Annotated in this window: 51 protein-coding genes, 1 tRNA gene and 1 riboswitch (2 of these 53 only partly in view); of the genes, 26 read left to right on the top strand and 26 right to left on the bottom strand. The window is 72.6% G+C overall.

Annotation, left to right across the window (positions count from 1 at the left end; genetic code table 11):
- On the bottom strand, positions 1–651 hold the 5' portion of the coding sequence (locus ACH4N1_RS01650; protein WP_398093725.1) for an alpha/beta hydrolase. Its footprint begins 558 nt before the window's first position; only the first 651 of its 1209 coding nucleotides appear in the window; the start codon lies at positions 649–651; its stop codon lies off the left edge, out of view.
- Between the two features lie 185 nt (positions 652–836).
- Entirely contained in the window at positions 837–1484 is a 648-nt protein-coding gene (locus tag ACH4N1_RS01645) for a TetR family transcriptional regulator (protein WP_398093723.1), read from the bottom strand.
- 112 nt (positions 1485–1596) lie between these two features.
- Here ACH4N1_RS01645 and ACH4N1_RS01640 point away from each other — a divergent pair, with 112 nt between their 5' ends.
- A complete protein-coding gene (locus tag ACH4N1_RS01640) occupies positions 1597–3216 on the top strand; it encodes an MFS transporter (RefSeq protein WP_398093721.1) in 1620 nt (539 codons plus the stop codon).
- A gap of 247 nt (positions 3217–3463) precedes the next feature.
- On the top strand, positions 3464–3769 hold the full coding sequence (locus ACH4N1_RS01635) for a small hydrophobic protein (protein ID WP_398093720.1): 306 nt from the start codon (positions 3464–3466) through the stop codon (positions 3767–3769).
- A 205-nt stretch (positions 3770–3974) separates the two neighbouring features.
- On the opposite strand, the gene ACH4N1_RS01630 is transcribed toward ACH4N1_RS01635, so the two are convergent.
- Positions 3975–4739, bottom strand: coding sequence for a potassium channel family protein (locus ACH4N1_RS01630; RefSeq protein WP_398093719.1), 765 nt, complete (start codon positions 4737–4739; stop codon positions 3975–3977).
- A 78-nt stretch (positions 4740–4817) separates the two neighbouring features.
- The gene (gene aceE, locus ACH4N1_RS01625) at positions 4818–7550 is read right to left on the bottom strand and encodes a pyruvate dehydrogenase (acetyl-transferring), homodimeric type (protein WP_398093717.1); all 2733 of its coding nucleotides are present in this window, start codon (positions 7548–7550) and stop codon (positions 4818–4820) included.
- 397 nt (positions 7551–7947) lie between these two features.
- On the opposite strand from aceE, the gene ACH4N1_RS01620 reads away from it, so the two are divergent.
- The 6 genes from ACH4N1_RS01620 (at position 7948) to ACH4N1_RS01595 (ending at position 12599) form a co-directional block, all read left to right on the top strand.
- A complete protein-coding gene (locus tag ACH4N1_RS01620) occupies positions 7948–8385 on the top strand; it encodes a DUF3052 domain-containing protein (RefSeq protein ID WP_057583034.1) in 438 nt (145 codons plus the stop codon).
- 200 nt (positions 8386–8585) lie between these two features.
- Positions 8586–9044 carry a peroxiredoxin gene (locus ACH4N1_RS01615; RefSeq protein WP_382790169.1) on the top strand — a complete coding sequence of 153 codons (459 nt, stop codon included), beginning with the start codon at positions 8586–8588 and terminating at the stop codon, positions 9042–9044.
- Positions 9045–9232: 188 nt separating this feature from the next.
- Positions 9233–9808 (top strand): calcium homeostasis/redox stress adaptation protein, encoded by a 576-nt coding sequence (locus tag ACH4N1_RS01610; protein ID WP_389324771.1) that lies wholly within the window; start codon positions 9233–9235, stop codon positions 9806–9808.
- A 122-nt stretch (positions 9809–9930) separates the two neighbouring features.
- The gene (locus ACH4N1_RS01605) at positions 9931–10506 is read left to right on the top strand and encodes a TerD family protein (protein ID WP_398093714.1); all 576 of its coding nucleotides are present in this window, start codon (positions 9931–9933) and stop codon (positions 10504–10506) included.
- 80 nt (positions 10507–10586) lie between these two features.
- The gene (locus tag ACH4N1_RS01600; protein ID WP_398093712.1) at positions 10587–11732 is read left to right on the top strand and encodes a DUF475 domain-containing protein; all 1146 of its coding nucleotides are present in this window, start codon (positions 10587–10589) and stop codon (positions 11730–11732) included.
- 129 nt (positions 11733–11861) lie between these two features.
- Entirely contained in the window at positions 11862–12599 is a 738-nt protein-coding gene (locus tag ACH4N1_RS01595) for a Tellurium resistance (protein ID WP_398093711.1), read from the top strand.
- A gap of 40 nt (positions 12600–12639) precedes the next feature.
- Here ACH4N1_RS01595 and ACH4N1_RS01590 read toward each other — a convergent pair whose 3' ends face one another.
- Positions 12640–13404 (bottom strand): TerD family protein, encoded by a 765-nt coding sequence (locus ACH4N1_RS01590; RefSeq protein WP_398093710.1) that lies wholly within the window; start codon positions 13402–13404, stop codon positions 12640–12642.
- Positions 13405–13618: 214 nt separating this feature from the next.
- Between ACH4N1_RS01590 and ACH4N1_RS01585 the strand changes: the two genes are divergently transcribed.
- The 3 genes from ACH4N1_RS01585 to ACH4N1_RS01575 are packed head-to-tail and all read left to right on the top strand — an operon-like array spanning position 13619 to position 18129.
- Complete coding sequence (locus tag ACH4N1_RS01585) at positions 13619–14785, top strand: HpcH/HpaI aldolase/citrate lyase family protein (protein ID WP_398093709.1); 1167 nt, start codon at positions 13619–13621, stop codon at positions 14783–14785.
- 33 nt (positions 14786–14818) lie between these two features.
- Positions 14819–17320 (top strand): phosphoribosyltransferase, encoded by a 2502-nt coding sequence (locus ACH4N1_RS01580; protein ID WP_398093708.1) that lies wholly within the window; start codon positions 14819–14821, stop codon positions 17318–17320.
- On the top strand, positions 17320–18129 hold the full coding sequence (locus tag ACH4N1_RS01575) for an HAD family hydrolase (protein WP_398093707.1): 810 nt from the start codon (positions 17320–17322) through the stop codon (positions 18127–18129). The genes ACH4N1_RS01580 and ACH4N1_RS01575 overlap by 1 nt, the downstream gene beginning before the upstream one ends.
- A gap of 47 nt (positions 18130–18176) precedes the next feature.
- Here the strand turns inward: ACH4N1_RS01575 and ACH4N1_RS01570 are convergent, their stop codons facing one another.
- Positions 18177–18389 (bottom strand): zinc ribbon domain-containing protein, encoded by a 213-nt coding sequence (locus tag ACH4N1_RS01570; RefSeq protein ID WP_356559505.1) that lies wholly within the window; start codon positions 18387–18389, stop codon positions 18177–18179.
- A gap of 288 nt (positions 18390–18677) precedes the next feature.
- Here ACH4N1_RS01570 and ACH4N1_RS01565 point away from each other — a divergent pair, with 288 nt between their 5' ends.
- The 3 genes from ACH4N1_RS01565 (at position 18678) to ACH4N1_RS01555 (ending at position 23532) form a co-directional block, all read left to right on the top strand.
- On the top strand, positions 18678–20882 hold the full coding sequence (locus ACH4N1_RS01565; RefSeq protein ID WP_398094383.1) for a transglycosylase domain-containing protein: 2205 nt from the start codon (positions 18678–18680) through the stop codon (positions 20880–20882).
- A 47-nt stretch (positions 20883–20929) separates the two neighbouring features.
- Complete coding sequence (locus tag ACH4N1_RS01560; RefSeq protein WP_398093705.1) at positions 20930–22210, top strand: hypothetical protein; 1281 nt, start codon at positions 20930–20932, stop codon at positions 22208–22210.
- Positions 22211–22356: 146 nt separating this feature from the next.
- A complete protein-coding gene (locus tag ACH4N1_RS01555; RefSeq protein WP_398093703.1) occupies positions 22357–23532 on the top strand; it encodes an amidase domain-containing protein in 1176 nt (391 codons plus the stop codon).
- A 16-nt stretch (positions 23533–23548) separates the two neighbouring features.
- On the opposite strand, the gene ACH4N1_RS01550 is transcribed toward ACH4N1_RS01555, so the two are convergent.
- Positions 23549–24193: a DUF4383 domain-containing protein gene (locus ACH4N1_RS01550; RefSeq protein WP_398093702.1), complete on the bottom strand. Its 645-nt coding sequence runs from the start codon at positions 24191–24193 to the stop codon at positions 23549–23551.
- A 103-nt stretch (positions 24194–24296) separates the two neighbouring features.
- Complete coding sequence (locus tag ACH4N1_RS01545) at positions 24297–25670, bottom strand: hypothetical protein (RefSeq protein WP_398093700.1); 1374 nt, start codon at positions 25668–25670, stop codon at positions 24297–24299.
- A 277-nt stretch (positions 25671–25947) separates the two neighbouring features.
- Here ACH4N1_RS01545 and ACH4N1_RS01540 point away from each other — a divergent pair.
- A tRNA-Val gene (locus ACH4N1_RS01540) sits at positions 25948–26022 on the top strand.
- 90 nt (positions 26023–26112) lie between these two features.
- On the opposite strand, the gene ACH4N1_RS01535 is transcribed toward ACH4N1_RS01540, so the two are convergent.
- Complete coding sequence (locus ACH4N1_RS01535; protein ID WP_398093699.1) at positions 26113–26457, bottom strand: hypothetical protein; 345 nt, start codon at positions 26455–26457, stop codon at positions 26113–26115.
- Positions 26458–26564: 107 nt separating this feature from the next.
- Between ACH4N1_RS01535 and ACH4N1_RS01530 the strand changes: the two genes are divergently transcribed.
- The gene (locus tag ACH4N1_RS01530; protein WP_398093698.1) at positions 26565–27095 is read left to right on the top strand and encodes a GNAT family N-acetyltransferase; all 531 of its coding nucleotides are present in this window, start codon (positions 26565–26567) and stop codon (positions 27093–27095) included.
- A 15-nt stretch (positions 27096–27110) separates the two neighbouring features.
- On the opposite strand, the gene ACH4N1_RS01525 is transcribed toward ACH4N1_RS01530, so the two are convergent.
- On the bottom strand, positions 27111–28328 hold the full coding sequence (locus ACH4N1_RS01525; protein ID WP_398093696.1) for an RNA-guided endonuclease InsQ/TnpB family protein: 1218 nt from the start codon (positions 28326–28328) through the stop codon (positions 27111–27113).
- A 95-nt stretch (positions 28329–28423) separates the two neighbouring features.
- Here ACH4N1_RS01525 and tnpA point away from each other — a divergent pair, with 95 nt between their 5' ends.
- A complete protein-coding gene (tnpA, locus tag ACH4N1_RS01520) occupies positions 28424–28771 on the top strand; it encodes an IS200/IS605 family transposase (protein ID WP_398093695.1) in 348 nt (115 codons plus the stop codon).
- Positions 28772–28877: 106 nt separating this feature from the next.
- On the opposite strand, the gene ACH4N1_RS01515 is transcribed toward tnpA, so the two are convergent.
- Entirely contained in the window at positions 28878–29783 is a 906-nt protein-coding gene (locus ACH4N1_RS01515; RefSeq protein ID WP_398093694.1) for a ketopantoate reductase family protein, read from the bottom strand.
- Positions 29784–29915: 132 nt separating this feature from the next.
- Between ACH4N1_RS01515 and ACH4N1_RS01510 the strand changes: the two genes are divergently transcribed.
- The gene (locus ACH4N1_RS01510; protein ID WP_398093692.1) at positions 29916–30158 is read left to right on the top strand and encodes a DUF2277 domain-containing protein; all 243 of its coding nucleotides are present in this window, start codon (positions 29916–29918) and stop codon (positions 30156–30158) included.
- A 99-nt stretch (positions 30159–30257) separates the two neighbouring features.
- Here the strand turns inward: ACH4N1_RS01510 and ACH4N1_RS01505 are convergent, their stop codons facing one another.
- From ACH4N1_RS01505 to ACH4N1_RS01490, 4 genes are all read right to left on the bottom strand, one after another.
- A complete protein-coding gene (locus tag ACH4N1_RS01505; RefSeq protein ID WP_382792717.1) occupies positions 30258–30869 on the bottom strand; it encodes a DedA family protein in 612 nt (203 codons plus the stop codon).
- A 235-nt stretch (positions 30870–31104) separates the two neighbouring features.
- Complete coding sequence (locus ACH4N1_RS01500; protein WP_398093691.1) at positions 31105–31560, bottom strand: DoxX family protein; 456 nt, start codon at positions 31558–31560, stop codon at positions 31105–31107.
- A 197-nt stretch (positions 31561–31757) separates the two neighbouring features.
- On the bottom strand, positions 31758–33386 hold the full coding sequence (locus ACH4N1_RS01495) for an alkaline phosphatase D family protein (RefSeq protein ID WP_398093690.1): 1629 nt from the start codon (positions 33384–33386) through the stop codon (positions 31758–31760).
- 77 nt (positions 33387–33463) lie between these two features.
- Complete coding sequence (locus ACH4N1_RS01490; protein WP_398093689.1) at positions 33464–34117, bottom strand: HNH endonuclease family protein; 654 nt, start codon at positions 34115–34117, stop codon at positions 33464–33466.
- 413 nt (positions 34118–34530) lie between these two features.
- Here ACH4N1_RS01490 and ACH4N1_RS01485 point away from each other — a divergent pair, with 413 nt between their 5' ends.
- Complete coding sequence (locus ACH4N1_RS01485) at positions 34531–35112, top strand: TMEM165/GDT1 family protein (RefSeq protein WP_398093687.1); 582 nt, start codon at positions 34531–34533, stop codon at positions 35110–35112.
- 176 nt (positions 35113–35288) lie between these two features.
- A complete protein-coding gene (locus tag ACH4N1_RS01480) occupies positions 35289–35954 on the top strand; it encodes an HAD-IA family hydrolase (RefSeq protein WP_398093686.1) in 666 nt (221 codons plus the stop codon).
- A 304-nt stretch (positions 35955–36258) separates the two neighbouring features.
- Here ACH4N1_RS01480 and ACH4N1_RS01475 read toward each other — a convergent pair whose 3' ends face one another.
- Positions 36259–37365 (bottom strand): peptidoglycan-binding protein, encoded by a 1107-nt coding sequence (locus ACH4N1_RS01475; RefSeq protein ID WP_398093684.1) that lies wholly within the window; start codon positions 37363–37365, stop codon positions 36259–36261.
- Between the two features lie 161 nt (positions 37366–37526).
- Here ACH4N1_RS01475 and ACH4N1_RS01470 point away from each other — a divergent pair, with 161 nt between their 5' ends.
- Entirely contained in the window at positions 37527–39566 is a 2040-nt protein-coding gene (locus tag ACH4N1_RS01470; protein WP_398093683.1) for a DHA2 family efflux MFS transporter permease subunit, read from the top strand.
- Here ACH4N1_RS01470 and ACH4N1_RS01465 read toward each other — a convergent pair.
- The gene (locus ACH4N1_RS01465) at positions 39559–40125 is read right to left on the bottom strand and encodes a GNAT family N-acetyltransferase (protein ID WP_398093682.1); all 567 of its coding nucleotides are present in this window, start codon (positions 40123–40125) and stop codon (positions 39559–39561) included. The genes ACH4N1_RS01470 and ACH4N1_RS01465 overlap by 8 nt on opposite strands.
- Before the next feature lie 178 nt (positions 40126–40303).
- Between ACH4N1_RS01465 and ACH4N1_RS01460 the strand changes: the two genes are divergently transcribed.
- Together ACH4N1_RS01460 and ACH4N1_RS01455 are read left to right on the top strand one after the other, a co-directional pair.
- The gene (locus tag ACH4N1_RS01460; RefSeq protein WP_398093680.1) at positions 40304–40984 is read left to right on the top strand and encodes a hypothetical protein; all 681 of its coding nucleotides are present in this window, start codon (positions 40304–40306) and stop codon (positions 40982–40984) included.
- A gap of 6 nt (positions 40985–40990) precedes the next feature.
- Complete coding sequence (locus ACH4N1_RS01455; protein ID WP_398093679.1) at positions 40991–41722, top strand: hypothetical protein; 732 nt, start codon at positions 40991–40993, stop codon at positions 41720–41722.
- Positions 41723–41790: 68 nt separating this feature from the next.
- Here ACH4N1_RS01455 and ACH4N1_RS01450 read toward each other — a convergent pair whose 3' ends face one another.
- Complete coding sequence (locus ACH4N1_RS01450; protein ID WP_398093678.1) at positions 41791–42207, bottom strand: DUF1992 domain-containing protein; 417 nt, start codon at positions 42205–42207, stop codon at positions 41791–41793.
- Between the two features lie 103 nt (positions 42208–42310).
- Here ACH4N1_RS01450 and ACH4N1_RS01445 point away from each other — a divergent pair, with 103 nt between their 5' ends.
- On the top strand, positions 42311–42703 hold the full coding sequence (locus ACH4N1_RS01445; protein ID WP_366062797.1) for a hypothetical protein: 393 nt from the start codon (positions 42311–42313) through the stop codon (positions 42701–42703).
- Positions 42704–42757: 54 nt separating this feature from the next.
- Here the strand turns inward: ACH4N1_RS01445 and ACH4N1_RS01440 are convergent, their stop codons facing one another.
- On the bottom strand, positions 42758–43429 hold the full coding sequence (locus tag ACH4N1_RS01440) for an O-methyltransferase (RefSeq protein WP_398093677.1): 672 nt from the start codon (positions 43427–43429) through the stop codon (positions 42758–42760).
- Positions 43430–43801: 372 nt separating this feature from the next.
- On the opposite strand from ACH4N1_RS01440, the gene ACH4N1_RS01435 reads away from it, so the two are divergent.
- The gene (locus tag ACH4N1_RS01435) at positions 43802–45865 is read left to right on the top strand and encodes a bifunctional glycosyltransferase 87/phosphatase PAP2 family protein (RefSeq protein WP_398093675.1); all 2064 of its coding nucleotides are present in this window, start codon (positions 43802–43804) and stop codon (positions 45863–45865) included.
- Positions 45866–46406: 541 nt separating this feature from the next.
- On the opposite strand, the gene ACH4N1_RS01430 is transcribed toward ACH4N1_RS01435, so the two are convergent.
- The 7 genes from ACH4N1_RS01430 to ACH4N1_RS01400 form a co-directional block, all read right to left on the bottom strand.
- Complete coding sequence (locus tag ACH4N1_RS01430; protein WP_398093674.1) at positions 46407–46823, bottom strand: transglycosylase SLT domain-containing protein; 417 nt, start codon at positions 46821–46823, stop codon at positions 46407–46409.
- Positions 46824–47139: 316 nt separating this feature from the next.
- Positions 47140–47997, bottom strand: coding sequence for an ECF transporter S component (locus ACH4N1_RS01425; protein ID WP_398093673.1), 858 nt, complete (start codon positions 47995–47997; stop codon positions 47140–47142).
- The gene (locus ACH4N1_RS01420) at positions 47994–49787 is read right to left on the bottom strand and encodes an ABC transporter ATP-binding protein (RefSeq protein ID WP_398093671.1); all 1794 of its coding nucleotides are present in this window, start codon (positions 49785–49787) and stop codon (positions 47994–47996) included. The genes ACH4N1_RS01425 and ACH4N1_RS01420 overlap by 4 nt, the downstream gene beginning before the upstream one ends.
- On the bottom strand, positions 49784–50977 hold the full coding sequence (locus tag ACH4N1_RS01415; protein WP_398093669.1) for an energy-coupling factor transporter transmembrane component T: 1194 nt from the start codon (positions 50975–50977) through the stop codon (positions 49784–49786). Before ACH4N1_RS01415 ends, ACH4N1_RS01420 begins: the two co-directional genes overlap by 4 nt.
- Positions 50970–51656, bottom strand: coding sequence for an SCO2322 family protein (locus ACH4N1_RS01410; protein ID WP_398093667.1), 687 nt, complete (start codon positions 51654–51656; stop codon positions 50970–50972). Before ACH4N1_RS01410 ends, ACH4N1_RS01415 begins: the two co-directional genes overlap by 8 nt.
- On the bottom strand, positions 51653–52879 hold the full coding sequence (locus tag ACH4N1_RS01405; protein ID WP_398093665.1) for a prenyltransferase/squalene oxidase repeat-containing protein: 1227 nt from the start codon (positions 52877–52879) through the stop codon (positions 51653–51655). The genes ACH4N1_RS01410 and ACH4N1_RS01405 overlap by 4 nt, the downstream gene beginning before the upstream one ends.
- A 107-nt stretch (positions 52880–52986) precedes the next feature.
- Positions 52987–53120: riboswitch (cobalamin riboswitch) on the bottom strand.
- Positions 53121–53229: 109 nt separating this feature from the next.
- Positions 53230–53871: a TetR family transcriptional regulator gene (locus tag ACH4N1_RS01400; RefSeq protein ID WP_398093664.1), complete on the bottom strand. Its 642-nt coding sequence runs from the start codon at positions 53869–53871 to the stop codon at positions 53230–53232.
- A gap of 210 nt (positions 53872–54081) precedes the next feature.
- Between ACH4N1_RS01400 and ACH4N1_RS01395 the strand changes: the two genes are divergently transcribed.
- Positions 54082–55480, top strand: partial view of a glycosyltransferase family 4 protein gene (locus ACH4N1_RS01395; RefSeq protein ID WP_398093662.1) — the 5' portion only. 59 nt of this gene lie beyond the right edge of the window; 1399 of the gene's 1458 nt are visible here — the first part of the coding sequence; the start codon lies at positions 54082–54084; its stop codon lies beyond the right edge, outside the window.

Here is a 55480-nt window from a genome sequence, read left to right as displayed (position 1 = left end):
GGGGCGCGCCTCGCGCTCGGCCGCGTACAGCGCCTCGGCCATGCCGACGGGCGCCGAGTACCTGCGGTTGGTGCGCTGGAAGGTGAGCAGTGCCGTGTCCACGCCGGGGACGACGACGGAGACGCGTTCGGCGCGGTCGAGGTCGCCGAACACCTCGGCGACCCGGCCGGTGCCCTCCGGGTCGAAGGCGAGGATCTGGCGGTCGGCGTCGGTCATCGACTCGAAGCGGTGCATGCGCCGCCCGGCCTCGTACTGCCCGGCGGGCGAGAGCCGGGTGTCCCGCATCCGGGCCCGCTCGACCCCGATCTGCTCCTGGAGCGCGATGCGGTTGGCGCGGTAGCGCAGCCCGGCGGGGGCGCCGTTCATGTTGCCGACGGCGAGGGGGTAGCGCTCGGCGAGCCCGGCGCGCTGGCCCGCGGTCAGCGAGGCGAAGAACGCCGAGAGCCGGGCCGGGGCCGCCTGCGGGTCGGGCAGCTGCCGCCCGGCGACCCGGCCGTGCTCCCATGCGGTGAGCGAGGTCTTGAGCGCGCTGGTTCCCCCGTGCCGGTGCACGGCGGTCCAGCCGGTGGTCGCCAGCATCACGAACACCACGGCCAGGGCGAGCAGCGCGCGCCATGCCGTCAGTTGGGGGGAGGTGTCGAAGGAAGTCACTGGGAGGACACACTAGGAGAACGAGAAGGTCTCGGGCGACATGAGTGACGCGGATCACGTTTTGCCCGGGGTGTCCACGGGGCATACGACCCCTCAGGCTCTGTGTCCTTCGCCGGCCGGGCGGGGTCCTCGCGCGCGGGCGCGCACCCGTGGCGGACCGCCGCCGCACACCGGCGGGCCGTGCGTCACGATCCGGCGCGCCAGCCGCCCAGCAGGGCCGGCCCCACCTGGTCGAGGTACCGGGACGTGAGATCGCGCATCCCCTCCAGGCTGAAGTCCCCGCTCGTGGCCCACTGCCGTTCCGTCACCCGCATCACCGCGCCGAAGAGGGCCACCGCCAGCCGCGGCCGGGGGTCGGCGTCCACGTCGAGCCCCTCGCGTTCCGCGAGCACCCGTGCGATCGCCTCCTCGGTCTCCGCGGAGCGCCGCAGATGGGCGGCGAGCAGGACCGGGGTCGACTCGATCACCCGGTACATGCGCAGGTACAGCTCGACGGGCACGATCGACTCGACGGCCTCGCTGAGGGAGCTCCAGCCCTCCAGGACCGCCTGCCGCAGGGCCTCCATCGGCGCCTCGTGGGCCGGGCGGGCCCGCACGCCCTCGACGAAGCGCGCCACCGTGATCCCCTCCAGGGCGAGGGCGGCCTCCTCCTTGCCGGCGAAGTAGCGGAAGAAGGTGCGCTGCGAGACGTCCACGGCGTCCGCGATCTCGTCGACGGTCGTCCGCTCGTACCCCTGCGAGGTGAACAGGCCGACGGCCGCCCGCAGCAGTTCGTCACGGGTGCGGCGCTTCTTCATCTCCCGCAGCCCCGGCCGCGGCGCGGTGGTCTCCATGCGCCCCTCTCCTTCCGCCGGCCGCCCTTCGGGTGAGGGGCGGGTGACGTGTCAGTTGCCGACTTGTGAATCAGTTTGTCATCTGTCAGTGGCTGTCATTAGCCTCGAACACATGACTAGTCAGACCACCATCGACACGACGGGACCGGCGGACGAGTCGCCCTCCACCCCGTCGGACCAGCCACCGGCCAAGGGGCTGCGCGGCCACCCGTGGTTCACGCTCATCACCGTCGCCGTCGGGGTCATGATGGTGGCCCTCGACGGCACGATCGTGGCCATCGCCAACCCGGCCATCGCCAAGGACCTCGGCGCCACCTTCGCCGAGGTGCAGTGGATCACCAACGCCTACTTCCTCGCCCTCGCGGTCTCCCTCATCACCGCGGGCAAGCTCGGTGACCGCTTCGGCCACCGCCAGACCTTCCTGATAGGCGTCGTCGGCTTCGCCGCCGCCTCCGGCGCGATCGGCCTGTCCGACAGCATCGCCCTCGTCGTCACCTTCCGCGTCCTGCAGGGCCTGTTCGGCGCCCTGCTCATGCCGGCCGCGCTCGGTCTGCTCCGCGCCACCTTCCCGGCCGAGAAGCTCAACATGGCCATCGGCATCTGGGGCATGGTCATCGGCGCCTCCACCGCCGGCGGCCCGATCCTCGGCGGCGTCCTCGTCGAGCACGTCAACTGGCAGTCGGTGTTCTTCATCAACGTGCCCGTCGGCGTCCTCGCCGTCGCCCTGGGCGCGGTGATGCTGCTCGACCACCGCGCCGAGAACGCCCCCCGCTCCTTCGACCTCCTCGGCATCGTGCTGCTCTCCGGCGCGATGTTCTGCCTCGTGTGGGCCCTCATCAAGGCCCCGGAGTGGGGCTGGGGGGACGGCCTGACCTGGACGTTCATCGGCGTCTCCGCGGTGTTGTTCGCGGGCTTCGCCGTCTGGGAGAACTTCGTGGCGGAACCGCTCATTCCGCTGGGCCTGTTCCGTTCGGTGCCGCTGTCCGCCGGTGTCGTCCTCATGGTCATGATGGCCATCGCCTTCATGGGCGGCCTCTTCTTCGTGACGTTCTACCTCCAGAACGTGCACGGCATGAGCCCGATCGACGCCGGCCTGCACCTGCTCCCGCTCACCGGGATGATGATCGTCGGTTCCCCGCTCGCGGGCGCGATGATCACGAAGGTCGGTCCGCGCATCCCGCTGGCCGGCGGCATGGTCTGCGTGGCGGTCGCCATGTTCGGCATGTCCACCCTGGAGAAGGGGACCGGCAGCCTGGCGATGTCCGTCTGGTTCGCCCTGCTGGGCCTCGGCCTCGCCCCCGTCATGGTCGGCGCCACCGAGGTCATCGTCGGCAACGCCCCCATGGAGCTGTCCGGAGTCGCCGGCGGCCTCCAGCAGGCGGCCATGCAGATCGGCGGCAGCCTCGGTACGGCCGTCCTCGGCGCCGTCATGGCCTCCAAGGTCGACAGCGACCTGGCCGGCAACTGGACCGACGCCGGCCTGCCCGCCCTCACCCCGGCCCAGCTGGGCCAGGCCTCCGAGGCGGTCCAGGTGGGTGTGGCCCCGGTGGCGAAGGGCACGCCCCCGGAGATCGCCGCGAAGATCACGGACGTCGCCCACGACACCTTCATCTCCGGGATGAGCCTCGCGTCGCTCGTCGCGGCCGGGGTCGCGGCGGTCGCCGTGTTCGTCGCGCTGCTCACCAAGCGGGGCGAGAACGCGGAGGCGGGCGCCGGGGTCGGTCACATCTGACGGGACCCCGGCCCTGACGGGCCGTCAGCGGGACTCCCTCATCGGGTGACAACCCCGAGGGTCTCTCGTGCCGGGCGCGCGCCGCAGGTCGCAGTGGGTCAAGCCCTCCGCAGGGGAGGGCGGCCGGGGCCGCGGCGCGCCGCCGGAGGGGGGACAGTGCGCCCGCGCCTGTCTCCGGTCACTGCATAACCGGCGTCAGGGGGGTACCCGGACCATCGAAGCAGCCCCAGGATCAAGGGAGTTGACGATGGCGGGCTTTGGACACGGAACGCGCAGGCACCCCCGCTCACGTGGCCGGACGTGGTCAGGGAGCGGGCCGGACAGCGCGACGCTCGGCATCATCGGCCTGGTCTGCGCGGTCGCCGGATTCTTCGCGCTGGGGATCGTCCTCGGCCCCGCGGCGATCGTCTGCGGCTGGTTGGCCATGGGCCGCAGCTGGGCGGGCCCCCGCCCGGTGCCGGCCCTGGTCGCCGTGGTCCTCGGCGCGATCGACACACTGCTCGCGCTGGTGTGGCTGACGGGCGCGGGGCTGACGGGCAACGGACTGCTGTGACGAGGGACAGCGGACCGCTGTGAGGCGAGGGCGCCCGCGGGGGTGTCCTCGCCCCCGCCGTCCCGCCCCGGGCCCCGTGGCCCGCAGACCTCCGCCCCGGTCCGGACGGCTTCCGCCTCCGCCTCCGTTTCCGCCCCGGTCCGGACGGCTTCCGCCTCTGCCCTGGTCCGGACGGCCTCCGCCTCCGGTCCGGACCGTCTCACCCTCAGACGCCGGACGGGCTCTTGTGGCCGGCCGGGTCGGGTGGACGGGACCGCAGGGCCGCCACCTCCGCCCGCAGGGCGCGCACCTCGTCCGTGAGGGTGCGGATCGCCTCCGTGTGCTCGCGTTCCTCCCGGTCGTCCTTCTCGAACCGCTCGATGAACCACGCGGCGATGTTCGCGGTGACCACACCCAGCAGCGCGATCCCGGACAGCATCAGCCCGACGGCGATCATCCGCCCCAGTCCGGTGGTCGGGGAATGATCCCCGTACCCCACGGTCGTCATCGTCGTGAACGCCCACCACAGGGCGTCATCCAGCGTCCGGATGTTCCCTTCCGGGGACTCCCGCTCGACCGACAGCACCGCGAGCGAACCGAAGATCAGCAGCCCCGCCACGGAACCCGCGACGTACGTCGTCAGCCGCACCTGCGAGGCCATCCGCGCGCGCTGCCCCACCAGCAGCAGGGTCGACACCAGCCGCAGCAGCCTGAGCGGCTGGATCAGCGGCAGCAGCACCGCGAACAGGTCCAGCCAGTGGGTGCGGACGAACACCCGGCGCTCCCCGGCCAGCGCCAGCCGGACGGCGTAGTCCGCGGCGAAGGCCGCCCACACCCCCCACTCCGTCCAGGCGCACGCCGACCTCAGCGACGGTCCGGCCGAGGTGTGCACGATGGGCACGGCGTAGGCGACGGCGAACACCACGGCCAGTGCCAGCAGCGGCCGCTGCGTCCGCCGCTCCCACCGGTCCCGCGCGGATTGCTGATCCATGCCCGCATCGTAAAGAACGGACGAGGGCGGCGGAGCCGTCGGCTCCGCCGCCCTCGTCCCTCCGGCCGTGACCGGCGGCTACGCGTCGCCGCCCGCCGCCCCCGGGTCGGCCGACGCCACGTCCAGCAACTGGTACCGGTCGATGGCCTGCTTCAGCGCCGACCGGTCGACCTTGCCCTCCTTGGCCAGCTCGGTCAGCACCGCGAGCACCACCGACTGCGCGTCGATGTGGAAGAAGCGGCGCGCGGCCCCGCGGGTGTCCGCGAAGCCGAAGCCGTCCGCGCCCAGCGACTGGTAGCGCCCCGGCACCCAGCGCGCGATCTGGTCCGGCACCGACCGCATCCAGTCGGAGACCGCCACGAACGGCCCCTGCGCCCCGGTCAGCTTGCGCGTCACGTACGGCACGCGCTGCTCCTCCTCCGGGTGCAGCAGGTTGTGCCGCTCGACCTCGACGGCCTCGCGCCGCAGCTCGTTCCACGAGGTCGCCGACCAGACGTCGGCGCGCACGTCCCACTCCTCGGCGAGGATCCGCTGCGCCTCCACGGCCCAGGGGACGGCCACGCCCGAGGCGAGGATCTGCGCCGGGATCGACCCCGACGTGCCCCGGCTGAAGCGGTGGACGCCCTTGAGGATGCCCTCGACGTCCACGTCCTCCGGCTCGGCCGGGTGCTGGATCGGCTCGTTGTAGACGGTCAGGTAGTAGAAGACGTCCTCGCTGTCCGGGCCGTACATCCGGCGCAGGCCGTCCTGGACGATGTGCGCGATCTCGAAGCCGAACGCCGGGTCGTACGCCACGCAGCCCGGGTTCGTCGAGGCGAGCAGCTGCGAGTGCCCGTCGGCGTGCTGGAGGCCCTCACCGGTCAGCGTCGTACGGCCGGCGGTCGCGCCCAGCACGAAACCGCGCGCCAGCTGGTCCGCCATCTGCCAGAACTGGTCGCCGGTGCGCTGGAAACCGAACATCGAGTAGAAGACGTACACCGGGATCAGCGGCTCGCCGTGCGTGGCGTACGCCGAGCCGGCCGCGATCAGCGAGGCCGTGCAGCCCGCCTCGGAGATGCCGTCGTGCAGCATCTGACCGGTCGGCGACTCCTTGTACGCGAGCAGCAGCTCACGGTCGACCGACTCGTACTGCTGGCCCAGCGGGTTGTAGATCTTCGCACTCGGGAAGAACGAGTCCATGCCGAAGGTGCGGTACTCGTCCGGCGCGATCAGCACGAACCGCCTGCCCAGCTCCTTGTCCCGCATGAGGTCCTTGAGGAGCCGCACGAAGGCCATGGTCGTGGCGATGGACTGCTGGCCGGAGCCCTTCTTCACCGACGCGTACGTCTTGTCGTCGGGCAGCGGCAGCGGCCGGGCGCGCACGACCCGGGTCGGGACGTACCCGCCGAGCCCCTTGCGCCGGTCGTGCATGTACTGGATCTCCTCGGAGTCGCGCCCCGGGTGGTAGTACGGCGGCGCGCCGCCCTCCAGCTCCTTGTCGGAGATGGGCAGGTGGAGCCGGTCGCGGAAGCCCTTGAGGTCGTCGACCGTCAGCTTCTTCATCTGGTGCGTGGCGTTGCGGCCCTCGAAGTTGGGCCCGAGGGTCCAGCCCTTGACCGTCTTCGCCAGGATGACCGTCGGCTGGCCGGTGTGCTCCACGGCCGCCTTGAACGCCGCGTAGATCTTCCGGTGGTCGTGGCCGCCGCGGCCCAGGTGCAGGATCTGGTCGTCGGTCATGCCCTCGACCATCGCGCGCAGCCGGTGGTCGTCGCCGAAGAAGTGGTCCCGGATGTACGCGCCGGACTCGGTGGCGTAGGTCTGGAACTGACCGTCCGGGGTGGTGTTCATCTTGTTGACGAGGATGCCGTCGCGGTCCTGGGCGAGCAGCGGGTCCCAGGTGCGGTCCCAGATCAGCTTGATCACGTTCCAGCCGGCGCCCCGGAAGACCGACTCCAGCTCCTGGATGACCTTGCCGTTGCCGCGCACCGGGCCGTCGAGCCGCTGGAGGTTGCAGTTGACGACGAAGGTCAGGTTGTCCAGGCCCTCGCGGGCGGCGATGGTCAGCTGGCCGAGCGACTCGGGCTCGTCCATCTCGCCGTCGCCGAGGAAGGCCCACACGTGCGACTTCGACGTGTCGGCGATCCCGCGCGCGTGCATGTAGCGGTTCATCCGCGCCTGGTAGATCGCGCCGATCGGCCCGAGGCCCATCGACACGGTCGGGAACTCCCAGAAGTCCGGCATCAGCCGCGGGTGCGGGTACGAGGACAGCCCGTACGGCGCCTTCGACTTCTCCTGGCGGAACGCGTCGAGGTTCTGTTCGCTCAGCCGGTCGAGCATGTACGCGCGCGCGTAGATGCCGGGGGAGGCGTGACCCTGGAAGAAGACCTGGTCGCCGCCGTCGCCCTCGTCCTTGCCGCGGAAGAAGTGGTTGAAGCCCACGTCGTACAGCGAGGCCGAGGAGGCGAACGTGGCGATGTGGCCGCCGACGCCGATGCCGGGCCGCTGCGCGCGCGAGACCATCACGGCCGCGTTCCAGCGGGTCGCGTTGAGGATCCTCCGCTCGATCTCCTCGTTGCCCGGGAAGAACGGCTCGGCCCGCGTGGGGATGGTGTTGACGTAGTCCGTGCTGCGCATCTCGGGCACGGCCACGCGCTTCTCGCGGGCCCGTTCGATCAGGCGCAGCATGAGGTAGCGGGCCCGCTCCCGGCCGCGCTCGTCCACTGCGGCGTCGAGGGAGTCGAGCCACTCCTGGGTTTCCTCGGGATCGAAGTCAGGAACCTGACTCGGAAGGCCGCCAATGATGATCGGGTTGCGATCGGATCCGGAAGCCACGCTGGTCCTTACCTGTCAGAGGGGCTGTGGGGCGGTGGGACTCTGGGGAATGTGCGGCAGGCTGGTGTCCCGTTCGTTCTCCCGTACCTGCACCGCCCCCATCGTGTACCTAGGCGCCGCAAACGTCATCTCTACCCCGAGGTAACCGGCACCTGTCCGAGTCTCGTACCCTTGGATGGTTCTCAAATACGCAAACGGGGCACATAGGTGTGGTGCACGTCACCCATCGTCCTGATCGCGTGCCTGGAGTTGCGGCGACACCGCCAGGATCGTCACCGTTTCGGCGGTCCGAACCGCCGGGTACTTGCGCGATCCGCCCCGCCCGTGTGGACTACGGCCAATGCTTCGCGCACGCGCGTGGCTGAGTTATTCCCGAAACATGATCAGGAGGCAACCCGTGAGCGCGACCGCGGACCACGCGGAGGAGCGGACGAGCCCTGCCGTCAGGCTGGGGTTCCAGCCCGAGCAGGTGGTCCAGGAGATCGGCTACGACGACGACGTCGATCAGGAGCTCCGCGAGTCCATCGAGGAAGTCATCGGCAGCGACCTGGTGGACGAGGACTACGACGACGTTGCCGACGCCGTGGTGCTCTGGTTCCGCGACGATGACGGAGACCTGACGGATGCGCTGGTGGACGCCACCACGTACATCGAAGAAGGCGGCTCGATCCTCCTCCTGACGCCGAAGACCGGCCGGACGGGATACGTGGAACCGAGCGACATCTCCGAAGCCGCGACGACGGCGGGCCTGTCGGCCAGCAAGAGCGTCAGCGTGGGCAAGGACTGGAGCGGCAGCCGGCTGGTGACGCCCAAGGCCGCCAAGTCCAAGAAGTGACCTCGTCCCCCGAAGTGACCTCGTCGAGGTAGCGGAGATCCGCGACGACCTCTCGACGCCCGTGGACGGGCCGATTCCCCATCGGCCCGTCCACCGGTGCGTGGGGGCCGCTGCGTAGGGTGGTTCCCGGCGTTCCGGGCGGGTTCTCACCCGAATGCCGCAACCGGCTCCGGCGAAGCCCCAGGAAAGGGTTCCAGACGATGGCGATCCAGGTCGGCGACAAGGCCCCCGACTTCGAACTCAAGGACAACCACGGCCGCTCCGTGAAGCTGTCCGACTTCCGCGGCAGCAAGAACGTCGTCCTGCTCTTCTACCCCTTCGCCTTCACCGGTGTGTGCACCGGCGAACTGTGCGAGGTCCGCGACAACCTGCCGAAGTTCTCCGAGCGCGACACGCAGGTGCTCGCCGTCTCCAACGACTCCATCCACACGCTGCGCGTCTTCGCCGAGCAGGAAGGCCTGGAGTACCCGCTGCTGAGCGACTTCTGGCCGCACGGCGAGGTCTCCCGCGCCTACGGGGTCTTCGCCGAGGACAAGGGCTGCGCGGTGCGCGGCACCTTCGTCATCGACAAGGAGGGCGTCGTGCGCTGGACCGTCGTCAACGCGCTGCCCGACGCCCGCGACCTCGGCGCCTACGTCTCGGCACTCGACGCGCTCTGATCCCGGTCGCCCTGGTCGGCCCCGGTCGCTTCGGCCGTCCCGCATCCGGTGCCGGGCCGGGGCCGACACCCGGTGATTCTTCGGCTCCAGGGCCTGCGAGGGGCGGGAACCCCTCACTAGGATCGAATCGTTGATCCGATATCCGACGCACGAGGGGCTCCCCGCCCCCGGACACCAATGGAGGACTCGTGGGAGTCAGCCTCAGCAAGGGCGGCAATGTCTCGCTGACCAAGGAGGCCCCGGGCCTGACCGCGGTCATCGTCGGTCTGGGGTGGGACGTACGCACCACGACCGGCACCGACTTCGACCTGGACGCGAGCGCGCTGCTGCTGAACAACTCCGGCAAGGTCGCCAGCGACGCCAACTTCGTCTTCTTCAACAACCTCAAGAGCCCCGACGGCTCCGTCGAGCACACCGGCGACAACATCACCGGTGAGGGCGAGGGCGACGACGAGCAGATCAAGGTCAACCTCGCGGCCGTGCCGGCCGAGGTCGAGAAGATCGTCTTCCCGGTCTCGATCTACGACGCCGAGAACCGCCAGCAGTCCTTCGGCCAGGTGCGCAACGCGTTCATCCGCGTCGTGAACCAGGCCGGCGAGGCGGAGATCGCGCGGTACGACCTGAGCGAGGACGCCTCGACGGAGACCGCCATGGTCTTCGGCGAGCTGTACCGGCACGGCGCGGAGTGGAAGTTCCGGGCCATCGGCCAGGGCTACGCCTCGGGCCTGCGCGGCATCGCGCAGGACTTCGGCGTCAACGTCTGAGCCGATTCCCCTGGGACGCCGTCTCCCACGACCCGACGGCTTCGTCCGGCGCCGCACCGTTCACGGGCGGCGCCGGACGCGCAGGACAACCGAAGAAGCACGACCAAGGGGAGGACCAGCACATGGGCGTCACGCTCGCCAAGGGAGGAAACGTCTCCCTGTCCAAGGTCGCGCCGAACCTCACGCAGGTGATGGTCGGCCTCGGCTGGGACGCGCGCTCCACCACCGGAGCCCCCTTCGACCTGGACGCCAGCGCGCTGCTGTGCACCGGCGGACGGGTCATGGGGGACGAGTGGTTCGTCTTCTACAACCAGCTCACGAGCCCCGACGGCTCGGTGGAGCACACCGGGGACAACCTCACCGGTGAGGGCGACGGCGACGACGAGTCGCTCCTCGTCGACCTCGGCAAGGTGCCCGCCCAGTGCGACAAGATCGTTTTCCCCGTCTCCATCCACCTGGCGGACGAGCGCGGCCAGACCTTCGGCCAGGTCGCCAACGCCTTCATCCGGGTCGTCAACCAGGCCGACGGCCAGGAACTCGCGCGGTACGACCTCAGCGAGGACGCCTCCACCGAAACGGCCATGATCTTCGGCGAGCTCTACCGTCACCAGGGCGAATGGAAGTTCCGTGCGGTGGGCCAGGGGTACGCGTCAGGACTTCGGGGCATCGCTCTAGACTTCGGAGTCAACGTTTCGTAAAGCCGCGTACGGCGCGGGGGAAACCCACCCCCAGGTTTCGCTTGGGGGGACCGGGGCCCAGAGACAGGATTGGGTAACCAGTGGTTCTGAAAACCTTCGGGTGGTCGTTCGCGGTCACCGCGCTCGGCCTCGTCGCAGCGGTGTTCTACGGGGGGTGGACCGCTTTCGGTGTCGTGGCGATCCTGTCCATCCTCGAGATCTCGCTGTCCTTCGACAACGCAGTCGTCAACGCCGGAATCCTGAAGAAGATGAACGCCTTCTGGCAGCGCATCTTCCTCACCGTCGGCGTGCTGATCGCCGTCTTCGGCATGCGGCTGGTCTTCCCCGTCGTCATCGTCGCGATCAGCGCCCAGCTCGGCCCGATCGAGGCCGTCGACCTGGCCCTGACCGACAAGGACCGCTACCAGGAACTGGTCACCGACGCGCACCCCGCGATCGCGGCCTTCGGCGGCATGTTCCTGCTGATGATCTTCCTGGACTTCATCTTCGAGGACCGGGACATCAAGTGGCTCGGCTGGCTGGAGCGCCCGCTGGCCAAGCTGGGCAAGGTCGACATGCTGTCGGTCTGCATCGCCCTGATCGTCCTGCTGGTCTCGGCCCTGACCTTCGCCACCCACGCCCACCAGCACGGCGGCGCACACGTCGACAAGGCCGAGACCGTCCTGCTCTCCGGCATCGCCGGCCTGATCACCTACATGATCGTGGGCGGTCTCTCCGGCTACTTCGAGGACAAGCTCGAGGAAGAGGAGGAACGCGAGCACGAGGAGGAGGAAGAGGCCAAGCGCACCGGGAAGAAGAAGTCCCCGGTCCTCCTGGCCGGACAGGCCGCCTTCTTCATGTTCCTCTACCTCGAGGTCCTGGACGCCTCCTTCTCCTTCGACGGCGTGATCGGCGCCTTCGCCATCACCAACGACATCGTGCTGATGGCCCTCGGCCTCGGCATCGGCGCCATGTACGTCCGGTCGCTCACCGTCTACCTGGTCCGCCAGGGCACCCTCGACGACTACGTCTACCTGGAGCACGGCGCGCACTACGCGATCGGCGCCCTGGCCGTGCTCCTGCTCGTCACCATCCAGTACGAGATCCACGAGGTCATCACGGGCCTCGTCGGCGTCATCCTGATCGCCTGGTCCTTCTGGTCCTCCGTGCGCCGCAACCGGGCGCTGGCGGCGGCCGGGGGAGACGCGGGCTCGGACGAGAAGACCGAGGTCTCGTCCGGAGTGTGATCAGCTTCCCGGTGAGGAACGCTCTGAGCGGGGCGGTCGTCGAGGACGAGTCCTCGGTGCCGTCCCGCCGGTCGTTTCCGGGGGACTGTGCGGTCAGGCGTTTTTCGGGCGTGGAACTTGGGGGCGGTAATGGGCTTCTTCGACGGACTCCGGCCGGGTCGGGCCGCCGACTTCGACTCGGGCAGTGCGGCGAGCAACGCGATAGAGCTGACCAAACGGCACAGCCAGGTCTCGCTCACCAAGCAGGGCGCCGCCACCGGGCACCTGCGCGTCAACCTGGCCTGGCGGATGCGCACCTCCGACTTCGGCGGTTCCCCGCGGGAGAGCCTGCTGCGCCACCCCCTCAAGGCGCTGCGCCCGCCGGAGGTCATCGGACACAGCCAGAGCATGGTCAACGTCGACCTGGACCTGGGCTGCCTGTACGAGCTGGCGGACGGGACCAAGGGCGTCGTCCAGCCGCTCGGCGGCCTGCTCGGCGAGATCAACGCGCCGCCGTACGTGAAGCTGAGCGGTGACGACCGCTTCGGGTCGGCGTCCGGCGAGACGATGTACGTCAACCTGGACCACCGGGACGACATCAAGCGGCTGCTGGTGTTCGTCTACATCTACGACCAGACGCCGGCCTTCGACCGCACGCACGCGGTCGTCACGCTCTACCCGAGCAACGGGCCGCGCATCGAGATAGGCCTCGACGAGCGGCACCCCCAGGCCCGCTCGTGCGCGGTGGTGATGATCGAGAACGTGAAGGGCGAGCTGATGGTCCGGCGCGAGGTGAGGTTCGTGTACGGCTTCCAGGGCGAGCTGGACCGGTTGTACGGATGGGGGCTGCAGTGGGGGCGGGGCTACAAGACGAAGGCGGAACGCTGACTCCCGGCCGCCCCGGCCGCGCGCGGCGCGCACACCGCCCTCACCGCCCTATGAACTGCGGGCCCTGCGGCGGCATGCGGAACTCCCCGGCCGGGGCCGCCCCGGCCGGCTGGGCGTCCGGATAGCCGTACCCGTACGTCGGCAGGGAGGCCGGGTAGCCGTAGGCCGCGGCGGGCTGCTGCGGGACGGCCGTCGTGGGCTGCTCGGGCGGCAGCGGCTGGGAGACGCCGGTCGTGGAACCCGCCCCGTCGGCGGCGGCCTCCTCCGACTCGTCGACGGAGATGCCGAAGTCCGTGGCGAGGCCCTTGAGGCCGTTGGAGTAGCCCTCGCCGAGCGCCCGGAACTTCCACCCCTCCCCGCGGCGGTACAGCTCGCCGCAGATCAGCGCGGTCTCCTCGCCGGTCTCGGGACGGATGTCGAAGGTGGCCAGCGGCTCCCCCTCGGCGGCCGCGTCGTACAGCAGGATGCTGAGGGCCCGTACGCGGTCGAAGGTGGCACCGTCCGCCGAAGCGACCAGCAGAATCTGGCCGACGTCGGACTCGACACCGGCCAGATCCGTCTGGATCGTGTCGGTGAGGCCCTCGGCGCCCTGCTTCTTGCCGAGCCGCCAGACCTTCCCGGAGGGGTGCCGGGGCTGGTTGTAGAAGACGAAGTCCTCGTCGGATCGCACACGACCCTCGGGGCCGAGGAGCAGCGCGGAGGCGTCGACGTCCGGGACCCCCTGCCCGGGTGTCCAGCGCAGCACGGCCCGCACCGTGGTGGTCTTCAGCGGGACGTTCGACCCTTTCAGCATCGCGTGCGTCATGCGCTCATCCTGCCCTCTCGGTTCTGCTCACGACAACGCGGGTACACGGCAACCGGTGGTCCGTGGCGGACGAAGCCGGACCGTGCCGGGTTGTGTCGCTCTGCGTTACCTGGAATTCATGACCGGTGGGAACCCATGACATGGGTCTCTACGTACTATTACCGGCCACCTCTTGCCGAATCCACACGCTCGACCTGCACCACAGGGGAGACATATGCGTCATTTCGGGCACCTTGCCCCTGAGGTGCGGCAGCGCCTGTTCCACCGGGAGCCGTGTGCGTTCGACGCGGACTCGCCGGCCCGGACGCTGTCCGCCGCCCTCGGGGCCACGCTCTACAGTCCGGCCACCCGGCCCCGGCTGGCCGAGGACATCCTGAAGCAGGCCGGGCGTGGCGTGGTGTCCATGGTGCTCTGCCTGGAGGACTCCATCGGCGACGAGGACGTCGTCCGGGGCGAGGAGAACCTCGTCCGCCAGTTCACCGACCTGGCGGCCCGCCCCGACGTGGAGCCGCCGCTGCTGTTCATCCGCGTCCGCACCCCCGAGCAGATCCCGGACCTGGTCCGGCGCCTCGGCCCGGCCGTCCGGCTGCTCAGCGGGTTCGTGTTCCCGAAGTTCACCGAGGAGCGCGGCATCCCCTTCCTGGAGGCCCTGGCCGCCGCCGAGCTGGCGAGCGGCCGGCGGCTGTTCGGCATGCCCGTCCTGGAGACGCCGGAGCTGATGTACCGGGAGTCGCGGGTGGACGCCCTGGAGGGCATCGCCCGCGCCGTCGAGAAGTACCGCAGCCGCGTCCTCGCGCTGCGCCTCGGCGTCACCGACTTCTGCTCCTCGTACGGCCTGCGCCGGGCGCCCGACATGACCGCCTACGACGTCCAGATCGTCGCCTCCGTGATCGCCGACGTGGTGAACATGCTGGGGCGGGCGGACGGCACCGGGTTCACGGTGACCGGGCCGGTGTGGGAGTACTTCCGCGTCCCCGAGCGCATGTTCAAGCCGATGCTGCGGCACAGCCCCTTCCTGGAGGGACAGGCCGTCGAGCTGCGTGAGAAACTCATCGAACACGCGATGGACGGACTGCTGCGCGAGATCTCCCTCGACCACGCCAACGGCCTGCTGGGCAAGACCTGCATCCACCCCTCGCACGTGCCGGCCGTGCACGCCCTGTCCGTGGTCAGCCACGAGGAGTACAGCGACGCGGCCGACATCCTGCGGCCGGAGCGCGGCGGCGGGGGCGTGATGAGGTCGGCGTACACGAACAAGATGAACGAGGTGAAGCCGCACCGGGCCTGGGCCGAGCGGACGATGCTGCGCGCCGAGGTCTTCGGCGTCGCGCACGAGGACGTCAGCTTCGTCGACCTGCTCGCCGCGGGCATACCCGGCTGAACCTCGCCCCACCTCCTCACGACATAGGGACGCATGAACAACGCAGTGAACAACGGGGTCTGGTCCGGGAGCTGGGTCGCCGAGCGGCTCGGCGTCCGGCTCGTGGGCGACGACCGGCTGACCGACCTGCTGGGGCTGGCCCTGCGCCGCAACCCCAAGCGGGCCCACCTGCTCGTCTCCCACGTGCTGGGCAAGCACGTCCCCCAGTCGCCGTCGGTGGTGTACGGCCACGGCCTCGCCCTGGGCCGCCGGGTCGCGGAGCTGCTCGGCGAGGAGGCCGCCGAGGCCGTCGTCCTCGGGTACGCGGAGACGGCCACCGGTCTCGGGCACTCCGTCGCCGACGGCGTCGGCCGGGCGCCCTACCTGCACTCCACCCGGCGCCCCGTCCCCGGCGTCGTCCCGGCGGGCGGCTTCGAGGAGTCCCACTCGCACGCCACCTCCCACCTGCTGCTGCCGGAGGACCCGGCGCTCCTGGTCGGCGACGGCCCGCTGGTCCTCGTCGACGACGAGTTCTCCACCGGCAACACCGTCCTGAACACCATCCGCGACCTGCACGAGCGCTACCCGCGCCGCCGGTACGTCGTCGTCGCCCTCGTCGACATGCGCTCCCCTGCCGACGCGGGACGCCTGGAGGCCTTCGCCCGCGAGATCGACGCCCGCGTCGACCTGGTGACGGCGGCCTCGGGCACGGTCCGGCTCCCGGAAGGGGTGCTGGAGAAGGGCCGGGAACTGGTGGCGCGCCACGAGGCGGACTCGGCGCAGGCGCGGGGCGGCTCGGCCGGGTACGCGGGACCGGCCCCCACCGGCGGGCGCCCGGAGGACGGCCTCATCCGGCCGCGGCTCACCCGCGTCGACCTGCGCTGGCCCCACGGCCTCCCCGACGGCGGCCGCCACGGCTTCACCCCGCAGCACCGCGCCCGGCTCGAGGACGCCCTGCCCGCGATGGCGGCACGGCTCGCCGAGGCCCTTCCCGAGGGCGCGCGCCGCGTGCACGTCCTCGGCTTCGAGGAGCTGATGTACGCGCCGCTGCGGCTGGCCCACGAGCTGGAGCGGGCCACGGCCGCCGAGGTGCGCTTCTCCACCACCACCCGCTCACCGGTCCTCGCGGTCGACGACCCCGGTTACGCGATACGCAACCGGATCGTCTTCCCCGCGCACGACGATCCGGCCGACGGCCCCGGCGAGCGCTACGCCTACAACGTCGCGGACGCCGACTTCGACGCCGTGGTCGCCGTCGTCGACTCCGTCGCCGACACCCCGGCGCTGCACGCCCCCGGCGGCCTCCTCGACCGGCTCGCCGCGCACATCCCGCACGTCGTCCTCGCGGTCGTGCCCAGTTACGTCCCCGAGCCGCTGTACGTACCCGAAAGGCCCGCCATGCTGCCCGACCCCCTTCGTGGTCCCGCCTTCTCCTCGTACGCGCCCGAGGAGGTCGGCTGGCTGCTCCAGGACCTCTCCGACGTGACGCTGGAGGCGCCGACCGAGGAGCGCGAGGAGGCCGTCCAGAGCGGCGGCGCGCACTACGCGGAGTCGCTGCCGGTGGAGTACCAGCCCAGCGAGCAGTACCAGGCGCTGTTCCACACGGCTCTGGAGGCGTCCGCGGCCCGGCTGGCGCAGGCCGTCGGCGCGGTGACGGAACTGGTGATCGCCGAGCGGTCCCCCCGCCCGGTGCTCGTCTCCCTGGCCCGTGCCGGCACCCCGGTGGGCGTGCTGATGCGCCGCTGGGCGCAGCACCGGCACGGCCTGGAGCTGCCGCACTACGCGGTGTCCATCGTCCGCGGCCGGGGCATCGACGCCAACGCGCTGCGCTGGCTGGCCCGGCACCACGACCCGGCGGACGTCGTCTTCGTCGACGGCTGGACCGGCAAGGGCGCGATCACCCGCGAACTGGCGGTGGCCATCGAGGAGTTCGAGGCGGCGGGCGGCGCGGCCGGCTTCGACCCGGAGATCGCGGTGCTGGCCGACCCGGGCTCCTGCGTGCGGACGTACGGCACCCGGGACGACTTCCTGATCCCGTCCGCCTGCCTCAACTCCACCGTGTCCGGCCTGATATCGCGGACCGTGCTGCGCGCCGACCTGGTCGGCCCGGACGACTTCCACGGCGCGAAGTTCTACCGCGAGCTGGCCGGCGCGGACGTGTCGGGCGCCTTCCTGGACGCCGTGGCGGCCCGCTTCCCGGAGGTCGCGGACGCCGTGGACGGGGCGGTGAAGGAGCTGCTGGCCGCCGACCGCGCGCCGACCTGGGAGGGCTGGGCGGCGGTCGAGCGCATCAGCGAGGAGTACGGCATCCACGACGTGAACCTGGTCAAGCCGGGCGTCGGCGAGACCACCCGGGTGCTGCTGCGCCGGGTGCCGTGGAAGATCCTGGCGCGGGCCGGGTCGGGCGCCGACCTGGACCACGTCCGGCTCCTCGCCGACCAGCGCGGGGTCCCGGTGGAGGAGGTCGGCGACCTGCCGTACTCCTGCGTGGGGCTGATCCACCCGCGGTACACGCGCGGCGCGACCGGCGCCGACGGCAAGGCGGTGACCCTCTGATGCCGGTGCTGGTGGCGAGCGACCTCGACCGTACGCTCATCTACTCCGCGGCGGCCCTCGCGCTGACCATGCCGGACCCGCGGGCGCCCCGGCTGCTGTGCGTGGAGGTGCACGAGAGCCGTCCGCTGTCGTACATGACGGAGACGGCGGCGCAGCTGCTGACCGATCTCGGCGACGCGGCGGTGTTCGTGCCGACGACCACCCGGACCCGCAAGCAGTACCAGCGCATCAACCTGCCGGGTCCGCCGCCGGCCTACGCGATCTGCGCGAACGGCGGGCACCTGCTGGTCGACGGGGTCTCCGACCCGGACTGGCAGGCCGTGGTGAGCGCGCGGCTGGCCGACGAGTGCGCGCCGCTCGCGGAGGTGCAGGCGCACCTCGCGGCCTTCGCCGACCCGCTCTGGCTGCGCAAGGAGCGCATCGCCGAGGACCTGTTCGCCTACCTGGTGGTGGAACGCGAGCTGCTGCCCGAGGAGTGGGTGAAGGAGCTGGCGGTCTGGGCGGAGGAGCGCGGCTGGACCGTGTCGCTCCAGGGCCGCAAGATCTACGCCGTGCCCAAGCCGCTGACCAAGAGCGCGGCCGTGCGCGAGGTGGCCCGGCGCACCGGCGCCGAGCTGACGCTGACGGCCGGTGACTCCCTGCTCGACGCCGATCTGCTGCTGGTGTCGGACCGGGGCTGGCGTCCCGGTCACGGCGAACTGCACGAGGCGGCCTGGACGGCACCGCAGGTCACGGCGCTGCCCGAGCGCGGGGTGCTGGCGGGGGAGCGGATCCTGCGGGAGTTCCTGAAGGGCGTCCGCGAGAAGTAGGGCCCGCCGTCCGGATCGGGCCGCGGGACGGCGAACGCCCCCGGGCGTCAGCCGCAGCAGCCCCCGCCGCAACAGCCGCCCCCGCCGCCCGCCTTGGGTGCGGGGGCGGAGACCGTGCCGCCGACGGCTACGGTGGACAGGAGCTTGACCGTGTCGTCGTGACCGGCGGGGCAGTCGGCGGGTGCGGCGGACTCCGCCATCGGACGGCTCAGTTCGAAGGTGTCGCCGCAGGTACGGCAGCGGTACTCGTAGCGAGGCATGCGGACAGATTAATCCCTCTGTGCGGGGAACGGGCTTCCACTGTTTCGACGGTGTTCACTTCTGTCGATTTCTTATGTGGAGAAGTTGCGAAGGGCGCTGGTAATTTGAGGGCGCCGCGATGAACCGCGAGGTTGGGGGAATCAGGGTTTGCTGCCGCCGAGACGGCAACCATGCCGGACCCTCGTACGTCTGTACGTCTGCCTACGCGAGCAACACCTAGTGCGGAGGGAGACATCGTGACCCAGGCGGGGCAGGGGGAGGAGCCCCCGGAGCCGGCCGACGCCACCATGCAGTTGAAGGTTCCCGCCTCTTTCAAGGCGGACGAGACCATGCAACTGCGGGTGCCCCCGGAGGGCATACCGGGCAGTGCGGAGGGACCGGAGACACCCGGCCCGTCCGGTGACTCCTCCCTGTCGGGAGACCGGCGGAAGGGCAGAAAAGCCCCCCGCCCCTCCGTGCGTTCCCGGTTCGCCGCCGCCGTCGGCCCCCGGCTGGCCCCCCTCGTCGCCTTCCTCGCCCCGTACGCGACGCGCCTGACGGCCTTCCTCGCCCCGTACGCGCGCCGGATGCGCCCGCGGTACCCGCGGCCCGGCCGCACCGGCTGGCGCCGCTGGATACCCTCCTGGCGGCAGTCGCTCGGAGGCGTCCTCGCCTCCCTGGGCCTGAGCACCCTCTTCCTGGTCGTCGCCTACGCCGCCACCGACGTCCCGGACAACCTCAACACCTACGCCACCCAGCAGGACAACGTGTACTTCTGGGCCGACGGGACCCCCATGGCCCGCACCGGCTGGGTGCAGCGGCAGGCGATGCCGCTGAAGGACATCCCCGAGGACGTCCGCTGGGCGGTCCTCGCCGCCGAGAACGAGAGCTTCTACAGCGACCCCGGCATCTCCTTCAAGGGCCTCAGCCGCGCCCTGTTCCGCACCGTCGGCCAGGGCGACACCCAGGGCGGCTCCACGATCACCCAGCAGTACGTCAAGAACGTCTACCTCAACCAGAACCAGACGGTCCGGCGCAAGTTCACCGAAGCGATGATCGCCCTCAAGCTCGACAACCAGATGAGCAAGGACGACATCCTGGAGGGCTACCTCAACACCAGCTGGTTCGGCCGCGGCACCTACGGTATCCAGCGCGCCGCCCAGGCCTACTACGGCAAGGACGTCAGCGAGCTGAACGCCAGCGAGGCGGCCTTCCTCGCCGCCCTGCTCAAGGGCGCCGGACTCTACGACCCCACCCTGAGCAGCGCCAACCGCGCCCGTGCCGTGGAACGCTGGACGTGGACCCTGGACCGGATGGTCGTCATCGGCAAACTCTCCCAGGCCGAGCGGGCCCGCTACACGAAGTTCCCCGAGCCGCTCAAGAGCAATCCGCTGTACGACACCGGTGAACAGAGCGACTACCTCGTCGAGCTCGCCTCCCAGTACGCCAAGAAGTCCGCGAAGATCGGCGACAAGGACTTCGACCTGGGCGGCTACCAGATCTACACCACCTTCGAGAAGGACCGCGAGACCCAGCTCACGGACGCCGTCACCAAGGCCCGCCAGAAGGCCGTCAAGGAGGACCCGAAGAACGCGAAGACCGCCCACTACGGCGCCGCCTCGGTGGCCGCCGACGGACGCGTCCTCGCCGTCTACGGCGGCCCCGACCACCGTACCCAGGGCTACAACGAGTCCAACGCCACCACCGTCCCGGCCGGCTCCGCCTTCATGCCCTTCGTCTACGCCGCCGGCCTGGAGCACGGCGTCCACAAGACGCGGGACGGCGAGGCCACCCCGGTCACCGGGGAGTCCGTCTACGACGGCGACGACGGCGTGCCGGTGACCACGCCGGAGGGGCCGTACTGGGACCGCAGCGGCAAGAAGGTCGCCGCCCGCAACGACGGCCACAAGTCCCACGGGCAGATCTCCCTGCACCGGGCGCTGGCCCTGTCGGTGAACACGCCGTTCATGCAGCTCGGCATGGACACCGGCCTGGACAAGGTGCGCGACACCGCGGAGGCGGCCGGACTGCTTCCCTCCAGCCTCGGCGCCCAGGTGCCCGCGCTGTCCCAGGGCAGCTCCACCCCCAGCGCGATCCGCATGGCCAGCGGCTACTCCACCTTCGCCGCGGCCGGCAAGCACACCGAGCCGTACTCCGTGCGGCAGGTCACCCACAACGGCACCAAGGTCCCGATGGCCCTCCCCAGGCCGGTCCGCGCGATCGGCGCCGACACGGCCGAGGAGGTCACCTCCGCCCTCACCGACGCCTTCCGCACCGCCCACCCCGGCGCGGCACCCGAGGGCGCCCAGGTGGCCGGGAAGGCCGGGACCACCCAGGACGACAAGGCAGCCTGGTACGTCGGCACCCACAAGGCCGTCTCCACCGCGGTCGTCGTCTACCGCATCGACCTGGCGAAGAGTCTCGAACCGCTGCCGCTGAAGGGCATCGACGGCACAGCGGACGACAGCGTCCCCTACGGCATCTGGTCCAGAGCCATGAGCCCGCTCGGCTGACCCCAGGCCGCACCGCAGTCCCCGAACCCCTCGAGAATGAGCCGCACATGACGCCACCGTCGGGCCGCCGCCGCAAGACCCGGGCAACGAACCGCCCCGCCGCCGCCCACCCGGGCTTCCTGAGCCTGGCGGCCTTCCTCGTGGTCGCCTCGCTGGTGGCGGGCTACCTGGTGCTCAGCCGCACGGACGACACCGCGCCGACCGCCTCCGCCGGCAAGGGGAGCAGGGCGACCGCGTCACCGGACGAGGAGGAGTGGGACGGCAAGACCAAGGTCCTCGGGGACGGCTCCACCTCGTACACCGGCCCGCAGGAGGGCGGCCTCAAGCCCGTGCCGCTCAAACCCGGTGAGAAACCGCCCCAGTTCGTCGTCTTCTCCTGGGACGGCGCCCTGGCCGGCGACGACGGGCTGTTCACCCACTACCGGGAGCTGGCGCGGGAGTACAACGCGCACATGACCTTCTTCCTCACGGGCATCTACCTGCTGCCCAAGAGCAAGGCCGACCTCTACAGCCCGCCGCAGCACCCCAAGGGGTCCGCGGCGATCAGCTTCCCCACCGACGAACACGTCCGCACCACCCTGGAGGACCTCGCCAAGGCCTGGGAGGAGGGGAACGAGATAGGGACCCACTTCAACGGCCACTTCTGCGGCGCCAAGGGCGGCGGCGACTGGAGCGTCGACGAGTGGAAGAGCGAGATCGACCAGTTCTTCGGCTTCGCCGAGAAGTGGAAGACGAACACCGGCTACACCGACATGGACCCGCTGCCCTTCGACTTCAAGAAGGAGGTGGTCGGCGGCCGCGCCCCCTGCCTGGAGGGCCAGGCCAACCTGCTGAAGGCCGCCAAGAGCTACGGCTGGCGCTACGACGCCAGCTCGGCCGGCGACTTCCAGATCTGGCCCGCGAAGAAGAACGGCATCTGGGACTTCCCCCTCCAGATGCTCCCCTACGAGGGCGGCAAGTACCAGGGCCTGTCCATGGACTTCAACTTCCTCTACAACCAGTCCGAGGGCGAGACCGAGGGCGACCCCGCCCAGTACCCGAAGTGGCAGCAGGAGACCCTCGACACCTACCTGGCCGGCTTCAACCGCGTCTACTACGGCAGCCGGGCCCCGCTGTTCATCGGCAACCACTTCGAGGAGTGGAACGGCGGCATCTACATGAAGGCCGTCGACGAGGTCATCAAGACCGTGTGCGTGAAGAAGGACGTCAAGTGCGTCTCCTTCAAGGAGCTGGCCGACTGGATGGACGTGCAGACGCCCGCCACCCTGGAGCGGCTGCGCACCCTCGACCCCGCCCAGTCGCCGGACTGGTCGACCGTCGTCCAGTAACCGGGTTGACACGGGACGCCGTTGTGCAGTGACGGTCCTATAACTCCCGTGCCCGAGTGCCGCCCCCCTCTTCACACGAGCCACACATGGCATGCAAAGATGCGCTACCCCGGCATCCAGCCGCCGGGGCAAGAGGGGAAGCATCAGTGAAGTCAAGGAAATTGAGCCGTACGCGGCGCCGCGCCGCGATACTCGGAGCGGCCGCCACCTCCGTCGTCGCAGGAGTGGCCCTGCTGCCCAACTGGAGCGCCGGCGCAGCGGTCGTCGACGACCCCAAGGTGGACGCCGGGACCAAGGCCACCTTCCAGCGCCTCGCCGACGCGGTCTTCACCGACCGCACCGAAGCCCTGGTCGACGGCAAGCGGGACAAGCGCGGAAAGCCGCTGACCGACGGCTTCTCCGGTGACGTCAAGCTGTCGTCGAAGCAGAACCGCGCCGAGGACGCCGCGCTGTCCTCGCTGGACCAGCGCAAGGAGCGGCTCGCCCAGCTCGGCGAGAAGTACAGCAAGGGCAGCACCACCGTCACCCTGGACGCCACGAACGTGAAGGGCCGCAAGGCCAAGGTCGCGGTCACCGAGACCACGACCCTCACCTACGAGAAGGTCCGCGGCGACGAGCCGAAGGCCACCGGGTTCCAGGCCCACCACGAGCTGACGTTCACCGCCGACCGGCACGGCGACTGGCAGCTCACCGGCATCCGCGACACCGACGAGGGCCTCGCGGTGAACCAGACCGCCAAGCCGTCCGTCGCACCCATGGTGGCCACCACCACCAGCACCACGCCGTCGGCCCCCAAGGCGTCGACCTCGTACCCCGGCCCGGCGAACGCGAAGAACTTCACCGCCAGCGGCCTCGACTACAACGCCATGGCCGCCTACGCCAAGCAGTACTGGTCGAACTACAACCCCGCCTACCCCAACTTCAACGGGCACGGCGCGGGCGGCGACTGCACCAACTTCGTCAGCCAGGCACTGAAGGCGGGCGGCTGGAAGCACGTCCCCGGCTACGTGTACGACTACACGCGGTGGTTCGGCAACGCCGACATCCAGTCCGACTCCTTCGTCGGAGTCAACGAGTGGTCCTGGTTCGCCCAGAACTCCAAGCGGACGACCCCCCTCGCCAACGTCTACCAGCTGGACGTCGGCGACGTCCTCCAGGTCGACTTCGACAAGGACGGCTCCAAGGACCACACCATGATCGTCACGTCCCGCAGCCGGGGCGTGCCGTACGTGACGTACCACTCCACCAACACCTACAGCAGGTCGGTGGCGAGCATCATCGCGTCGTACCCGACCGCCGCGTACTACGCCTACCGCACCTGACGGGTGCGGCACCCGGTCAGGTCCCCGGCGGGTCCTGACCGGGCCGGGGGGCCTCCCCGAACGCCTCACGGGCCGCCTCCCGGGACGTGATCCGGGGCGCCTCGGGGTGCTCCGCCGGGAACTGCTCCCGCCGCTCCCGATCGCGGTCCCGGTCCTTTGCCAGGTCGGGGTGGCGGGCCCGCCAGTACGGGTTGTCGTGCGGCAGGGCCGAACCGACCCTGCCGTACATCCCGAACACCAGCAGCAGGATGCCGATCACGAAGCTGAGCATGCAGTTCTGGATCTGGAACGCCAGGAAGTTGTAGTCCGTCTCCAGCAGCCCCATGTTCAGGAAGCCGCTGGCCACGAACAGCACGCCGAGGGTCATGTTCAGCGTGGAGGCGAAGTTCCCGCCGATCACCATGCCGACGAGGAGCAGCAGACCGACGGCGACCGACAGCCAGCTGAGCGCGCCGTTGGTGTTCAGACTCCAGACGGTGTCCCCGCCGGTGTCGAGGAAACCGATCCGGTCGATGATCCCGAAGATCCCGAAGACGATCAGTCCGACGCCCATCAGACCGGCGCCGATCCGGTAGACCCTGTTCAGACGGTGATCGACGGGCAGGTGGTCGTCCAGCCTGATCCGTTGCCGGGTCCCCGAGTGCGTGAGGTGGGTGGCCATCTCCGCCTCCCTCCGGAAAGCGCTGCGCGAGCCGAGTCCTACGCACCTCCAATATCCGCCCGACGCGCGCCGTCGGCAACGCCGGCGGCCGGGCGGGCCGCGCTCAGTGCCCGGCGCCGCGGTCCTCGCGGATCCGGTTCACCACGCCGGACACCGTGTGCCGGACGGCCTCCGTCTCCGTCAGGAAGTGCCAGTAGTCCGGGTGGCGGCCCTCCAGCGTGGCGATCGCCCGCTCCAGCCGGGCCACCGCCTCGTCCAGCGGCCGCGCGTCCCGAGGGTCCGGGGTGTTGCGCCCGGCCATCGCCAGCCGCTGCGCGTCCCGGATCGCGAAGCGGGTCCGCTCGATCTCCTGCCGCGGGTCCTTCTGCACGGCGTTCAGCCTGGCCAGCCGGTCACCGGCGGCCGAGACGGCCTCGTCGGTGGAGTTCAGCAGGGCGCGCGCCGTCGACAGCAGCGCGGTGGCGTCCGGCCAGCGCTGGGCGTCCCGCGCGGTCTGCGCCTCGGCGAGCTTCGCCTCCGCCTGCCGGACGTGCTCCACGGACTGGTCGGGGACGTGCTGGAGGTCCTGCCAGCAGGCCGCCGTGAAACGCCGGCGCAGCTCGCTCAGGATCGGCTCGACCTGCCCCGCCCGGGTGGTCAGCGCCTGCGCGCGCGTCCGCAGGGACACCAGCCGGTGGTCGATCTCGGCGGCCTTCTCCGGCAGCCGCTCGGCCTCCGCCCGGACCGCCCCGGCCTCGCGGGAGACCCGCTCGGCGCGCTCCAGGGTGCCCGGCACGCCGTGCTGCCCCGCGCCCTGGTTCAGCTTGGTCAGCTCCGGAGCGAGCGCGGCCAGCCGGGCGGCGAGGTCGTCCGCCCGCAGTCCCGTCCTGCGGACGGCGTCCAGCGCGTTCGACGCGGCCAGCAGGCTCTGGCGGGCCCGCTCCACGGCGGGCGCCAGCCGGGCCAGCTGGGTCTCCGCCGTGCCCAGCAGCGGCCCGAGCCCGTCGGTGAAACGGTCCAGCTCGCCCTTGACGCGGTCCAGTTCGTCCTTCGCGCGGGCCAGCTCGGCGCGCGCCCGCGTCGCGGTGGCGGCCTCCAGGTCGTCCCGGTCCAGGTCGTGGGCGTCGACGGCCTGGATGTACTGGTGGCTCGCCTCGTCGATGCGCCGGCCGAGGGCCTCGAAGTCGGCCACCGCGCGCCGGGCGGCCGGCGAGGCGTCGACCGCCGTGATCGTCTCGATCGAGATCCGCAGGTCCCGCTGCGCGGTGTCCAGTTCGTAGAACGAGGCCGCCGCGGCGTCCTTCGCGGCCTGGGCCTCCGCCCGCTGGCCCTCCGCCCGTCCGCCGAACCAGCGGCGGGTGCCGCCCCCGGCGAACGCGGCGGGCAGCAGGAGGACGGCGACGAGGGGAAGGGCGGCGAGCGCGAGGGCGTCGCCGAGCGCCCGCGGACGCGCGTGCGGCACCGACGGCGAGTACGGCTGCGCTGGTGTCGCCGTCACATCCCTCTCCCGTGCTGTGATCCGCCCCTGCCCGGTGTCATTCTCCCACCGGTTGATGACGAACACACGGGCCGGTCGGTTCACTTTCCGCGCGGTGACCTTCCCGTCGCCGGTGCCGAACCCCACCCGCTCCGGTGCGGCCGCCGGGTCGAGGCGCACCGGACCGCCCCGCGCGTGCGCGCCGATCCGGCGCGAGAAGACCCGCGCCCGCGTCCTTCGCCGTCGATACGGGTTTGCGGGGCACGGCCCCGGGCGATGTAGGCTGTCGACTCGTCCCGGGTGCGTAGCTCAGGGGTAGAGCGCCTGCCTTACAAGCAGGATGTCGGCGGTTCGAAACCGTCCGCGCCCACCAGGCAGTACGAGAGGGTCCCCGGGATTTCCCGGGGACCCTCTCGCATGTCACGGGCGCGCGCCGCGTCCCGTCCGGTCAGGGCCTGTCCGGCTAGGCCTCCTCGTCGGGCGGCGCATCGTGGGCGTGCTTGAGGCGCATGCGGGCCTCCACGCGCTCGGTGGCGGCCACCTCCGCCCAGAAGCGGTGGCCGGACACGAACACGGCCAGCTCGTGTTCGCGCCGGCGGAGCTTCTCCACCTCGGCCTGCTCGTCGGCCGTCCAGCCGGGGGAGGCGGGGCGCTCCACCTTGCGCCAGCCGCCGTCGTCGCTGAAGCCGTCCAGCGGCTCGACCGACCAGGGCAGCCGCTTCAGCAGGGCCGACAGCTCGGTGCGGACCTGATGCAGCTCCTCCTGACCGGCGCGCAGGTCGCTGGGAAAGTCATAGGTCGTAGCCACACGGCAATGGTACGCCTGTTCGATTTTGAGTCGCGAGTTTCCCAGGGGGGTTCATTCGTTCGAATGAACGAAGGGGCGGTGTCGGCCCCCTGTCCTACGGTGACGGCATGGACGTCACCGGTGTGCGGCAGGCACGGCAAGTGCGGTTGGTGCCTTGGGCGGAGGGCGACCTCTGGCTGCTGGAGCGGAACAACAGCCCGGAGATGACCGGTCATCTGGGCGGTCCCGAGCCGGCGGCGCGACTGATCGACCGTCACCGGCGTTACCTGGAGCTGGACTCGGGACGGATGTACCGGGTCGTGCTGGCCGGGAGCGGCGAGACCGTCGGGTCGATCGGCTACTGGGAGCGGCCCTGGCAGGGGGAGCCGGTCTGGGAGACGGGGTGGGGAGTGCTGCCCGAGTTCCAGGGCCGGGGACTGGCCGCGCGGGCGGCCCGCGCGGTCGTCGAGGTCGTCCGGCAGGGCGCGCGGGACACCGGCGGACCCCGGACCCTGCGCGCCTTCCCGGCCATGGACCATCCCGCCTCCAACGGGGTGTGCCGCAGAGCGGGGTTCACCCTGCTCGGCCGGTTCGACTTCGAGTACCCGAAGGGGCACTGGATGACGTCCGACGACTGGTGCGTCGGCCTCGGTCATTGACTTCCGCTCCCCGGCCTAAAGGCCGGGAATTCCTACCACGGTCGGCTGACCGTCTCGGTGGGTTCCTGCTTCACCGCGCTGGGCCGGTACGGGTACCGGTCTTACCTGCGCTCCACAGGCCGACACCGCCAGTCCGGCGGCCATGGCGACGTTGACCGCCGCGTTGATGTCCCGGTCGAGGACGGCCCCGCAAGCCTCGCATTCCCATACGCGGATGTGGAGGGGCTTGGGGCCGTCCTTGACGCCGCAGACCGAGCAGACCTGAGAGGTGGGCTCGAACCGTCCGATGCGGTGGAAGCCGCGGCCGAACTTCGCGGCCTTGTACTCCAGCATCGCCACGAACGCGGACCATCCCGCGTCGTGCACGGACTTGGCCAGGCGCGTACGGGCGAGTCCCTTCACCGCCAGGTCCTCCACTGCGACCGCTTGGTTGTCGCGGATCAGCCGGGTGGAGAGCTGGTGGTGGAACTCGCGCCGTGCGTCGGCCACCTGCGCGTGAGCGCGGGCGACCTTGATGCGGGACTTGTCCCGGTTGTTGCTCCCCTTCGCCTTGCGGCTCAGGTTCCGCTGTGCGCGCTTGAGCTTCCTCTCGGCCCGGCGCAGGAAGCGAGGAGCGTCGATCTTCGTGCCGTCGGACAGGACCGCGAAGTGCCCCAGCCCCAGGTCGATTCCGGCAACGGATTCCACGTCGGGCAGCGCCTCGGGGTCGGTCTCCACGACGAAGGACGCGAAGTACCTCCCGGCCGCGTCCTTGATCACTGTCACCGTGGACGGCACGGAGGGGAGGTTGCGGGACCACTTCACCCGCACGTCCCCGATCTTCGGCAGGGACAGGTCCCCGCCGGTGGTGATCTTCCAGCGGGCGTTGGCGGTGAACCGTAGGGCCTGCCGGTTACCCTTGCGGCTCTTGAAGCGGGGCGCTCCCATGCGCGGGCGCTTGCCCTTGAGGCTGTCGAAGAAGTTCCGGTATGCGGCATCCAGGTCCCGGAGGGACTGTTGGAGGACCACGGCGGACACCTCGCCGAGCCACGCGCGCTCTTCGGTGAGCTTGGCCTCGGTGATCAGCAGCTTGGACAGGTCCCCGGTCTTCGGGAACGCCTCGCCTGCGGCGCGGGCGGTCTCACGGGCGCGAAGCGCATCGTTGTAGACCACCCGCGCACACCCGAACGCCCGGGCCAGCGCTACGCGCTGGGGACCGTTCGGGTACAGGCGGAAGCTGTACCTCAACTGCATGCCAATTACCCTACTAAAATTGGTTTATGGCCGACTATCAGAACATTCGTACTGGTCGGCACTGTGCTTTTGCTCTTCATGCACATTAGGTTTTTGTGACGAAGTACCGGCACAAGGTCTTCGAGGACGCCCACCTGAGGCGCATGGAGGAGATCATGCGGGCCGTCTGCGCGGACTTCGCATGCGAGCTGGTCGAGTTCAACGGGGAGAACAACCACGTCCACCCGCTCGTGAACTTCCCGCCGAAGGTTGCCCCGTCCAAGCTGGTCAACAGTCTCAAGGGCGTCAGTTCCCGCAGGCTCTGCCAGGAGTATCCGGAACTGCTCCAGCACCACTGGCGGCCACAGCGGCTGTGGTCCGGCTCCTACTTCGCCGGGTCAGTCGGCGGGGCTCCACTGTCGATCGTGAAGCAGTACATCGAGCAGCAGAACCGGCCGGTCTGATCCTCCGCTGCGCCTGAGACTCTCCGTGCAGATCCGCGCACACGGCGAAGGCCAGAGCAGTTCTCAGAATCGCTTCACCACCGGGCTGAAGCCCGGTGCACTGCGATTAGATCCGGTAGCCCGCTTCCCGCAACTCCCGCACCAGGCGGGCCGCCACCGGCACCGGCACCCCGTGCCGCTCGGCCGCGCGGAGCAACGCCCCGCCGATCGCCTCCAGTTCCAGCGGGCGGCCGGCCTCCGCGTCGCGCTGCATGGACGACCTGGTGGCCGGCGGGAAGGCGTCGTAGCGGGCGAGCGCCGCCGCCGGGTCGGCGGGCGCGCCGCAGGCGCGGCTCACCGCGGCCGTCTCCGCGACCAGGGCGGTCAGGTCCTCGCGGTGGCGTGTCCTGACCTCTCCGAGGGGCAGCGCGTGACGGGTCGTGAGAAGGGCGAAGGGGGCGAGGAACGCCATCTTCGCCCACAGCGCGGCCGACTCGCCCGGCAGGACCCGGGTCGTCGGGCCGGCCTCCGTCAGCGCCCGCGCGAGGCCGTCGAGGCGTGGGCGGGGGACCCGGTCACCGGCGAGGTCGATCTCCGCGAAGGGGCTGGCGTGCTCGATCACGCCCGCGGCGACGCGCGTGGACTCGACGCGGACGACGGCCGGGGCGACGGAGTCCGGACCGTAGCGGGCGCGCAGGAGCGCCGGGTGCTCGACGCCGTTCAGGAACGGCACGAGAAGGGCGTCGCCGACGGCCGCGGCCGGGACGCGTGCCAGCGCCGCGTCGAGGGCGGTGTGCTTGACGGTGATCAGGACGGCGTCGACGGGGGCGCCGAGTTCGGTGGCCGCCGCGACGGGTGCGGTGAAGTCGCCGAACCGCGCGCTGCGCACGTGCACGCCGTGGGTGCGCAGACGGGTGGCCGTGTCCTCGCCGGACAGGCAGATCACGCGGTGGCCGGCGCGCGACAGGAGACCGGCGAGGAGACCGCCGATGCCGCCGGGGCCGAGGACCGCCAGAGTGAGCTTGTTCGTCATGGTGCCGCTGTTCCTCTCGTCGGTCGGCCCCGGATCCGGTGGCCGCCTCGGAGGTGATCATGGCAGGGCCCGGAAGGCGGGGAAAGGGGGAAAGGGGCGACGGACCGGGCCGGGCGGGGTGAGACTGGGGGCATGTGCCGGAGTATCAAGACCCTTCGTCCGCCCGCGCTGCCCGAGGAGGCCACGGAGGACGAGATCCGGGCCGCCGCCCTCCAGTACGTGCGGAAGGTGTCCGGCTTCCGGGCGCCGGCCGCGCACAACCGGGAGGTGTTCGAGCGGGCGGTGGAGGCCGTGGCCGAAGCCACGGCGGAACTGCTGGCCGGACTGGAGGTGCGCGGAGCCGCACCACGCGCGGCCGCGCCGGGCGGGGGCTGACCTGGAGGCCCGGCTGCGCCGGGGCCACGGCGGCCCCGCGGCCGGGCCGGGCGGCGGCCGTGCGGCCCGGCCTGCCGGGTGCCTCACGTGCCCCGGCGGCTACGCCGGCGGCCGGCGCATCAGGTAGGCCGCTCCCGAGCCCGCGGCGAACAGGGCCAGGAAGGACACCCCCGCCGCCAGCCAGGTCGCCCCGAGCCAGTGCGCGCCGAAGTAGCCGAGGGCGACGCTGTACGCGGCCCAGGAGAGGCCGGCCAGGGCGGACCAGGGCAGGAAGTCGCGGACGCGGCGCTGCGCGGCGCCCGCGATGAGCGAGACGACGGACCGGCCGGCCGGTGCGAACCTGGCCAGCACGACGAGCGCGCCGCCGCCTTCGGCGAGGGCCCGCCCGAGACGTTCCTGCGCGGTGGTCAGCCGCCGGGAACGGGAGATCGCGCGGTCCAGCCGTGCCCCGCCGCGCCGGGCGAGGCGGTAGGCGGCCAGATCGCCGAGGACGGAGGCGGTCGCCGCGGAGAGGATCAGCGCGAGGATGTCGGGCACCTCGTGCGGCAGCCGGCCGGTCGCCGCCCCCGATCCCGCGGCCGCGGCCGTCGCCGCGGTGATGACGAGCACGCCGCTCGGCAGCACCGGCAGGAACACGTCAAGGAGGACCGACAGGGCCACCAACGCGTAGATCCATGGGGCGCCGATCAACGCCCCCACACTCTCGAACACCGCGAAACTCCCCGTCGTCTCCCCCGTGCGGCCGAACCGTGCCGCTGTGTCGCGGGGGAGCGGCAGGTGCGGCCAATGACAGCCATACAGCGTACGCCCGAGGTGTGACAGGAGCTTCACGGGGGGCTCGTGTGTTCACCACGGAGTGTTCACACGAGTGCGGTCCGTCCACGCCTCGGGCGCGCCCTCCGCGACCGCGGAGAGCGCACCCGACGAGGCCGGGGGCCGCGCGAGGTCAGGCGGCGACGGTGGCCTGCTCGGTGGCCGGCTCCCGGTCCGACGCCGTACGCCGGGTGAACAGCCGGTCCACGCCGAGTGCGCCGGAGCCGGTGAACACCAGGAGCAGGAAGGCCCAGCAGAACATGGCGGAGGCCTCGCCGCCGTTCTCTATCGGCCACAGCGCCGCCGACTGGTGGACGTCGAAGTACGCGTACGCCATCGAGCCCGAGGCGAGGAAGGCGGCGGCCCGGGTGCCGAGGCCGAGCAGCACCAGGCTGCCGCAGACCAGCTGGATCACGGCCGCGTACCAGCCGGGCCAGGTGCCGGCGTCGATCGTGCCGCCGTCGCTGCCGGCCGCTCCGCCGAGGACGCCGAAGAGCGAGGCGGCGCCGTGGCAGGCGAAGAGCAGACCGACGACGATGCGGAACAGGCCGATCGCGTACGGCTGTGCGCTGTCGAGACGAGCGGACATGTGGGGAGTACTCCTTCGGTGTCGGACGTGCGGCATGCCGTGGGGTGGGCAGGCCGCGTGGGGACGGCGGTACCGAACGAGTGACCCACGCTAGGTGGACTCCAGTGATGCTTGCAAGTTCAACATTTGGCCATGGCTTGGATCCTGCCGGTGGCGCCGGAAACGGCACCACCGGCAGGGCGGCGGCCGGACGCCCCCTACCGGGAGGTCAGTTCGGACTCCGTGACGAGGGCGAGCCCGTCGCCCTCGCGGGCCTGTTCCAGCCGCAGCCGGGCCGAGCGTCCGCGCAGCGTCAGCGTCATCAGCTGGTTGCCGAACCAGGGGCCGCCGGTCCTGCGCCAGTCCACGGGCGGCCGCGGCGAGCGCCCGTGCCGCCGGAAACGGCGCCCCAGGGCGCGGGCCGGGGCGCTCCAGCCGAAGCGGAAACCCACCCTCATCGACCGGGGGATGGAGTTGTGGACCGGGGAGCAGGTGAGTTGCAGCACCCGCGCGTCGGGCGCGTCGCCGGGCCAGCGGGTCTCGGCCACGTAGGCGTGGTGCACGTCCCCGGACAGCACGAGCACGCTCGCCGGTGCCTGCGGTCCCGTCCCCACCTCGGCCAGCAGCGCGGTCAGGGTGGCGAAGGAATCCGGGAACGCCGCCCAGTGCTCCAGGTCCGCCGCCCGCCGCACCTTCTCCCCGAACCGCGCCCAGCGCGGCCCGCGTTCACCCCGGCACAGGGCCGCGTTCCACGCCTCCGCGTCGTGCACCAGGTGCGGCAGCAGCCAGGGCAGCGAGGTGCCGACCAGGAGATGGTCGTACGACCCCGGCGCGTCCAGGGCCTGTTCGCGCACCCAGGCGGCCTCGCCCGGGTCGAGCATCGAGCGCTCGTCCTCCTTCAGGACCCGGGCGGCCCGTGAGTCCACCATCAGCAGCCGCACCCTCCCGAAGTCGCGCCGGTAGCTCCAGCGCACCGAGGCGGGTTCACCGTCGGCCCGGCGGGCGAAGTCGCGCACGAGGTCGGTGGCGTCGGAGGCGTCCCGCACGGCCGCGTAGAGCGGGTCGGCGGCCAGGGCGGCGGGGGAGAGGTTCCCGAGGTGCTGGTACACCCAGTACGACATCAGGCCGCTCAGGATCCGCTCGCGCCACCAGTCGGTGGCCCGCATGTCGGCCACCCACGCGGCGGAGGTGTTCCAGTCGTCGATGACGTCGTGGTCGTCGAAGATCATGCAACTGGGCACGGTGGACAGCAGCCAGCGGACCTCGGGGTCGCGCCAGGACTCGTCGTACAGCCAGGTGTACTCCTCGTAGTCGGCGACCTGGCCGCCCGGCGGCTCGTCCGGGTCGCGGCGGGCCGCGATGTGCTTCCTGGTGGCGTCCGAGGTCTCGTCGGCGTACACCTGGTCGCCGAGCAGCAGCAGGACGTCGGGCCGCTCGCCCTCCGGGTCGGCGGCGATCCGCTCGGCCAGGCTGTCCAGGGCGTCGGGCCCCACCGGGTCGTGCTCGTCCGCCGGGGGCGCCGCCCACCGGCAGGACCCGAAGGCCACCGTCACGTCCGCGTCGCCGGCCGGGGTGCGGATGGCCGAGGGCGGGAAGCGCGAGTCGGGGAGCGGCCACACGCGCGTGCCGTCGAGGAACACCTCGTACGGCGTGGTCGTGCCCGGCGTGAGGCCGGTGACCGGGATCAGGGCGTAGTGGTGGCCCGCCACCTGGAAGGTGCGGGTCGTGCCGCCGGAGCCGTCCGCGCACCGCACCTCGGCGGAGCACGCGCGGCCCGCCTCGATCCAGACCGTCGCGGACGAACCGTCGGCGTATCTCAGCAGGGGTCCCAGCCGCAGTTCGGCCACGTGATCGCCTCCTCCGTCGTCCCGTACGGTACGGAACGACGGAGGCGGACGGGGAGATTTCCGCACGGATTTCCGGATCAGCAGCTCGCGAGGTAGCTGGTGAGGGCGCTCTTCTCGGCGGAGTCCACGGAGAGTCCGTAGTAGTACTTCACCTGGACCCAGGCGCGGACGTACGTGCAGCGGTAGGCCGTGCGCGAGGGCATCCAGGTGGCGGGGTCCTGGTCGCCCTTGGCCTGGTTGACGTTGTCGGTGACCGCGATGAGCTGCGGGCGGGTGAGGTCGTTGGCGAAGGCCTGGCGGCGGGCGGTGGTCCAGCCGTCGGCGCCGGAGTCCCAGGCCTCGGCGAGCGGCACCAGGTGGTCGATGTCGAGGTCGGAGGCGGCGGTCCAGGTGGCGCCGTCGTACACGGAGTACCAGCTGCCGCTGGTGGCGGCGCAGGCGGAGTCCTGGACGACGTTCGTGCCGTCGCGCTTGAGGACGACCTCGCGGGTGTTGCAGGTGCCGGACTGGGTGATCCAGTGCGGGAAGAGATCGCGGTCGTAGCCGGTGCGGTCCTCCGTCGCCACGGTGAGGGAGGCGAGGTAGGTGCGGGCGGTGGCGGCGCTGACCGGGGTGGGGAGGGCGGCGGAGGCGCTCGGGGAGTTGAACAGGGCGACGGAGGCTATCAGTCCGGAGAGCGCCGCGAGTATGCTGACTCGTCGACGCGCGTAGACCTTGGGCGTGCGTGACATGCGAACTCCCTTGAGGGGTGGGGGTGTTGCGGTGCGAGCGAGGGAATGCTCGCGGGGCCGCGTTGCGGGGAGGTGTGCGCGCGGTAAGAAGCTAATGACGTGTGCATGACACGACAAGGGGTGTGGCGGGACTTTCGGTCCGGCGGGCCGGCCCCGGCGGGCCGGTGCGAGGGTCACGTACTATGGACGGCGCAGAAGGGGAGTAGCTCTTCGCCGGACCGTCGACATACTGCTCAGCTCGTCTGAGCCGGCGCCCGGAGGCGGACCGTTCCGCGGTCGGCCAGCGAGACCTTCGGCAAGCAGTGCACCTCCGTGCCGTACGGCACGGACCAGACGTGTGCTGCCGTGCCGAGGCGTCCTGCGCGAAGGAAGCAGCACTCTCGGCGGGGCGGCCCCCGACCGATTGAGGACCCTTGATCAGCCTGACCGTGACGGCGCTCGTCTTCGGCGTCGTCTTCCTCGCCGAACTGCCGGACAAGACCGCCCTCGCCGGCCTCGTCCTCGGCACCCGCTACCGCGCCTCGTACGTCTTCGCCGGTGTCGCCGCGGCCTTCGTGCTGCACGTCACGCTCGCCGTCGCGGCCGGCAGCGTGCTGACCCTGCTGCCGCAGCAGATCCTGCACGTGCTCACCGGCGTGCTGTTCCTGGGCGGCGCGGCCGTGCTGCTGAGGAACAAGCACGAGGACGACGAGGAGATCCGCAAGCCCGAGAACCAGTCCTTCTGGAAGGTCTCGGGGGCCGGCTTCATGCTCATCCTCGTCGCCGAGTTCGGCGACCTGACGCAGATCATGACGGCCAACCTCGCCGCCCGCTACGACGACCCGCTCTCCGTCGGTCTCGGCGCGGTGCTGGCGCTGTGGTCGGTGGCCGGACTCGGCATCGTCGGCGGAAAGGCCCTGATGAAGCGGGTGCCGCTGAAGCTGATCACGCGGATCGCGGCGGCGCTGATGCTGGGCCTCGGCGTGTGGAGCCTGTGGGAGGCGGCCACCGGCTGAGCCCCGCCCGGAGCTGAACGGACGGTGAACCTTCCCGGGGCGGCTGGCGCAACGGCCCGACTGTTTTGTACCGTGGGGAAACAAAGTGGCTCCCGTCCGTTCTCCCTGACCGGCGGGCGGGGCCGCCTTGTTCTCCGCGTGCCCGCGCACGTGCCCGTCCGCACTGGGAGTCGCCGATGCCGGCCGCCGTGTCCACCACCGTCCTGACCGCCCGCGCCCTCCTCCTCGACATGGACGGCACGCTCGTGAACTCCGACGCCGTCGTGGAACGCGTCTGGCGGCGCTGGGCCGAGCGGCACGGGCTGGACGGCGACGAGGTCATGAAGGTCGTCCACGGCCGTCAGGGGTACGCGTCGATGGCCGTCCTGCTGCCCCACCGCCCCATGGAGCAGAACCTCGCCGACAACGCCCGGATGCTCGCGGAGGAGACCGCCGACCTGGACGGCGTCGTCCCCGTCCCCGGCGCTCCCGGCTTCCTCGCCTCCCTGCGCGGCGTCCCGCACGCCCTGGTCACCTCGGCGGACGTCCCCCTGTCGACGGCCCGCATGGCCGCGGCGGGCCTGCCCCTCCCGGAGATCCGCGTCACCGCGGAATCGGTCGGCGCGAGCAAGCCGGACCCCGAGGGCTTCCTGAAGGGCGCGGCCGAGTTGGGCGTGGACCCGGCGGAGTGCGTGGTGTTCGAGGACTCCGGGGCGGGGATCGCGGCGGGGCGCGCCGCGGGCATGCGGGTGGTGGGGGTCGGGCCGCGGGCGGCCGCCCACCGGCCGGACGCGGTGGTGGAGGACCTGACGGGCGTGCGGGTGGAAGCGGCCGGGACCGGAGTGCGGATCCACCTGGGGTGAGGCGGGCGGGTCCCCCGGGGCGACGCGCTCCGTGCCGGAGGCGTGCCCTTCGGGGAGACCCTCGGCGGGGCCCCGCACGGGCCGACGCGGACACCTGGCGGTCGCGGCCCCGGCGACACCCGTACCGACGCTCGTGCGGGCGCCCGCACCGGCAGCGGTACCGATGCCCCCGTACCGATGCCCCCGTACCGATGCCCCCGCTGAAGCCGGCGCCGACGCCTCGCTGAAGCCGGCGCCTCGCTGAAGCCGGCAGCGGCGCCGGAGGCTGCGCGGCCCTGCCGGGCGGCCTGCCGCCGGACGGGCCTCAGGGCTCCTTCGTCTCCGACTCCAGCCGCGCCCGGGTCGTCGCCCCGTACGTGCCCAGTTCGTCACCCTGGACGCCCCGCGACCACTGGTAGTTGCGCAGGGCGTCCTCGACCCGGCTGCTGAACACGCCGTTCGCCTCGTCGTTGTAGAGGTACACCTGCCGCAGCCGCAGCTGGAGTTCGGTCACCTCCGGTCCCCGGTCCCCGCGGCGCAGGACGGTCACTTCGTCGCTGTCGCCGTCGGCCCCGTTCCCCGGGGCCAGGGACGGCGTGGCCCCGGTGGCCGACGGGCTCGGGCTCGGCTCGGTGGTGCGGGAGGGCGACGGGGAGGCGCTCGACTCCGTCGCGGAAGGGGACGCGCTCGCGCTCTCGGAGGGCGACGGCGAGGCGCTCGACGCCGAGGGGGACGCGGAGCGGCTCGCTGACGGCGACGCCGGGGGCGCGCTGGTCGAGGTGTCGGGGACGGCCGCCCGGACCCCCTCGGGGGCGGCCCGGTCCCGGACCGGCGGCTCGTAGGAGAACATCCCGCTCGCGAACCCGGCCGCGGCGATCACGGCGACGGCGGCACCGGCGGACGCGATCAGCAGCGCGCGGCGCCGGCGTCCGCGCGGGGCCCCCTCGTCGTACGGGCCGCCCCCGGCCTCCCCGCCCGCCTCGAACAGGCTCAGGTCGGTGTCGCTGGGCGCGGAGCCGGACGGCGCGAGCGGTGTCGGCACCGCGGCCGCGGCGGACGGGGGGACGGCCCGCAGGGGCATGGTCGCGTCGGACACGGCGGCCCCGTCGGAGGCGGCGGCCGCCGGCAACGGCATCGTCGCGTCGCCGGCCGCCGCCTCCCCGGACCCCGGGCCGGCGTCGGACCCGGCTCCGGCCCCGGTTCCCTGCCCGAGTTCCACGTACGGCCGTATCCGCAGGGGATCGAAGTCCTCCGCCGCCGCCGCTTCCGCCTCGCGGGTGTCGCGCAGGGCGTCGGAGGCCTGCCGGGCGCAGGCGCAGGACGGGGTGTTGTCCGCCGCCCGGAGCGCACCGCACCGCGGACACGGGTGCCCGTGCCCCTGCGGGTGCACCGGTTCCCCCGGTCGCCCCTGCCCGTCCTTCGGATCGTTCACCCGTTCGCCCCTCCCCATCCAAACTCCAAGGATTATGCAGATCCTCCACACAACCGGCTGCCCGCCACCCCCGGAACGGAAGGTTCCGGCGGGACTCGACAGGCCATAACGGGACACACCGATCACGATGGAAAGGTCCACGCGAGTTGCAGGAGGCATCCATGGCCTTGGACGCGCAGGCCCTGACGGGGGATCCCCGCCAGGAGCACGTGCCCGGGAACGTCCTCGTGTCGATCGGCGCGCTGCTGCTCGGCATGCTGCTCGCCGCCCTCGACCAGACGATCGTGTCGACGGCGCTGCCCACGATCGTCAGCGACCTGGGCGGCCTGGACCACCTCTCCTGGGTGGTCACGGCCTATCTGCTGGCATCGACCGCCGCGACCCCGCTGTGGGGCAAGCTGGGCGACCAGTACGGGCGCAAGACGCTGTTCCAGATCGCCATCGTGATCTTCCTGATCGGCTCGGCGCTGTGCGGGATGGCGCAGAACATGCCGCAGCTCATCGGCTTCCGCGCGCTTCAGGGCCTGGGCGGCGGCGGGCTGATGGTGCTGTCCATGGCGATCGTCGGCGACATCGTCCCGCCGCGTGAACGCGGCCGCTACCAGGGCCTGTTCGGTGCCGTCTTCGGCACGACCAGCGTCCTCGGCCCCCTCCTGGGCGGCCTCTTCACCGAGCATCTGAGCTGGCGCTGGGTCTTCTACGTCAACCTCCCGCTCGGTGTCGTCGCGCTCGGCGTCATCGCGGCCGTCCTGCACATCCCGCGCAGGTCGACGAAGCACGTCATCGACTACCTCGGCACCTTCCTCATCGCCTCGGTCGCCACCTCCCTGGTGCTGGTGGCCTCCCTGGGCGGCACCACCTGGGCCTGGGGTTCGCCGCAGATCGTCGGACTCGCGGTGCTGGGCGTGGTCCTGGCCGTCGCGTTCGTGGCCGTGGAACGCGGGGCCGCCGAACCCGTCCTGCCGCTCAAACTGTTCCGCATCCGCACCTTCACGCTGTCCGCGGTGATCAGCTTCATCGTCGGCTTCGCGATGTTCGGCGCGATGACCTACCTGCCGACCTTCCTCCAGGTCGTCCAGGGCGTCTCGCCCACCCTGTCCGGCGTGCACATGCTGCCGATGGTGGCCGGTCTGCTGCTGGCGTCGACGGCGTCGGGGCAGATCGTCAGCCGCACCGGCCGCTGGAAGGTGTTCCCGGTCACCGGCACCGCCGTGACGACCGTCGGCCTGCTCCTGCTGCACCAGCTCGACGAGCACAGCTCCACGGCCGAGATGAGCGCCTTCTTCTTCGTCTTCGGCCTGGGGCTCGGCCTGGTGATGCAGGTCCTGGTCCTCATCGTGCAGAACGCCGTCTCCTACGAGGACCTCGGCGTGGCCACCTCCGGCGCGACCTTCTTCCGCTCCATCGGGGCCTCCTTCGGCGTCGCCCTCTTCGGCACGGTCTTCACCCACCGCCTCGGCGACAAACTCGCGGACGCCTTCCGCGGCGTCGACCTCCCGCCCGGCGTGTCCCTCGACGCGCTGGAGGCCGACCCGCGCGTCATCGGCGACCTGCCGGCCGCACTGCGCCCACCGGTCCTGCACGCCTACGCCTCGTCCATCACGGACGTCTTCCTGTACGCCGCACCCGTCGCCGTCCTCGGCTTCGTCCTCGCCTGGTTCCTCAAGGAGGACCCGCTGCGCGCCTCGGTCACCGCGCCGGACGTCACCGAGACGCTGGCCAGCAACCCCGTCGAGCGCTCCTCGCACGACGAGGTCTGCCGGGCCCTGTCCGTCCTCGGCACCCGCGAGGGCCGCCGCGAGATCTACCGCACGATCACCGAACGGGCCGGCTACGACCTGCTGCCCGCCGCGAGCTGGATGCTGCTGCGGATGAAGCGCTACGGCAGCGTCGAGCCCGGCCGGCTCGCCGAACGCGGCCCCGTCCCGCTGCCCGTGATCCTGGAGGCCGCCCGGCAGATAGAGGAACGCCGGCTCGCCGTGCGCGAGGGCCTCGACCTGGTGCCGACCGACGAGGGCCGCGAGACCGCCGAACGCCTCTCGCGGGCCCGCGAGGAGTCGCTGGCCGAACTGCTCGGCGACTGGTGGGGCCCGGACCGCCCCACCGACCTGACGCAGCTGGTGGAGGAGCTGAACGACGAACTGTGCGGCTCCGCCCGCGAACAGCCGCACGGGGAACGCCCGGTGACCCGGTTCAGCTGAGGCGCCCGGCGCCGCCGGTGCCCGCGCCGCCGACGCTCTCGCCGTCGACGCTCTCGTCGGTCAGGTCCTTGACGAACCAGTGCTCGGCGTAGGGGTCGTCGTTGTGCGGGGCGCCCTCCCGGTAGCCGCACCGGGCGTACAGGGCGCGGGCCTCGACGAGGTCGCCGCGGGTGTCGAGGACCATCCGCCCGGCACCGAGCGCGCGGGCGGCCTCCTCGGCGGCCCCGACGAGCAGCGGCCCGCCGCCCCTGCCCCGCGCCCCCGGCCGCACGAACACCCGCGTCAGCTCCGCCGTCGCCGCGTCCAGCAGCCGTACGCCCGCGCTCCCGGCCGGCTCCCCGCCGTACCGGGCGACGAGCAGCCGTCCGCCCGGGGGCGCCAGGTCGGCGCCGGTGCGGGCGCCGATCTCCCGCTCCAGCTCGGCCGGATCGGTCCGCCGGCCCTCGTGCAGCAGGTACCAGCGGTCGCTGACCTCGGTGTAGTACTCCCGCCACAGCGCGGCGGCGACGGGGGAGTCCGCGGGTTCCGGGGCGACGGTCCAGGAGGTCATGCCGGTCATTCTCGGTGGCTCCCCCGCCGGGCGCGCAACCGGATGCGCGCGGCCGGGACGACCCGGTTCCCCCGCCCCTCCCGGCCGTCCGGCGCGCCCGGCACGACACGGATGCCGTTTGTCCGCCCCGGTCCGGGCAACCCGGACTGTGAGCCGGCCCGAGGGGCCGAAACACCGGAAGGCAACCATGTCCACAGGCGTGATCATCGCTCTGATCGTGATCGTGGCGGCCGTTCTCGCCGTCGCGGCCGTCCTGGCCGTACGGGCCCGAGGGTCGTCACATGGAGGACGGGGCCTGAAGCGCCGCTTCGGTCCCGAGTACGACCGGGCCGTGGCCCGGCACGGTGGGGACGTCAAGGCGGCCGAGCGGGAACTCGGCGGCCTGGTGGAGCGGCACGGAGGGCTGAAGGAACGGCCGTTGGAGCCCGCCGAGCGAGAGCGGTTCGAAGCCCGCTGGGCCGCGGCGCAGGAGCGCTTCGTCGACTCCCCGCGCGAGGCGGTCGCCGAGGCGGACCGGATCCTGTCAGAGGTCGCCGGCGCCCGCGGCTACCCCGACGGCGGCCGGTACGACGAGCAGGTCGCCGCGCTCGCCGTGCACCACGCCGACCACGTGCAGGGCTACCGGCACGTGCACCACGTCACCCGCTTCCACCAGGACGGCGGCGCGCGGGGCGGCGAGGCCCCCGGCACCGAGGACCTGCGGGCCGCCATGGTCGAGGCCCGCGACCTCTTCGACGACCTGGTGGACGAGGGCCGCCACCGGGCACTGACGACCCGGCCCGCACAGGACCGTCAGGCCGCGCGCCACGAGGGCGGCTCCGGATTCCACCTGCCGGGCTTCCACCGGCACCAGACCAAGGAGGGGTGAACAGGCATGGCCGACGTGACTTCCGGCGGCGAGTACCGCCGCGCGGCACAGGAGCAGGAACAGCCTCGAGTCGTACCGCTGGGGGAGAGCCAGGGGCACGGCCAGGAGCCGGGACCGGAACGGGGTCGGGCGCAGGGGTCGGGGCAGGGGCAGGGGCAGGGGCAGGGGCTGGGGCTGGGGGCGCAGAGCCCGGTGGCCGAGCCCACCGGCCCGTCCACCGCCCCGCCCGTCAACTCCTCCGCCAACCCGTCCGTGGACCCGGTCACCGGTGACCGGGACCCGCGGGCCGCCGCGTCCGGCGGCGTTCCGGCCGGGGCCGTCGAGGACAGCGGCGGCTTCGGCACCTCCCGGGGCACCGGCGTCCCTCACGGTACCCACGGCACCTCCGGTACCCATGGCACCTCCCCGGGCACCGGCGCCGCTCATGGCGTCCACGACGCCGACGGCGCCTCGCTGCTCCCGCACGACGAGTGCGACAAGCTCTCCGAGCGGATGCGGCACGCGGTCGCCGGGTTCGTGGACCGGCCCCGGGACGCGGTCGAGGAGGCCGACCACGTCCTGGAGGAACTCGCCGCCCGTTTCACCGACGCCATGAACAGCCGCCGCCGCACCCTGCGCGGCTCCTGGCAGCTCGCGGACGCCAAGAGGGGCGCGGCCGCCGAGACCGCCGACACCGAGCAGCTCCGGCTGGCCCTGCGGGACTACCGGGAGCTGACGGACCGGCTGCTGCACCTGTAGCGGTCGGGGCTTCCCGGGGTCTTTCGTCCGGACCAGGCCGGGCTCCGGCCTGGTCCGGACGAAAGACCCTAGCCGTCCCCCGTAGCCGCCCGGCGCTCCCGCCACTGCCGCACGACCTCTTCGACGTCGTACGGCTTCATGCCCAGCGGGGGGCCGGGCGGCGGCTTGAACATCATGTCGCGCAGCTTGACGTTGACGTCCGTGACGATCTTCCGGACGGTTCGCTCCGACGGTGCCGCGTACGCCGCGGCGAGGGCGTCCTCCGCCTCCTTGCGCAGCGCCAGCGCGGGCGGCAGGACCGAGAGCCCCTCGCGCGCCATCTTGCGCCTGACCCACCACAGTTCGTCGTAGGAACTCTCCAGCTCCGGGTCCAACGGCTTTCCCGCGCCCGCAAGTCGATCGAACTCGCCACGTCGCTCCGCGTCCCGGATCTGCTGGTCGACCCAGGACTCGAACGGGACGCCGGGTGGCTTTCGCTCGGTCATGCGTCCATTGTGCCGGACGCGGCGGGGCCGGGCGATTTAGTATGCGGCGGCTGTGCACGCACAGTTCGGACGCCGTCGGACAGACATCTCTTGAGGAGCGCACGTGCTCGAACTCACCATGGCCACCGTCTCCGGGACGGAAGAGGGTGCCACGGCCGGCATGCTCATGGCTGACGCGCCCAGCGAGCCGGGCGCCGTGCTGCGGGTGGGCCGGGACAAGTCCGTGTGCCGCCTCGTCACGCCCGAGGAGTGGCTGTTCGTCTCCCGGGTCCACCTGGAGTTCCTGTGCGGCCCCGAGGGCGTCTGGCAGGTCAGCTGGCTGCGCGGCTCCCAGCCGGACCCGTCCTCCGAGGTCCGGCTGGTGGTCGGCGAGTACGCCCAGACCATCGCCTACGGCGGGACCGTGCAGCTCCCGCGGGGCGGCAACGGGGAGATCGTCATCACGGACCGCACCGGCCCGCGCAGCGTCAACGTGGGCTTCTACCACGAGGCCTGAGGGCGGGGCACGACCCCACCGGTCCGGGGTCCGGGAGCCGGAGGAGGCCCGGGGCTACGCCAGCACGCGCGCCAGGGCGAAGCCGTCGTAGCCCTTGGCGCCGACCGTCTGGATCGCCGTACCGCTCAACCTCGGGTGCGCGCCGATGAGCTCGAGCGCCTCGCGGGTGCCCCGCACGTCCTCCGCGCCGCTGTCCGCGTCCACCACCCGGCCGTCCCGTACGACGTTGTCGACGACGATCAGGCTGCCGGCGCGGGTCAGCCGCAGCGCCCACTCCACGTAGCGGGCGTTGTTGGCCTTGTCGGCGTCGATGAAGACCAGGTCGAAGGGCGGCGGGTTCTCGTCCGCCAGCAGCGGCAGCGAGTCCAGGGCCGCGCCCACCCGCACCTCGACCCGCTCGCCCAGGCCCGCCCGCGCGATGTTGCGCACGGCGACCTCCGCGTGCTTCGGGCTGTACTCCAGGGAGACGAGCCGGCCGTCGGCCGGGAGCGCTCTGGCCAGCCAGATGGTGCTGTATCCGCCGAGCGTGCCGATCTCCAGGACGGTGCGGGCGCCCTGGATCTCCGCGAGGAGCTGGAGCAGCTTGCCCTGGTTCGCCGTGACGCTGACCGGCGGCAGCCCGGCCGTCCCGCTGTCGCGCAGCGCGGCCGCGGTCACCTCGTCGTCCGGGGCGAGGTGGCGGGTGAAGTAGGCGTCGACGATGTCCCAGATCCGCGGCTCGTCCATGCGCTCTGCCTCCCGGTCGTGACGGCACTCGTCGGAAACGCTGATCAGTTCGTCAACGCCGCGCACCGCGCCCGAGTTCCCGTCCGCCCGGACCCCGCGGGACCGGCGTCGGCGGGAACCCGCCGGTCAGCGCCCTCACCGGCCCCCGTCGCCCGGTCCGGCCCGGCGGATCGCCCCGCGTCCCGCGGACCCGGCCACTACCCCGCGCACTATCGTCTTCCGGACAAAAGGAGAACGGACGTCAGGTGAAGACGGGACGGCCCGCGTCCTCGTCGGGGGGTGCCGCGAGCCTCACAGGGTTGGTGAGGAGGGCTCGTGAAGCACCCCCACGAGGGAACGTGTGGGACCTACGGGGCGGGAGGCCTACGAGGCGTGGCGAATGCGGAGCACAGCGGGCGACCGGCGGAACCCCTCGGAGCGACCGCGGCCGGCACGGCGAGAGCACGCCTGCGCGTGGCCCGCCTCGGCCTCTGGCTGGTCGCGGCCGTCCTCGCCGTCCGGCAGGTGGCCGTCGTCCTCGGCACCCCGCGCGGAGAACGGCTGACGGACCTGGAGACCTGGGTCGGACCCGACGGCGTCCTGCACGTCAACGGTTCGCTCTACGACTCCACACGCTTCACCGGCACCCCGTTCGGGGGACTCGTCCTCAAACCCCTCACCCGGGCGGCCGAACAGGCCCTCGGCTGGGGCTGGACCTTCGGCACCCTGCTGCTGGTCGTCGCGCTCGGCCTGGTCGTCGCGCGGGCCCTGCCGCAGCCGGTGGGCAGACGCACCTCGCTGCTGGCCGCGCCCGTCGCGATCAGCCTGCTGATGCTGTCCCTGCCCGTCCGCACCACCCTCCGGCTCGGCCAGACCAGCATCATCCCCGTCCTGCTCGTCCTGCTCGGCTGCTTCGTCGTGCGGGGGCGGCACGCGGCCGGCGCGCTGATCGGCCTGGCGGCGGCCCTCCAGCCGACCGTCCTGCTGTTCGCCGCGCTGCTGTGGTTCACCGGCCGGCGCCGGGCCGCCGCGGCCGCGGGCGCGGCGTTCCTGGCGTGCACCCTGCTGGCCTGGGCGGCGATGCCGCACGACTCGTACACCTACTGGGTCCACCACATGGCCGGCGTGGGCCTCGGCGGCGAGGCGGACGCCCTCGGCAACCAGTCCCTGCACGGCGCCCTGCTGCGCCTCGGCCTGTCCGGTCCGCCGGAGATCGCGCTGTTCCTGACGCTGGGCGCGGCCGTGGCCGTCCTCGGCGTGCGCCGGGCGGTGCGGTACGCCCGCGACGGCCAGCTCCTGCTCGCGGTGTCGATCACCGGCTGTGCCGCCATCGCCGTGTCCCCGACGACCTGGCAGCACCAGCTCCTGTGGCTCCTGCCGGCGGCGGTCGGCCGGGTCGGCAGGCGGGCCTCGGACCGTTACGTCTGGCCGGTCGCCGTCGTCCTGGTCATGACCCTCCCGGCGAAGATGATGCTGCCGCACATGGCGGCCCTGTACCCCCTGCGTGACAACGTCGTGCTGCTGGCCGCGCTGGCCGCCGCGACGGTCGTGCCCTTCCTGCCGCGCACCTCCCCGTACCACCGCACCCCGGTCCCGACGCGGTACGCCGCCCCCGTCCCGGCCCGCTGGAAGCGCGTCCCGCCGCGGCTGTTCCCGCGCCGGGTCCTCACCCGCCCCAACCTCCTGCTGGAACTGCTGCTCCTCCGCGTCACCTACGCGGCCTACCAGCAGGTCCGGCTGGCGGCGACGGGCGGCACCATCTCGGGCGGACGCCGGCGGGCGGAGGCCCACGGCCGGCAGATCCTCGACATCGAGCGCTTCCTCCACATCGACATCGAGCACTGGGCCAACCACGCGGCCGTCGGGGCCGGCCGGCTCCGCGACTTCTTCGACTTCTACTACACGTCGTTCCACTTCGTGGTCCCGCTGTCGGTGCTGGCCGTCCTCTACCGGCGCCGCCCCGTGGACTACCGCTGGGCCCGCTCCTCCCTCGGCTTCGCGACCCTGCTCGCCCTCGTCGGCTTCTGGCTCTACCCGCTGGCCCCGCCGCGCCTGATGCCGGGCCTCGGCATCATCGACACCGTCCACGGCGTGCAGGACTTCACCCAGCCCGACTACGGCACGCTGACGTCCCTGACCAACCAGTACGCGGCGATGCCCTCCCTGCACTTCGGCTGGTCCCTGTGGTGCGGCATGGTGATCGCGATCGTCGCCCCGCGGGGGTGGATGAAGGCGCTGGGCCTCCTGCACCCCCTCCTCACGGTCTCGGCGATCGTGGCCACCGGCAACCACTGGGTCCTCGACGCGGCCGGCGGCGCCGTCGTCGTCCTCGCCGGCTTCGGGCTGGCGTACCTGCTGCAGGGGCCGCGGGCGGGGTCGGCGGAGGCGACGCCGCCGGGGGAGGACCGCCGGGTGGAACCGGAGAGGGAGGAGAGGGAGCGGACGGCGCGCGCCTGAACGGGGGCGGGGCCGGTCCGGGCTACCGTCCGCCCACCTCGGCGGGCGGGCGGACGGGGGGCGTGGCGGGGCGGCCCCGCCCGGCTCCGGAGCCGGCGTTCGGCCGGGTGCTCCAGCCAGTGGTGGGCGGCGGCCGCGGCGGCCTGGCTGGTCAGCAGGACGCCGGCCCAGAAGAGGAGGGTGGTGCCGCCGGGGGCGGGCTTGCCCCAGTGGAAGACGGCTGCGCGCAGGACGATCTCGTGGACGAGGTAGCAGGCGAACGACCAGTGGCCGAGCCGGATCATCCACGGTCCGCCCAGTCCGGTGCGGCGGCCGTCGAGGTCGGCCCGGTCAGCGAGGGCAGCCGGTCGCGGCCGGGCGCCGGTACAGGGTCACGAACGGTTCCTCCGGCGGTCGGGGCGGCGGGGCGGTGACTTCGACCCGAACGAAGGAGCGAGGACATCGCCCTGCCGACGGGGCCCCGGTGGTCCGGGAAAGGAGTGAGGCGGCGGCCCCCGGGGATCGGGGGGCCGCCGCCTCACGCGTGCGGGGTCGGCGTGGCTCAGTACCAGCCGTTGGCCTGCCAGAAGGACCAGGCGCCGGCCGGGCTGCCGTAGCGGGAGTTCATGTAGTCGAGACCCCACTTGATCTGGGTCTTGGCGTTGGTCTTCCAGTCGGAGCCGGCCGAGGCCATCTTGTTGCCCGGCAGGGCCTGGACCAGGCCGTAGGCGCCGGACGAGGAGTTGGTGGCGTTGACGTCCCAGTTGCTCTCGTGCTGCACGATCTTGCTGAACGCGTTGAACTGCGCGGCGTCCGGGATCATCTGGTGCGCGATCGCCTTGGCCTGGGAGGCGGAGGTCACGGTCGAGGCCTGGGCGGGGGCCGCGGACAGCGCCATGCCGGCGGTCGCGGCGGCCAGGGCGGCGGCGGTGAGGGCCTTCTTCGGGGAAGCGATGCGGCGGATGACGGAGACGGACACGGAGAACCTTTTTCCTTCGGGGGCAGATGCGTCGTGGTGCATGCGGAGTCACGCGGTGCGTGGCCGCACCGCGTGATGTGCGTCGGGGGGCTGCATGCGTCGGCGCCGGGGGCCCGGGGGCTCGTCGGCGCCGTGCGACGTCCTCCAGAGAAACAGGCTCGGCGGGGGTCCGCAATGACCCCTTTTACTAGTTGTGGCCGCATGTGGGGTGAAGGTCGGCCGTGTGACCCGGCTCTCAACGCGCAGGTCAGGACGGCAATCTGCATGGACATGGCGTCCGAAATATCCCACTAGGGCGGATCGTAGGTGATGTGGGTCATGTGGGATGCTTCACCGGGCGGGGGTCCTCGAATGTGACCGCGGTCTCGAAGGCCGCGCGCCGGGTGGCTCTGCGTAGCGCCCTGAGCACGGCCGGACCCAGCGTCAGGGTCAGCACGACGGTGACGACGGCCCGGCCCAGGTCCCAGCCCAGCGAGGTGGCCGCGCAGTACGCGAGGAAACGGGCCAGGTTCTCCGGTACGGCCGCGTCCGGATCGAAGGAGATGCGCGAGGCCAGCTCGCCCAGGAACGGCCAGCCCGCCATGTTCATCGCCGTGCCGTAGGCGAAGGCGGCCAGGAAGCCGTAGACCGCGAGCAGGACCAGTTCGCCCCGGCCGCGCAGCCGGTCCGGGCCCGGCAGCAGGCCGGCGCCCATCGTGAACCAGCCCATGGACAGCATCTGGAACGGCATCCACGGGCCCACCCCGCCCGTGAGCAGCGCGGACGCGAACATCGTGACCGAGCCCAGCACGAAGCCGAAGCCGGGGCCGAGGACCCGGCCGCTGAGCACCATCAGGAAGAACATCGGCTCGATGCCCGCCGTACCGGCCCCGATCGGGCGCAGGGCGGCGCCGGTCGCCGCCAGCACGCCGAGCATCGCGACCGCCTTCGCGCCGAGCCCCGACTCCGAGATCGTCGCCGCCACCACCGCGACCAGCAGGACCAGCAGCCCCGCGAACAGCCAGGGGGCGTCCTGCGCGTGCGCGTTCAGCGCCGAGGCCGGCGGGGCCAGGAACGGCCAGGCGAAGGCGACCACCCCGACCGCGCTGACCAGCCCGAGCGCGGCCACGGAACGGGGACCGAGGCGGACCGCTCGCGCCTGCCCGGCCGGGGCCGGCCGTCCGGTCGCGGTCACCGCAGCGCCTCCCGCACCTGGGCGACGGTCAGCCACTCCTGCGGGGCCAGGATCTTCGTCACCTGCGGGGCGAAGGACGGGGAGGAGACGATCACCTCGGCCGTCGGACCGTCCGCGATCACCTCGCCCTCGGCCAGCAGCACCACCCGGTGGGCCAGCTCCGCCGCCAGCTCCACGTCGTGCGTGGCCAGCACGATCGCGTGCCCGGCGGCGGCCAGCCCGCGCAGGAGGCCGACCAGGCGGGTCTTCGCCGCGTAGTCCAGGCCGCGGGTCGGCTCGTCGAGCAGGAGCAGCGGCGGGCGGGCGGCCAGCACGATCGCCAGCGCCAGCGTCAGACGCTGGCCCTCGGACAGGTCGCGGGGATGGGTGCCGTCGGGGATGCCGGGGAGCAGGTCGCGCACGAGGGCGCGGCAGGTGCCGGGGGCGGCCCGCGCGTCCCGGTCGGCGGCCGCGCACTCGGCGGCGACCGTGTCGGCGTACAGCAGGTCGCGGGGTTCCTGCGGGACGAGGCCGACCCGGCGGACGAGGTCGCGGGGTGCGGTGCGGTGGGGGAGCGCGCCGCCCGTCCGGACCGTGCCCAAGGACGGCTCGACCAGGCCCACGAGGGTGTTGAGCAGGGTGGACTTGCCGGCGCCGTTGCGGCCCATCAGGGCGATGGTCTCGCCGGGGGACACCGTCAGGTCGACGTCGCGCAGCGCCTGCACCCGGGCGCGGCGCACCCAGAGGGAACGGACCTCCGCCGGGAGCGCGGACGCGGCCGGGGCGGGGGCGGAGCGCCGGCGCAGGCGGGCGAGCGCCGGGCGTGGCGGCGGCCCGGCGGTCGCGGCCGGGGCGTGTCGCGGCTCGCGGCCGGCCGGCCGATCGCCTGGGTCCCCCGCCGGGGCCGGTACGGCGCGCCGGCGCCACCGGGGGAGCGCCGGGCGCGGCGGCGGCGCCGGTTCGGCGACGGCGGGCGGGGGGTGCCCCGGCTCCCGCCCGGCCAGCCGTTCGCGCAGGTCGCCCGCCATGCGCCGGGCGTCGCGGACGGTCAGCGGCAGCGGGGACCAGCCCGCCAGCCGGCCCAGATCCACCACCGGCGGACGCACCGGGGACACGGCCATGATCTCGGCCGGGGTGCCCAGCACCGGGGCGGCACCGGGCGCGGGCAGCAGGGCGACCTGGTCGGCGTACTGCAGGACGCGTTCCAGACGGTGTTCCGCGAGCAGGACGGTCGTGCCGAGGTCGTGGACCAGGCGGAGCAGGACGGCGAGGACCTCCTCGGCGGCGGCCGGGTCGAGCGCGGAGGTCGGCTCGTCCAGGACGAGGACGCGGGGGTGCGGGGTGAGGACCGAGCCGATCGCGACGCGCTGCTGCTGGCCCCCGGAGAGCGTGGCGATCGGACGGTCGCGCAGGGCGGCCAGGCCGAGCAGGTCGAGGGTCTCCTCGACGCGGCGGCGCATCACCGCCGGAGGCAGGCCCAACGACTCCATGCCGTAGGCGAGTTCCTCCTCCACGGTGTCCGTGACGAAGTGGGACAGCGGGTCCTGGCCCACCGTCCCCACCACGTCGGCGAGTTCACGCGGCTTGTGGGTGCGGGTGTCGCGGCCGGCGACCGTCACCCGGCCGCGCAGGGTGCCGCCCGTGAAGTGCGGGACGAGACCGCCGACCGTGCCCAGCAGCGTCGACTTGCCGACCCCGGACGGACCGGCGAGCAGCACCAGTTCCCCTTCCGGGATCTCGAAGTCGACGTCCCGCACGGTGGCCTCGGGGCAGCCGTCGTACGTCACGGAGACGTTCTCGAAGCGGATCACGGCGACGGCTCCTTCGGGAGCGGGGCGGACAGCAGGGCGGGCAGCAGGCCGACGAGCACGGCCGCGGCGGGCCACAGGGGGAGGGCGGGCGCCGTGAGCGGGATCACGCCGGGGTGCAGGGCCGCCGGGTCGGCGGAGGCGGCGAGCGTCAGCAGTGCGGCGACCGCGGCACCGGACCCGGCGACCAGACAGGCCCGCGGGGTCCAGCGGTCCGGGCGGTAGCGGGTGCGCGGCGAGCGGCGCCCGCCCAGCCGCAGACCGGCGAGCGCGGCGGCGACGCCCACGGCGAGCACCGGCAGCCCGTACGTGCCGCCCGCCGCGGTGAGCAGGCCGTACGTCCCCGCGCAGACGCCGAGCAGGCCGCCCAGGGTCAGGACGGCCGTCGTACGGCGGACGCGGGACGGCACGTCGGCGGTACGGCCGTAGCCGCGGGCGTCCATGGCGGCGGCGAGGGCGACGGAGCGCTCCAGGGCGCCCTCCAGGACCGGGAGCGCCACCTGGAACAGGCCGCGCAGGCCCCGGTCCGGGCGGCCGCGCAGCCGGCGGGCGGCCCGCAGCCGCTGGACGTCGGCGATGAGGTACGGGGCGAAGGTGAGCGCCACGACGACGGCGACCCCCGCCTCGTACAGGGCGCCGGGGAGGGCCTTCAGGAGGCGGGAGGGGCTCGCCAGGGCGTTCGCGGCGCCGACGCAGACGAGCAGGGTGGCCAGGCGCAGGCCGTCGTACAGCGCGAACACGACGCCCTCGGCGGTGACCCTGCCGCCCAGCCGGATGCCCTGCGCCCAGTGGGGGAGCGGGACTTCGGGGAGGGTCAGGATCACGTGCGTGCCGGGGACGGGGGAGCCGAGGACCACGACGAAGAAGAGACGGACGGCGAGGACGGCCAGGGCGAGGTGGAGGAAGGCGGAGTAGGAGCGGGACCAGGGGGTGCGGGGACGGCAGGTGAGGACGACGTGGGCGGAGGTGGTGAGGAGGAGGGCCAGCAGGAGCGGGTTGGTGGTGCGGGTCGCGGCCGTGCCCAGACCGAGGGCCCACAGCCACCAGGCGCCGGGGTGGAGTGGGGGCGCGGAGGCGCTCGCCGGCGTCGGCCGGGTGCGGGCCCCGCTGGGGCCGACACGGTTCCCGGTGGGCCGGAGACGGTTCCCGGTGGGACGGGTGCCGCTCCCGACGGGGCGGGCGCCCTCAGTCATTCCGGCGCCGCCGGGCCTGCCACACCGCCGCCGCGGCCAGGGCGGCGACCAGCGCGCCGCCCGCGTAGACGCCCACGGACGGGCCGCCGCCGTCCGCGGCGGACGACGGGGAGTCCGGCGAAGCCGGCGGCTCCGCGGCGGAGTCGTCCCGCTGCTCGCCCCGCTGCTCGTCCTCGTCCGTCGTCACCTGGTCCCCGCAGCCCTTCTGCGGGTAGCCCGCGATCGCGCACAGCAGCGCGTTCGTGTCGTAGCGCAGGGGTTTCGCGGTCGAGGCGAGGGCCTCGGCCGTGGTCGCGTCGTCCGGGACGCGGGCGCAGGCCGTGCGGGCGGCGGGCGGCCTCTCGCCGGACGGCGCGTCCGCGGCGGTGCCGAAATCGAGGACCAGGGCCACCCGCTTCATGCCGTCCCGCTCCGGGGTCCGCGCGCAGATCGACCCGAACGAGGCCGTGCCGCGCGGCCGCGACGCGTTCTGCGAGTCCTCGCTGACCGCGAAGCGGAAGCCCTGCACGGCGCCGTCGGAGGGGCGGGCCGTGGCGGGGCCCTCGGTGGCGTAGACCCAGCGGTCGCCGTCGCGGTCCCAGAACGACCAGTAGCGGTAACCGGCCGCCTGCGCCGGGCCGGTGCCGGCCAGACCCAGGAACAGCGCGGCGGCGAGCAGGGCGCCGAGACGGCGTATCACGGCTGCTGCTTCCTGCGGCCGCTGATCAGGAAGCCGATGCCGACACCGGCGACGAGGAAGACGCCGACGGTCCACCAGACGCCGAAGCCGTCCTCGGAGTCCTCCCTCGCCCCGTCCGTGTCGTCGGTCCCGTTCGCGCCGTCCTGCCGCGCGGCGCCGGTGGCCTGCGGGGCCGGGCCCGTCGCGTTCAGGGCGGCGACCAGGTCCGTGCCGCCGAACGCGCGCGGGTCGGTGCCCGTCGCGTGGGCGGCGAGGACCAGTTGGGCCCAGGCGGCGGGGCCGCTCTGCTTCGCCCAGGCGGCGGCGTTGCGCTGGAGCCAGGCCAGCGGCTTGCCCGCCTGCCCGGCGCCGCCCTGCGCGGCGAGCGCGACCACGGCGTCGGCGGTGTTGCCGTAGTCCGGCTGGTTCTCGGCGCCGGGGAGCACCGAGGTCAGGTACCCGTCCTTCGCGACGGCCTTCGCCAGGTAGGCGGCACCGTTGGCGGCGGCCTGCCGCGGGGTGGCGGGGGCGGCACAGGCGGTCGCGGCCGCCTTCTTCCCGGCGCCGGCCGCCAGGCCCTCGCCGAGCGCGCCGAGGACGCCCGCGGCCGTCGCGTCCGCGTTGGCCGCCAACGCGCCCTGCTTGTCGGGCTGGTAGGCGAAGGCGCCACCGTCGTCACAGGGCAGCGCGAACCCGACCAGGGCGTCGTACGGCGACTTCCCGCCCTTGACGACCTCGGCGGGCTTCTCCCCGGCCGCGGCCAGCGCGCCGACGACGACGGCCGTCGAGTTGGTGTCGCTGGCGCCGCCGGGGGCGTACCCCCAGCCGCCGTCCGCGTTCTGCACGGACTTCAGCCAGCCGACGGCCTTCTTCGCCGCGGCCTCGTGACCGCCGAGGGCCGCGAGGGCCTGTACGGCGGCGGCGGTGCTGTTGGTGTCGACCATCAGCTTGGCGTCGCAGGCCTGGGCGGGATCGGCGCGGAACGCGGCGAAGGAGCCGTTCGCGCACTGCTGCCCGGTCAGCCAGTCCACGGCCTTCTCCGCCGGCTTCACCCCGACCGTGTCCTGGGCGAGCAGCGCGAGCGACTGGCGCCAGACACCGTCGTACGTCGGGTCGGTGGTGCCGTACAGACCGGACGGGACCGCCACGGACGGGGTCGGCGACGGGGACGCGGCCACGGCGGGCGTGGCGGCGCCGATCACTGCGGTGGCGGCCAGGACGGCGGCGCTGCGGCGGACGTTCATGATCGGCGGGTGCCTCTCCCTGTCAGGGGGCCGGGCAGCGCGGGACACCCCGGCGGCTCGGCTCCGCATACCTCGACGGTGCCCGTGCGGCGGCGGCGCCGACGCACGTGAGCCGGTCACGTCCCGTCGGGGCAGTCCGGCTGGCCACGGTGTCCGGTGGCTCACGGTTGCGGGTCAGCGCCGGAATTGCACCGGCTTTCCCCCGTACGGGTGTGATGACGACGGGGCCACTGTACTCGGCCGTAGGAAAGGCCCTGAGGGCCGCCCGTGAGGACGGGCGGACGGCGGAAGGAGCGGTGGTGCGAGCGGTGGCGGGCCCTGGGGGAGCGGTGGCGGGCCCCGGGGGAGCGCTACTCCCGCGCCCCCGGCTCCGGCACGTCGATCAGGCGGCAGGCCGTCTCGATGTCGCTGCGGACCTGGGCGATGGAGGCGCGGCCCGAGAGCCAGGCGATGAGGGCCGAGTGCCAGGTGTGTTCGATGACGCGGACCGCGGAGAGCTGGTACGGGGTGGGGTCGGCCAGGCCCGTCGCGTCGAGGATGATCGCGGTGGTCTGGCGGGAGACCTGGTCGACCTCGGGCGAGACGCTGCGGTCGGCGAAGGTGAGGGCGCGCACCATCGCGTCGGCGAGATGGGGCTCGCGCTGGAGGGCCCGGAAGGCGCGCATCAGGGTCTCGGCGACGCGGGCGGAAGGGGTGTCGCCCGCCGGGGGCTTCTTCCGCAGCGTGCCGTGCAGGCGCTCCAACTGGTCCTGCATGGTGGCGACCAGCAGGTGCACCTTGGACGGGAAGTAGCGGTAGAGCGTGCCCAGGGCCACCTGCGAGGACTCGGCGACCTCCCGCATCTGCACCGCGTCGAACCCGCCCCGGCTCGCCAGCCGCGCGCTCGTGTGCAGGATGCGGCGGCGGCGGGCCTCCTGCCGCTCGGTGAGGGGGGCGGCGGAGGGGCGCCGGACGCTGGTGTCCACCTTGTCCCCCTTGGCTTGCGCAGGCATGGGTCCCGTTCCGTGACGGTCGGTGAGGGCGTGGGATCGCTCAGCGGACACAGGGCGCCGGGCCGTGGCGTGAATCACCTGATCCACTGCTCACAGCGTCCTTACCTGCCGGTAGATTCGGAGCCTCCCGGACGATCAAGTCTGAAACTTGTTCTAGATTAGCGTCCCGTCGTAGTCTCGCGGGACAGTGCAGGCAGAAGGGGGCCCGGAGTGACCGCTGAGGCCAGTCAGGCGGGGTCCCAGGACCTCGCCGCGGACGGCGGGCGACCGCTCGACATCGCGCTCCTCACCTACAAGGGGAACCCGTTCTGCGGCGGCCAGGGCGTCTACGTCCGCCACCTCTCGCGCGAACTGGTCCGGCTCGGCCACCGCGTCGAGGTCATCGGCTCCCAGCCCTACCCGGTCCTCGACGGGGACCACGACGGCCGGCTGTCCCTCACCGAGCTGCCCAGCCTGGACCTCTACCGTCAGCCCGACCCCTTCCGCACCCCGGAGCGCGACGAGTACCGCGACTGGATCGACGCCCTCGAAGTGGCCACGATGTGGACCGGCGGCTTCCCCGAACCGCTGACCTTCTCCCTGCGCGCCCGCCGCCATCTGCGGGCCCGTCGCGGCGAGTTCGACGTCGTGCACGACAACCAGACCCTCGGCTACGGCCTGTTGGGCGACGTCGGCGCACCCCTGGTCACCACCATCCACCACCCCATCACCGTCGACCGGCAGTTGGAGCTGGACGCGGCCGAGGGCTGGAAGCGCCGCGCCTCGGTGCGCCGCTGGTACGCCTTCACCCGCATGCAGAAGCGCGTCGCCCGCCGCCTGCCGTCCGTGCTCACCGTCTCCGGGACCTCCCGCCAGGAGATCGTCGACCACCTCGGGGTCCGCGACGACCGCATCCACGTCGTCCACATCGGCGCCGACACCGACCTGTTCGCGCCCGACCCGTCGGTGCCCGTCGTGCCGGGCCGCATCGTCACGACGTCCAGCGCGGACGTGCCGCTCAAGGGCCTGGTCTTCCTCGTCGAGGCGCTGGCCAAGGTCCGTACCGAGCAGCCGGACGCCCACCTCGTCGTCGTCGGCAAGCGCCCGCAGGAGGGCCCCGTCGCCGCCGCGGTGGAACGCTACGGCCTCCACGGCGCCATCGAGTTCGTCAAGGGCATCTCCGACGCCGAACTCGTCGACCTGGTGCGGTCGGCGGAGGTCGCCTGCGTGCCCTCCCTCTACGAGGGCTTCTCGCTGCCGGCCGCGGAGGCCATGGCGACCGGCACCCCCCTCGTCGCCACCACCGGCGGCGCCACCCCCGAGGTCGCCGGACCGGACGGGGAGACCTGCCTGGCCGTACCGCCGGGCGACGCGGGAGCGCTGGCCGCCGCGCTGGCCCGGCTGCTCGGCGACCCGGCGCTGCGGGCCCGGCTGGGCGCGGCCGGACGCCGGCGGGTGCTGGAGCGGTTCACCTGGGCGCGCGCCGCCGAGGGCACCGTCGAGCGGTACCGCGAGGCCGTCGAACGGGCCGGTGGCGGACGGTCCCGCCCGTCCGGCCCGCGGCCGGCACCCCGCACCTCCGCCCCCGCCTCTCCCTCCGCTTCCGTATCACCCCCCGCATCCCCGCCCG

This window comes from Streptomyces sp. NPDC017202 (assembly GCF_044331705.1).
Taxonomy (GTDB): Bacteria; Actinomycetota; Actinomycetes; order Streptomycetales; family Streptomycetaceae; genus Streptomyces.
The sequence above is the reverse complement of the archived record's forward strand: the minus strand, read 5'-3'. Positions and strand labels throughout refer to the sequence as shown.

What these genes read in the sequence shown, in the direction of transcription:
- ACH4N1_RS01415 (WP_398093669.1), bottom strand. Translation starts at nt 50,977, where the DNA reads ATGACTGAGGGCGCCCGCCCCGTCGGGAGCGGCACCCGTCCCACCGGG.
- ACH4N1_RS01530 (WP_398093698.1), top strand. Translation starts at nt 26,565, where the DNA reads ATGGACGTCACCGGTGTGCGGCAGGCACGGCAAGTGCGGTTGGTGCCT.
- ACH4N1_RS01590 (WP_398093710.1), bottom strand. Translation starts at nt 13,404, where the DNA reads ATGACGCACGCGATGCTGAAAGGGTCGAACGTCCCGCTGAAGACCACC.
- ACH4N1_RS01450 (WP_398093678.1), bottom strand. Translation starts at nt 42,207, where the DNA reads ATGACCGAGCGAAAGCCACCCGGCGTCCCGTTCGAGTCCTGGGTCGAC.
- ACH4N1_RS01615 (WP_382790169.1), top strand. Translation starts at nt 8,586, where the DNA reads ATGGCGATCCAGGTCGGCGACAAGGCCCCCGACTTCGAACTCAAGGAC.
- ACH4N1_RS01550 (WP_398093702.1), bottom strand. Translation starts at nt 24,193, where the DNA reads ATGGCCACCCACCTCACGCACTCGGGGACCCGGCAACGGATCAGGCTG.
- ACH4N1_RS01405 (WP_398093665.1), bottom strand. Translation starts at nt 52,879, where the DNA reads ATGAACGTCCGCCGCAGCGCCGCCGTCCTGGCCGCCACCGCAGTGATC.
- ACH4N1_RS01580 (WP_398093708.1), top strand. Translation starts at nt 14,819, where the DNA reads ATGAACAACGCAGTGAACAACGGGGTCTGGTCCGGGAGCTGGGTCGCC.
- ACH4N1_RS01560 (WP_398093705.1), top strand. Translation starts at nt 20,930, where the DNA reads ATGACGCCACCGTCGGGCCGCCGCCGCAAGACCCGGGCAACGAACCGC.
- ACH4N1_RS01525 (WP_398093696.1), bottom strand. Translation starts at nt 28,328, where the DNA reads ATGCAGTTGAGGTACAGCTTCCGCCTGTACCCGAACGGTCCCCAGCGC.
- ACH4N1_RS01585 (WP_398093709.1), top strand. Translation starts at nt 13,619, where the DNA reads ATGCGTCATTTCGGGCACCTTGCCCCTGAGGTGCGGCAGCGCCTGTTC.
- ACH4N1_RS01470 (WP_398093683.1), top strand. Translation starts at nt 37,527, where the DNA reads ATGGCCTTGGACGCGCAGGCCCTGACGGGGGATCCCCGCCAGGAGCAC.
- ACH4N1_RS01565 (WP_398094383.1), top strand. Translation starts at nt 18,678, where the DNA reads ATGCAGTTGAAGGTTCCCGCCTCTTTCAAGGCGGACGAGACCATGCAA.
- ACH4N1_RS01440 (WP_398093677.1), bottom strand. Translation starts at nt 43,429, where the DNA reads ATGGACGAGCCGCGGATCTGGGACATCGTCGACGCCTACTTCACCCGC.
- ACH4N1_RS01480 (WP_398093686.1), top strand. Translation starts at nt 35,289, where the DNA reads ATGCCGGCCGCCGTGTCCACCACCGTCCTGACCGCCCGCGCCCTCCTC.
- ACH4N1_RS01570 (WP_356559505.1), bottom strand. Translation starts at nt 18,389, where the DNA reads ATGCCTCGCTACGAGTACCGCTGCCGTACCTGCGGCGACACCTTCGAA.
- ACH4N1_RS01465 (WP_398093682.1), bottom strand. Translation starts at nt 40,125, where the DNA reads ATGACCGGCATGACCTCCTGGACCGTCGCCCCGGAACCCGCGGACTCC.
- ACH4N1_RS01575 (WP_398093707.1), top strand. Translation starts at nt 17,320, where the DNA reads ATGCCGGTGCTGGTGGCGAGCGACCTCGACCGTACGCTCATCTACTCC.
- ACH4N1_RS01460 (WP_398093680.1), top strand. Translation starts at nt 40,304, where the DNA reads ATGTCCACAGGCGTGATCATCGCTCTGATCGTGATCGTGGCGGCCGTT.
- ACH4N1_RS01455 (WP_398093679.1), top strand. Translation starts at nt 40,991, where the DNA reads ATGGCCGACGTGACTTCCGGCGGCGAGTACCGCCGCGCGGCACAGGAG.
- ACH4N1_RS01645 (WP_398093723.1), bottom strand. Translation starts at nt 1,484, where the DNA reads ATGGAGACCACCGCGCCGCGGCCGGGGCTGCGGGAGATGAAGAAGCGC.
- ACH4N1_RS01640 (WP_398093721.1), top strand. Translation starts at nt 1,597, where the DNA reads ATGACTAGTCAGACCACCATCGACACGACGGGACCGGCGGACGAGTCG.
- ACH4N1_RS01595 (WP_398093711.1), top strand. Translation starts at nt 11,862, where the DNA reads ATGGGCTTCTTCGACGGACTCCGGCCGGGTCGGGCCGCCGACTTCGAC.
- ACH4N1_RS01630 (WP_398093719.1), bottom strand. Translation starts at nt 4,739, where the DNA reads ATGGATCAGCAATCCGCGCGGGACCGGTGGGAGCGGCGGACGCAGCGG.
- ACH4N1_RS01500 (WP_398093691.1), bottom strand. Translation starts at nt 31,560, where the DNA reads ATGTCCGCTCGTCTCGACAGCGCACAGCCGTACGCGATCGGCCTGTTC.
- ACH4N1_RS01515 (WP_398093694.1), bottom strand. Translation starts at nt 29,783, where the DNA reads ATGACGAACAAGCTCACTCTGGCGGTCCTCGGCCCCGGCGGCATCGGC.
- ACH4N1_RS01605 (WP_398093714.1), top strand. Translation starts at nt 9,931, where the DNA reads ATGGGCGTCACGCTCGCCAAGGGAGGAAACGTCTCCCTGTCCAAGGTC.
- ACH4N1_RS01635 (WP_398093720.1), top strand. Translation starts at nt 3,464, where the DNA reads ATGGCGGGCTTTGGACACGGAACGCGCAGGCACCCCCGCTCACGTGGC.
- ACH4N1_RS01490 (WP_398093689.1), bottom strand. Translation starts at nt 34,117, where the DNA reads ATGTCACGCACGCCCAAGGTCTACGCGCGTCGACGAGTCAGCATACTC.
- ACH4N1_RS01400 (WP_398093664.1), bottom strand. Translation starts at nt 53,871, where the DNA reads ATGCCTGCGCAAGCCAAGGGGGACAAGGTGGACACCAGCGTCCGGCGC.
- ACH4N1_RS01510 (WP_398093692.1), top strand. Translation starts at nt 29,916, where the DNA reads ATGTGCCGGAGTATCAAGACCCTTCGTCCGCCCGCGCTGCCCGAGGAG.